This window comes from Sinomonas sp. G460-2 (assembly GCF_047759905.1).
Taxonomy (GTDB): Bacteria; Actinomycetota; Actinomycetes; order Actinomycetales; family Micrococcaceae; genus Sinomonas.
In genome coordinates, this window is sequence record NZ_JBKZWT010000004.1 from 1 (window position 1) to 57,671 (window position 57,671).

Sequence of the window (57,671 nt, forward strand, 5' to 3'; positions counted from 1 at the left end):
ACCCGAGCCCACCCGCCCAACCCGAGCCCACGGAAAGCGACCCATGGACCCCCTTCATCTCCGCTCCGCCGGCACGAGCGTTCTGCTCGCCTTCGATTCGGGCGAGGCCGAGATCGTGCACTGGGGCGCCGACCTCGGCGCCTCCCTCCCCAGCCTCGGCCTCCTCAGCCCGCCCATCCCGCACTCCGCGTACGACGTCCCGGTCGTCGCGGGCCTCCTCCCCCAGGCCTCCTCGGGCTGGCTGGGGCGCCCGGCCGTGCGTGGCCACCGGACGGTTGCCGACCAGGCACAAAACAGTGTCCCCGGCTTCGCGTTCTCCCCGGCGCTGCGCGTCGTGTCCGCCGAGGCGACGCTCGGCGGGCGCGGCGCACGGATCGTCCAGGCCGACGCCGCGGCGGGGCTCAGCGTGACGAGCGAGCTCGCGCTGCACGAGGGCGGGCTCCTCGAGATCTCGCACGAGCTGACCAACACGGGAGGCGAGCCCTACCAGCTCGAGGAACTGGCCGCCGTCGTCCCCGTCCCCGGCGACGCCGCGGAGCTGCTCGACCTCACGGGCCGCTGGTGCCGCGAGAACCACCCGCAGCGCCAGGCGATCCGGCAGGGCACGTGGGTGCGCTCCGGCCGCCACGGACGAACCGGCCACGACTCCTCCCTCCTCGTCGCGGCCGGGACCACGGGATTCTCGAACCGGTCCGGCCGGGTGTGGGCCGCGCACTTCGGCTGGTCGGGGAACCACGAGCAATACCTCGACTCGCTCGCGGACGGGCGCCGCGTGCTCGGCGCCGCGGAGCTACTCGGCCCGGGCGAGGTGGTCCTGGCCCCCGGCGAGTCCTACCGCACCCCCGTGCTTTACGCTGCGTACTCGGACCGCGGCCTCGACGGCATCACCGACGCCTTCTACCGCTGGTTCCGCGCCCGGCCGCACCACGTCGACACCGTCTCGGGCCGGCAGCGGCCCGTGGTGCTCAACACGTGGGAGGCCGTGTACTTCGACCACCGCCTCGAGCCGCTCGTGGAGCTCGCGACGCTCGGCGCCGATCTCGGCGTGGAGCGCTTCGTCCTCGACGACGGCTGGTTCCGCGGCCGCCGCGACGACCACGCAGGGCTCGGCGACTGGTACGTCGACGAGTCGGTCTGGCCGAGCGGCCTCACGCCGCTCATCGAGAGGGTCACCTCGCTCGGGATGGAGTTCGGGCTGTGGGTCGAGCCCGAGATGGTGAACCTCGACTCGGATGTGGCCCGCGAGCACCCGGACTGGATCGCGGGCCCCTCCGCCGTCTCCCACAAGGACGGCGGCCGCCTGCCGCTCGAGTGGCGGCACCAGCACGTCATTGACCTCGCGAACCCGGACGCGTGGCAGTACGTGTTCGGCCGGCTCGACGCGCTCCTCTCGGAGAACAGCATCTCCTACCTCAAATGGGACCAGAACAGGGATCTCGCCGAGTACGGCCACGCCGGGCGGCCCTCAGTCCACGAGCAGACGCTCGCGTACTACCGGCTCCTCGATGCGCTCAGGGCCGCGCATCCCGGGGTTGAGATCGAATCGTGCGCTTCGGGCGGCGCTCGCGTGGACCTCGGCGTCCTGGAGCACACCGACCGGGTGTGGGCGTCGGACTGCAACGACGCGCTCGAGCGGCACACCATCCAGCGCTGGACCGAGGCCGTGCTCCCGCCCGAGCTCGTGGGAGCCCACGTGGGCCCTACGCACTCGCACACAACAGGGCGCGTCCACGACATCTCGTTCCGCGCGATCACGGCCCTGTTCGGGCACTTCGGCATGGAATGGGACATCCGCCAGGCCACGCCCGGCGAGCGCGAGACCCTTCGGCGCGCGATCGCGCTGTACAAGCGGCACCGGGCACTCCTCCATTCGGGCGTCCGGGTCAACGCCGACGTCACGGAGCCACACCTCGCGCTCCACGGCGTCGTGTCGCAAGACGGCACCGAGGCGCTCTTCGCCGCCGTCGCCCTCGGCACGCTCGCGGCGGAGGCCCCGGGCCGCGTGGGCCTGCCGGGCCTCGACCCCGGGCGCGAGTACCGCGTCGAGGCGGTCCTTCCCACCCCCGCCGACGGCGATTGGAAGGACACATTTGCGCACGTCTCGCCTCCAGCCTGGCTCGCCGACGGAGCCACGGCGTCCGGCCGCTTCCTCGCGGAGGTGGGGCTCCCGCTGCCGATCCTGCGCCCGGAGCACGCGATCTTGCTCCATGTCACAGCCGTGGGCTGAGCGCGTAGGGGCCGCCGGGGAGGAGGGCGTCGCGTGACGGCGGCGCCGCTCCTCGGCGCCGGCGCCCGTCGGTTCCCGACCGTGATTGGCCGCCCGTTGGCGCCTCACGCGGCGTGTCGGGCCGCGGCGCGCCGAAGGCGCGGCTGAAGGCTGGTCGGAATCGGACGACGGCGGCGGGCCGGCACGGTTGGACCGGCACCACGCGGACGACGGCGGCGGGCCGGCACGGTTGCACCGGCACCAAACGGACGACGACGGCGGGGCCGGCGAGGCGCGTACTGGAACCTTCGCTCCTGCCGCGCCCGGGCGTACCGTAGCTTCAACCGGTCGGAAGGAGGGGCCATGACGCGCTTCCTCATCACGTACCACGGCATGCCGTATCCGGAGGTCGACACCATCAGAGCCTCGAGGGCAGCCCTGCGCGAGTGGGCGGACAAGTCCCTCGGTACGGCACTTGTCGACTTCGGGACGCCGCTCCTGCTCGGCGGCCAGATCGCAAGAGGCGAGCCCGTGGACGCGGTCGACATCGACGGCTACTCGATCATCGAGGCGCGATCCCTCGCCGACGCACGGGAACTGCTCTCGGACCACCCGTATATCGCGCGCGGCGGCACGATTCAGATCAACGAGTGCCTCGAGCTCTGAGGCCTGATCGCCCCAGACAACAGCGAACTTTCGTTTTTGATTCCTTCTGTACGTTCCTGTACGGGTGCCATAGGCTGGTGTGACGGCGGCCACTGCAGAGCCGTGAGCCACGGTGGCCGCCGGACCCACGCCCTCTCATCCCACCCCCTTCTCAACCCGCCCCCTTCTCATCCCACCCCACCCTCCCGTAAGGCAGGCAGCCCATGAACATGAACGACCTCACGCGTCGGCTCGGCGACGGAACTCCCCGGATCGCCTTCGGCGCCGACTACAACCCCGAGCAGTGGCCCCGCGAGGTCTGGAAGCACGACGTCGAGCTCATGCGGGAGGCGGGCGTCAACCTCGTGAGCCTCGGCATCTTCAGCTGGGCCCTGCTCGAGCCCGAGGAGGGCCGCTACGAGTTCGGCTGGCTCGACGAGATCATGGACCTCCTGCACGAGAACGGCGTGGCCGTGGACCTCGCCAACGCGAGCGCGTCCCCGCCGCCGTGGTTCACGGTCAAATACCCGGACTCCGCGCCGGTGAACGCGGACGGAGTGCGCCAGACGCATGGCTCGCGCCAGGCCTTCGCGGCCTGCTCGCCCGACTATCGCCGCGCGGCCGCCGCGCTCACCACCGCGATCGCTGGGCGCTACTCCTCGCATCCCGCCCTCGCGATGTGGCACGTCCACAACGAGTACGGCTGCCACAACCAGCCCGATTTCGGCCCGCACGCCGAGCGCGGCTTCCGCGCATGGCTGCAGGACCGCTACGGGACCCTCGACGCCCTCAACGACGCGTGGGGAACGGCGTTCTGGTCGCAGCACTACTACGACTGGGCCGAGATCATGCCGCCGCGCCACTCGGGCACGCACGTCAACCCGTCCCAGCAACTGGACTTCGCGCGCTTCTCCTCCGACTCGCTCCTCGAGTGCTTCGAGGCGGAGGCCGCGATCATCCGCGCACATTCGGACAAGCCGGTCACCACGAACTTCATGGGCTCGAACATGGGCCTCCACGCCCCGATCGACTACTGGCGCTGGGCCCCGCGCATGGACGTCGTCTCGAACGATCACTACCTCATCGCCGAGGACCCCCGGAACCAGCAGGACCTCGCGCTGACGGCGGACCTCACGCGCGGCTGGGCCGCCGGCAGCCCGTGGCTGCTCATGGAGCATTCGACCTCTGCCGTGAACTGGCAGCCGCGCAACATCGCGAAGGCTCCGGGCCAGATGCTGCGGAACTCATTCCAGCACGTGGCTCGAGGCGCGGACGGGATCCTGTTCTTCCAGTGGCGAGCCTCCCGCGCGGGGGCCGAGAAGTTCCACTCGGGCATGGTCCCCCATGCGGGCCGGGACACGAAGGTGTGGCGCGAGGTCGTGGAGCTCGGCAGGTCGCTCGAGGCGGTCTCCGAGGTCGCCGGCTCCCGCGTCGTCGCGGGCGCCGCGCTCGTCTTCGACACGGACGCGCGCTGGGGCGCGGAGCTCGATTCGCATCCGAGCGTCGAGGCCAAGCCCGTGCGCGAGCTCCGCGACTGGCACGACGCCCTCTACCGCGCGGGCATCACCGCGGATGTCCGGCAGAGCACCGACGATCTCTCCGCCTACCGGCTCGTCATCGCCCCCATGCTCTACCTCGTGACGGAGCGCGGCGCCGAGAACCTTCGCCGCTACGTCGAGGGCGGCGGGACGCTCGTGCTCACGTACTTCTCGGGCATCGTCGACGAGCACGACCGGATCATCATGGACCCCGTCGAGGGCGGCGGCTACCCGGGCGCGTTCCGGGAACTCCTGGGCGTCGAGATCGAGGAGTTCTTCCCGCTGCGCGCCGAGGAGCCCGTGGCGCTCACCTCCGGCGCAGGGGCTCGCTGGAGCGAGCTGGGGCGAACGACGACGGCGGAGGTCGTCTCGCGCTACGAGGCGGGGCCGACGGCGGGCTCGCCTGCCGTCACGCGGAACGCCGCGGGCGCGGGCCACGCGTACTACGTCGGAACGTCGCCCGACGCGCTCGCACTCGCGGACCTCCTGCCCCGCGTCTTCGAGGACGCGGGCTTCGACACGGCGGCCCGCGTGATCGATCAGCCCGACGTCGAGGTGGTCACGCGAGCGTCCACGGAGGGCTCGTGGGTGTTCGTGATCAACCACGGCGAGCTCAGCGCGCGGCTCGCCGTCGACGGCATGGAGCTCCTCTCGGGGACCCCGACGGACGGCAACCTGATCGTGCCCGCGGGGGGCGTCGCCGTCGTGCGCCTGGCCCCGTAGGCCGAGGAAAGGGGGGACCGCTGCGCGAAGATCACAGTTCGGAATTTTTTTCGTTCCTGATCTTTTCCGATCGTTTTTGAATGTCTATGCTTACGGATGTGGCGCAGGTCACAGGCGCGGTCATACCGATCACGCCCCTCATCTCAGGAGACACACATGGACACTCAGCGCAGCGGTTCCTCCTCCCTCTTCCCGGCTGCCGTCGACCGCCGCACCCTGTTGAAAACCCTAGGCATCGGCGCCGTGGGCCTCGCGGGGATCCCGATGCTCTCGGCCTGCACGGGTGGCTCGGCGCCCGCGGGCGGCTCGAGCGCCAGCAAGAGCCTGACGTTCGGCTCCTCGGCGTCGGACGACGTCCCGAAGCGGGCCTATCAGGCGGTCGTCGACGCGTTCCAGAAGAAGTCCGGGGACACCGTGACCACGAACGTCGTGCCCCACAACGACTTCCAGAACAAGATCAACTCCTACCTCCAGGGCAGCCCGGACGACGCGTTCACGTGGTTCGCCGGCTACCGCATGCAGTACTACGCGGGCAAGGGCCTCCTCGCGCCCATCGACGACGTGTGGCAGCAGATCGGGAGCAACTACTCCGACGCGCTCAAGAAGGCCTCGACCGGCCCCGACGGGAAGATGTACTTCGTCCCGAACTACAACTACCCGTGGGGCTTCTTCTACCGGAAGAGCTTCTGGGCCGAGAAGGGCTACACCGTCCCCACGACCTTCGACGATCTCAAGACGCTTGCCGCCAAGATGAAGAAGGACGGGATCATCCCGATCGGCTACGCCGACAAGGACGGCTGGCCCGCGATGGGCACGTTCGACTACATCAACATGCGGCTCAACGGCTACCAGTTCCACGTGGACCTCTGCGCCCACAAGGAATCGTGGAACCAGCCCAAGGTCCAGGCCATCTTCGACACCTGGAAGGCGCTCCTGCCGTATCAGGACCCGGCGGCCCTCGGGCAGACGTGGCAGGACGCAGCGCAGCTGCTCGGCCAGAAGAAGACCGGCATGTACCTGCTCGGCTCGTTCGTGACACAGCAGTTCACGGACGCCGCGGTCCTCGCGGACATCGACTTCTTCCCGTTCCCCTCCATCGCGGTCGAGGGCCAGGACGCGATCGAGGCGCCCATCGACGGGCTCCTGCTCTCGAAGAAGGGCGGCCAGAATCAGGCGGCCAAGGACTTCCTGCAGTTCATGGGCACCCCGGAGGCGCAGAACGCGTACTACTCCGTGGACACCTCCAACATCGCCACCGCCAAGGGCGCCGACACGTCGAAGTTCTCAGCGCTCAACAAGAAGTGTGCCGACGCGATCGCGAACGCGAAGTCGATCAGCCAGTTCTTTGACCGCGACGCGCTCCCGGCCATGGCCAACAACGTCATGATCCCCGCCCTCCAGAGCTTCATCAAGGACGGCACCGTGGACATCAAGAACCTCGAGTCCCAGGCCGCGACGCTCTACGCCGCGCAGTAGCTCGCAAGCAATCACCGAGACAGCCGGCGCGGGCGGACGCCCCAACCCGCCCGCGCCTGCCCGACTACTGCAGGAACTTCCATGCCAAGAATCCGCAAGGTCCGGCGGCTCACGAGGCGGGACAAGATTGTCCTGATCCTCATGGTCGCGATTCCCACCCTCATCGAGCTCATCTTCGTCTGGCTCCCCACCCTCATGTCGATCGGCCTCAGCTTCACGCGCTGGAACGGCCTCGCCCTCACCGATATCCGCGGTACAGGCCTCGACAACTACAAGTACGTCGCGCAGAACTATCCGCCGTTCTGGCCCGCGGTCCAGCACAACGTCCTGTGGCTCGCGTTCCTCGCGCTCATCGCGACCCCGCTCGGGCTCCTCCTCGCGGTGCTCCTCGACCAGAAGATCCGCGGCAGCAGGATCTACCAGAGCATCTTCTTCGTCCCCGTCATGCTCTCCCTCGCGCTGGTCGGCGTGATCTGGCAGCTGTTCTACCAGCGCGACCACGGCCTCCTGAACTACCTCCTCGGCACGGCCGGGACGCCGAGCGCGGTCGACTGGTTCGGCGACAGCAACGTCAACATCTGGGCCGCCCTCATCGCCGCGACGTGGCGGCACGCGGGGTACGTCATGCTGCTCTACTTGGCGGGCCTCAAGGGCGTGGACCCGGCGCTCAAGGAGGCGGCGTCGCTCGACGGCGCCAACGCCGCCCAGACGTTCTTCCGCGTCGTCTTCCCCGCGATGCGCCCCATCAACATCGTCATCGTGGTCATCACGATCATCGAATCGCTGCGCGCGTTCGACATCGTCTACGTCATCAACCGCGGCACCAACGGCCTCGAGCTCATCTCGGCCCTCGTGATCCAGAACCTCGTCGGCGAGGGACAGGTGATCGGCGTCGGCTCGGCGCTCGCGACGATCCTCCTCGTCATCTCGCTCGTGCCGATCGTCTTCTACCTCACCCGCACGTTCGGGAAGGAAGCGAAAGAATCATGACCACCATTACCGCCCCGACCCGCGTGGCACGCGGCACCGAGCGCGGCGGCTCGAAGCCGAGACGCCACTACGCGACGCACCTCGTGCTCCTGGTCCTCTCCGTCATGTGGCTCCTCCCGCTCGGGTGGTCCCTCTACACGGCGCTCCGTCCCATCGAGTCGACCAACAAGAACGGCTACTTCAGCGTCGCCGGGCCCTTCAACTTCGACAACTTCGTCACGGCCTGGAACCAGGGCGGCTTCTCCCATTACTTCTGGAACTCGGTCCTCATCACGGTCCCGACCGTCCTGCTGACCCTCTTCTTCGCCTCGCTCATGGCCTTCGCCGTGAGCCGCGTGAGCTGGAAGTTCAACATCACGCTGCTCATCGTGTTCACGGCCGGAAACCTCCTGCCCCCGCAGGTCCTCGCCGCGCCGCTGTTCGAGATGTTCAAGCTCATCCAGCTCCCGTACTGGTTCAGCGACTCCGGTTCCCTCCTCAACACGTACATCTCCGTCATCGTGGTGGACACGGCGTTCCAGATCGGCTTCTGCACGTTCGTCCTCTCGAACTACATGAAGGCACTCTCGCAGGACCTCACCGAGGCCGCACTCGTGGACGGCGCCGGGATCTGGACCCAGTACTGGTCGATCATCATGCCGCTCTGCCGGCCCGCCTTCGCCGCTTTGGGCACGCTCGAGGTCATCTTCATCTACAACGACTTCTTCTGGCCGCTCCTTTTCATCCAGAGCGGCAACCGGCTTCCGGTCACTACCGCGATCAACAACCTGCAGGGCGACTTCCTGAGCAACTACAATCTCCTCGCGGCTGGGGCCACGATCACGGTCATCCCGACGCTCATCATCTATCTCGTCCTCCAACGCCAATTCGTCGCCGGGCTCACCCTCGGCTCCAGCAAGGGGTAGGCATGCTCGCGGCAGCACGGCAGTCCGCAATCCTCGACGCCGTCCACGAGGAAGGCGTGGTCAAGGTCGCCGACCTGGCCCACCGTCTCGGGGTCTCCGCCGTGACGGTCCGCCGCGACGTCGACGCGCTGAGCGACGCGGGGCTTCTCACCCGCGTCCACGGCGGAGTCATGGTCCAGGGCGAAGTCGGCACCCACGAGCCGGGCTTCGCGCTCAAGTCGACGCAGCATCTCGAGGAGAAGGCCGCGATCGCCCGGGAGGCCGCGGCGCTCGTGCAGGAGGGCATGGCCGTCGGGATCACGGCGGGCTCGACCACGTGGATGCTCGCCAAGGCCCTCTCCGCCGGCCCCCGCATCACGGTCCTCACCAACTCGGTGCGGGTGATGGAGGCGTTCGACGCCTCCTCGTCCGGCTCGGTCGTGCTGCTCACGGGCGGCGAGCGCACGCCGTCGGACGCCCTCGTGGGGCCGCTTGCCACGGCGTCGATCCGCAGCCTCCACCTCGACCTGCTGTTCCTCGGAGTCCACGGCATGGACGAGCGCGCCGGCTTCACGACGCCGAACCTGCTCGAGGCGGAGACGAACCAGGCGTTCGCGTCCGCGTCGCGACGGCTCATCGTCGTCGCGGACCACAGCAAGTGGGGAGTCCAGGGCATTGGGAGCATCTGCGGTTTCGACGATGTGGACGGCATCGTGACGGACGCCGCCCTCCCGGGGCCGGCCCTCTCGTACCTCCGGGACCGCGTTCCCGCGGTGCGGGTCGCCGGCTGACGCGTTCCTGCTCGCGCCCCGGCGGTTTGCCCCGCCGGGTACGGAGCGGCGGGCGCGGTCCCCCCAAGGGTGCCGCGCCGCCGTCGTCCGGTGAATACCGGAAGGGGAGACTAGGGCAGGACCGTCACGCTCCCCACCATGCCCATGTCATCGTGGAGCTCGCAGATGTAGTTCCACGTGCCGGGCTGATCGAACGTCACGGAGAACGTTGACGGTCCGCCGACGAACGCCTCGAGGAGGATCCCCGAATCCACGGGGTGACCGTTCTGGGTGAGCGATGTGAACGTCACGGTGTGTGGCACCACGGCCTGATTGGCCCCCAGATCGAACGTCACGGTCGTGCCAAGGGGCACTACGTCATTCGGCCAGATGAACCGCATGACCATGGCGAGATCGTCGCTCGCTCCCACGTATACGTGGGTTGGGCTCGCCTTGAGCGCCGTGGCTGCCCACAGCTTCGCCCCGTCGGCGAGGATCGCCGCGGTCTGAAGGCCAGCCTGGGCGTCATACCACGCCTGCGAGTGCGGGTACGCCGTGTGCGGAGCCCGGACGTGCACGGTGAGCGACATCATCTCGCCGTGGATCAGGCAGAAGAACGTGAAGTCGCCGCGCGCCGCGAACTTCTGCTGATACGAGGTCACGGTCGGGAAGTCCGGGGTGGACTGCGTAGTCAGGATCCCGGAATTGGTCCACGGCGCGGTCGGATCGAACACGGGCCCGCCAACCCGCGGAACCGCGTCGGCCAGAAGGCTGTCGACGCCCGTGGGCGGAATCGGCGGCGTCCCGAAGCTCACGGTGTGGATCTCGGCGCTGTTGGCCACGAACTTGATCGAGTCGCCCTGGTCGATCCAGATCTCGCCGGGCAGGAAGCGCATGCCCTGGATCGCGAGATCCGGGGACTGCTCGCCGACGAGGACCTTCCACATAACGGTATTGGGGTTGGTGGTGACGGACGCCTGGGCGGGCGCCACGCCGAAGAGGCCCACAATGAGGCCGACGAGGGACGCGACGATCCAGAAGGATCGCTTGAACGGACGCATGGACATGGGAGGGTGCTCCTGAGGACAAAAGCGTGCCGTCTCCTCCAGCGCGGACGACGGCGGGTGCTCGCCTCCCGCGCTGATACGGGAGGCCGTGTGCGGCCCCACTCGCGGCGCGCCCCATCACGTGCCCCGGTGCCGCTTCGGCGCCGAGACCTCGCCGATTGAGGGTGCTGTTGTTCCGTCTCCCCGGAACTGGGACAAGAGTAGGACTTCTGGCCGAGGGGGACAACAGCCCAAGGACCCATCCCGCGACCCCCGTAAGATCGGACCATGACCCAGCCCACTGAGCCCTCGACCGCCACGTCCGCCCCCGCCGCATCCTCTCCGAGCCACCCCACGATCCTCGTGGTCAACGGCCCGAATCTGAACCTGCTCGGAAGGCGCGAGCCGGAGAAGTACGGGACGGCGACGCTCGGCGACATCGAGCGCCTGTGCGCTGGCGCGGCGGAGGCTCACGGGCTCGGCTGCGACTTCGTGCAGTCGAACCACGAGGGCGTTCTCGTCGAGGCGATCCACGCGGCGCGGGAGAAGTCGCTCGGCATCGTCATCAACGCGGGGGCCTACACGCACACGTCCGTCGCGATCCGGGACGCGATCAGCGCCGTCGCCCTGCCGGCGGTCGAGGTCCACATCACGAACGTCCACGCGCGCGAGCCGTTCCGGCACCATTCGTACCTGAGCGACGTGTGCAAGGCCGTCATCGCGGGCGCCGGAACGCTCGGCTACCGGTTCGCGATCGACTACCTCGCGGAGCTCACGCGGGACCGCGAGGCCTGACCCACCCAGGTCTGGGGGCTACTTGCGCGTGCAGGCGCCGGGCTGGACCGGCTGCGAGAGGCTCGGCGCCTGGTCGGCGACCGGCCGCACCTCGCTCATGGTGATCGCGTAGCCCACATCTTGGGTGTTGTCCGACTTGGCGAAGACCACTCCGGTCACGGCTCCGCTCGTCGTGAGGAGCGGGCCGCCGGAGTTGCCCTGCTGGACGTTGCCGGAGATCTGGTAGACGGACTTGGGGACCGCGTTGGCGCCGTAGATGTCCGGGGCGAGCACCGTCGTCGTCCCTTGGATCGCGGCGGGCCGCATCTGGAAGGGCCCGCCGAGCGGGTAGCCGCCGAACGCGGCGGACGTGCCAGCGGGGCTGTTGTCCGTGAGCTTGAGCGGGGCCAGCGAGGAGCCCTCGATCGCGAGGACCGCGAGGTCGTGGACCTGGTCGAAGTACACCACGCGAGCCGTGCGGGCGCCGTCGGTCTGGGTCTCGACGACCGGCTGCGGGACCCCGGCCACAACGTGCGCGTTGGTCAGGATGCGGTCCGGCGCGACGACGAAGCCGCTGCCCGTCTGGTTCTGGCCACACTGGAACGCCGTCCCGGTGATCCGTACGATCGACTTCGCCGCGGTGCGCAGCGCGGACGAATCCGTGTTCTCGGCCGGGATCGGGACCGGCTTGAGCGGCCCGATCCCCTCGATGATGCGCGGGAGCGTGTCGCCGAGCACGAACGCGCGAATCTGGGCGGCGCCGGCCTTGAGCGGGTCCGGCGTGACGCCGTCGATCGCGGTGATGACCTTCGACGAGGCGAGCTGCTGGGACAGGACGGGGACGCCCACGCTCGAGACCGTGAACGAGAGCATCGACATGACGATCGCCGCGACGCACAGGTTCGCTAGCCCGCCGAGCACGCGGTCAACCACGCCGAGCGGCTTCGACGTGATTCGACCCCGCAGGCGACGGCCCAGCATGGTGCCGACCGCGTTCCCCGCGACCATGAGCACGATCGCCGTGATGACGACGGCGGCGGCCCGCCACGAGCTGTCCGACATCCACTGGCTCACGAGGGGCACAGCAAAGAAGGCGGCCGCGCCGCCCACCAGAAAGCCGATGATCCCGCCGAGGCTCACGAGGAGACCCGCCCGCACCCCGTAGACGAGGTAGCCGATCAGGACCACCACGAGGACAAGGTCCAGGAAGGTCGTATCGAACATCCTCGCCAGTCTACCGACGCTGTCTGGGGCAAAGCTGGGCGGTTGCTGGTGGTGCGTTCGTCACAAAAGCTTGCAACATCTGGAAGAATGACCCCCAGCGCCAGCAAAGAATATGACTAGGAGACTGCATTGGACATCGAGGTACTGCGCCGCGCGCCGCTCTTCGCCACGCTCGACGACGAGGCGTTCCGCCTCCTGACCGACGAGCTCATGGAGGTCGACCTTTCCCGCGGCGCGTCGGTGTTCCGCGAAGGCGATCAGGGCGATCAGATGTACTTCATCGTCTCCGGCAAGATCAAGCTCGGCCGCACGTCGCCGGACGGGCGCGAATCGCTCCTCGCGATCCTCGGCCCCGGCGAGCTGTTCGGCGAGATGGCGCTCTTCGACCCGGCGCCCCGCACGGCGACCGCGACGGCCGTCTCCGAGACGCGCCTCGCCGGCCTCAAGAACGACGCGCTCGTGGCCCTGCTCCGCGCCCGCCCCGAGGTCTCGGCCCAGCTGCTCCAGGCGCTCGCCCGCCGCCTGCGCCGCACGAACGATTCCCTCTCCGACCTCGTCTTCAGCGACGTGCCCGGCCGCGTCGCCAAGGCCCTCCTGGACCTCGCGGACCGGTTCGGCCGCCCCGCGACGGACGGCGTGCTCGTGGCGCACGAGCTAACGCAGGAGGAGCTCGCGCAGCTCGTCGGCGCCTCGCGCGAGACGGTCAACAAGGCCCTCGCCGAGTTCGTCCAGCGCGGCTGGATCCGCCTCGAGGCGCGCGCCGTCGTCATCCTCGACATGCCGCGCCTGCGTCAGCGCAGCCGCTAACCCGTCTCGGGCACAGACGACGGCGCCGGTCACCTTGCGAGGTGACCGGCGCCGTCGTTCGCTCTTGAATTAGGGCACCCGAAACGCCGGAAGGCGGCGGTCGGCGTACCGGAGACGGTTAGACGGGGGCCGTGGGGGCCGCGGGCGGGACCGTCGCGAGTGCCTCGGTCGGCGGAGCCGCGCTGGGGGCCGCGACGCGGAGCCACAGCTGTCCGTCGACGTCCTCGAGCAGCGCGCGGTAAGTGTGCGTGGACCGCTTGATGTTGAGGTACGCGATGCAGCCCTTGGCCTTCGCGATCTTCTCGAGGATGATCTCGCTCGCGGGCACGAGCAGCTCCGGAAGCGACGACCCCTTGGTGTCTTCCTCGCCGATGCGGTCCCCGAACGCCGCGGTGTCGCGATCCGCGAGGATGCGCGCCGGGAGAACCCACTCGCCCCACACGCCCTTGCTCGGCAGCAGCGTCGGGGTCTGGCCCTCGGGGAGCGTCGCCGCGAAGTAACGCGTGTCGAAGCGCCGGTGCGCGAACTCGGGCGAGACCCAGTGCACGAGCGGCCGCAGGAGGTCCGTGCGCAACCCCAGGCCGCGCTTCGTGATCAGCTCGGCGAAGCCGATCTCCTGCGCCGCGACCGCCTCACGGGCCCGCGTCCAGTCGGGCGTGCCAGTGCCCTCGACCACGGTCGTCGCGTCCGAGCCGGCGAGGAGCACTCCGGTCTCCTCGAAGAGCTCGCGGATCGCGGCGACGACGTGGGCGCGCGCCACGGAGAAGTCGTCGACTCCGAGCATCTCGGCCCATTGGCCTACCGAGGGTCCGTACCAGTCGAACGTGTCGTGGTCCGTGTTCTGGACCGAGCCGCCGGGGAACGCGACGGCCCCGAGCGGCGAATTCCCGGGGCGATAGCCGAGCCACGTCTCCGTGCCTTCCGCCGAATCCCGTACGAGGACCACGGAGGACGCGAGCCGCGCGTTACGCGGCGGGCGGTCCCCTTCCTCAAGCCAACTGCGCGCCGCCCCCTGAAGCCGCTTGGGGACGATGAAGCGGCGGCTATGCGAACTCTGCAATCAGCTCCACCTCAACCGGGGCGTCAAGCGGCAGCACCGCGACGCCGACGGCGGAACGGGCATGCGCGCCCGCCTCGCCAAAGACCTTCCCGAGCAGCTCCGACGCACCATTAACAACCCCGGGCTGGCCCGTGAACGAGGGGTCCGAGGCCACGAAGCCCACGACCTTGACGATCCGCGTGACGCGGTCCAGGTCGCCGATCTGTGCCTTGACGGCCGCGAGCGCGTTGACGATGCACAGCTCCGCGTAGCGCTTGGCGTCCTCCGCCGTCACGTCCGCGCCGACCTTGCCGGTCGCGGGCAGCTGCCCCTTCGCGAACGGGAGCTGCCCGGACGTGTAGACGAAACCACCGGCGACGACGGCCGGAACGTAGGCGGCGACCGGCGCCGCGACCTCGGGGAGGCTCAGGCCGAGGTCCGCGAGGCGGCGTTCGACGGCGCCGAGGGCCACCGCCTCCGGCGCGGCGGACTGCGATTCGCTCATGCCTGCTTCTCCCTCTTCATGTAGGCCACAAGGCCGTTTCCGCCCGGTCCGGGGACGACTTGGACAAGCTCCCAGCCGTCCTCGCCCCACTGGTCGAGGATCTGCTTCGTCGCGTGAACGATCAGCGGTACGGTGGCGTACTCCCACGTGGTCATAAGGTCCAGCGTAGTCGGTCCCGTTAGACTGCCCTACATGGCGTCTGGCAAGAATCCTCTGTTCGACACGGCCACCACGCTCGGCAAGATCCTCGCTTTCCTTGGCGTCAGCGCGATCTGCGGGGTTCTCGTGGCGGGGCTCATGGTGCCCGCTGCGGCCGTGACGGGGAGCGCAGCAAACGGCTCGGTGCAGTTCTTCAACAGCCTCCCGAGCGAGCTCACGGTCTCCCCTCCGGGGCAGGTGACGAAGATCGTCGCGTCTGATGGGTCGCAGATCGCGACCCTTTTCAATGAGAACCGGACGCCACTCAAGCTCGATCAGATGTCGCCGAACATCAAGAACGCGATCGTCGCTGTGGAGGACTATCGCTTCTACGAGCACGGCGGCATCGACATGACGGGCATCCTCCGCGCCCTCGTCTCGAACGTCCGCGGCGACAAGCAGGGCGCCTCAACGCTCACGCAGCAGTATGTGACGAACGTCATCAACGAGAACCTCGTGGCGCAGGGCAAGGACGCCGATGTGGTGCTCAACGGCCAGAAGGGCGTGGGCGACAAGCTGCGCGAGATGAAGCTCGCGATCGCGCTCGAGAAGCAGTACTCGAAGGATCAGATCCTCGAGGGCTACCTCAACCTCGTGTTCTTCAACCGAAACGCCTACGGCATCGAGGCCGCGGCCCAGTACTTCTTCTCGGTTGACGCAAAGGACCTCTCGCTCCCCCAGGCGGCGCTCCTCGCGGGCCTCGTCAACAGCCCGTCGCTGTACGACCCGAGCACGCATCCGGACAACTCGATCAAGCGCCGCAACCTCGTACTCGATGCCATGCTGCAGCACGGGTACATCAACCAGAAGGACCACGACGCCGCCGTCGCGACGCCGATCCAGCTCAAGGTAAACCCGCCCAAGCAGGGCTGCCAGTACGCCGCTCAGGCGCAGTACTTCTGCGACTACGTGGTGCACCAGATCGAGAACGACCCAGCGTTCGGCAATACGGTCGACGAGCGCGATGCGAAGCTCCTCCGGGGCGGCCTAACCATCAAGACCACGCTCGACTCGCGGCTCCAGGGGGCGGCGCAGACGCAGGTGGACGCGACGGCGGGAGCGAACCCTGATCAGTGGTCGGCTTCGCTCGTGACGGTCCAACCGGGCACCGGCAAGGTCCTCTCGATGGCCCAAAACACCCGAATACTCAAGGGCCAAGGCAAAGACTTCATCACGTCCTATAACTTCAACGTCGACAGCGCGGATGCGAGCGGCAACGATCTGGGCGGCCTCGGCGGCATGCAGCCCGGCTCAACCATGAAACCTGTGACGCTCGCGGCGTGGCTCAACGAGGGCAAGCCGACGAACCAGATCGTCGACGCGTCCAAACGTGTCTATCCGCTGAACTATCCGTGGAAGACGACGTGCCAGAAGGTCACGGGCGCGTTTGACAGCTCGCAAACCTCGCTCGGCGCCGCCGACGACCTGCAGAACGATGAACCCCAGTGGTACCGGCCCATGTCCGTCCGCGAGGGCATCTACCAATCGATCAACACCGCGACGTTCGCCTCCGCGGCGGGCCTGAACGACTTCTGCGACATCCAGCGCGCCGCGGACGCGATCGGCATGCACGTCGGCACCGGGAAGGACGAGAAGCTGAACCTCTCGACGCTCGGCAACCTGCTCGGTGGTTCGAACGTCGCCCCGATGACGATGGCCAACGCGTTCGCGACGTTCGCGAGCAACGGCACGTACTGCACTCCGATGTCGATCACCGACGTGGTCGACTCGCAGGGCAAGCGGATCGGCGGCCAGGCCCCGAGCTGCCAGGCCAACGCGATCAAGCCGGACGTGGCCAAGGCCGTGACGAACGTGCTCCAGGACGTCCTCACGAAGGGCTCCGGCTACAACATCAAGGATGACGCGGGCCAGACCATCAAGGTGGGCGTCCCCGACGCCGCGAAGACCGGTACAAACCAGTACAACGCGCAGACGTGGGTTGTCGGCTACACGAAGGGGCTCGCCACGGCGTCCTTCTTCGGTGATGCGTTCAAGCCCGCCGGCCACAAGGGCACGGACGTCACGATCAACGGGAAGTACTACAAGAGCGTTGATGGTGCCTTCATCGCCGGCCCGCAGTGGGCCTACTTCATGCAGAAGGCCGCCCCGCTGTACGACCATGGCGACTTCGACGCCCCGCCGTCGGCCCTGATCAACTCGGCGCAGTCCCAGCCGCAGCCCAAGAACACCGATAACGGCAATGGCGGTGGCCAGACCCAGGCCCCGTCCGCGCCGGCCCCGACCCAGACGAAGCCCGGCAAGGGCAACAACCCCTAGTGGCAGAGCTGGGGAACGCGCAGGCGGGGGCGCTGGCCCGCGCCACGCGGCGGACGACGGCGGCCCTCGCCACGGGCGCAAAGCGCGCCGGCCTGCTCGCGGGCATGGCGGCGTCGGTCGGCGTCGCGGCCGCGGCGTACGGCTGGTGGGAGAAGGACCAGTTCGGCCTCCGCACGGAGACCGTCCCGGTGCTCCCCAAAGGCTCGGCGCCGCTGCGCGTCCTGCACCTGAGTGACATCCATTTCGTTCCCGGCCAGACCAAGAAGGCCGAATGGCTCGCGGGCCTCGCCGAGCTGGCCCCAGATCTCGTGGTCAACACGGGCGACAACCTGAGCCACGTGGACGCCGTCGCTCCCCTGCTCGAGGCCCTCGGGCCCCTCCTGCGGTTCCCGGGCGTCTACGTCCCGGGGTCGAACGACTACTACGCTCCAGTGCTCAAGAACCCCGCGGCGTACCTGCTCGGCCCCTCGAACCGTCACCCGCTCCCCGACCGCGTGGCGCTCGACTGGCCCCGCCTCTCCGCGGGCTTCGGCGACGCCGGCTGGGTCGACCTCACGAACCGATCCCAATCGCTCGCCTTCAACGGCGTGCGCTACGACTTCTCCGGCGTGGACGATCCGCACCTCAAACGCGAGCGGTACGCGGGCTGGCCGCAGGGCGCGTCGGGCCACGACCGGAAGCCGCACCTCAAGGTCGCGGTCATCCACGCCCCGTATCAGCGGGTCCTCGACCACTTCACGGGCAGCGGCGCGGACCTCATGCTCGCAGGGCACACGCACGGCGGGCAGATCTGCCTCCCTGGCTACGGCGCCCTCGTGTCCAATTGCGATCTTCCGACGTGGCGCGCCAAGGGCCTCACGACGTGGGAGCACGAGGGCCGCTGGACCCCGCTCAACGTCTCGGGCGGCATCGGGACGTCCCGCTTCGCGCCGATTCGCATCGCGTGCCGCCCCGAGGCGGTCCTGCTGACCCTCACCGCGCGCCGCTAGGCACCCTCGCACCTAATCCGGACCGGGCTCATCACGGCGAGAGCGATCGTGCTGCCGCTCCGGACGAACGTCCAGTTCTGCTGACGCGGTGCCTGGCGCCGCGGCGCCCGCGCGTTTGAGCAACGCTCACAGTGCCATGGCGTAAGGTAGTTTCCACAGCTAACTACTCCTGACCGGAGGTGTGAGCGCCGGCATGCCCAAGCAGGCCCCCGCCCTTGACCAAATCTCGTTTCGCGGCAGCCTCGCACGGCTCGCCCCGGAGGCCCGATCGATCGTCCCCCGGCTGATCGCCGGACTCGCGGTCGGGCTTCTTGCCTCCGTGCTCGCGGTCCTCGTGCCGCAGGTGTTCCGCGCCATCATCGATACGCTGCTCCGCCCGGGAGCCGGGCCGTCGGCAGTCGTGTGGGCCGCCGCCGTCGTCCTCGTCATGGGAGTCGTCGAAGCGGCCCTGACGTTCCTGCGCCGCATCTTCGTGCTCGACCCCGCGACCAACGTCGAGACCTCGCTACGCGTCAAGCTCTACCGCCACCTGCAGCTGCTGCCCGTCTCGTTCCACGACGGCTGGGGCTCCGGGCAGCTTCTCTCGCGCGCCATGACGGACCTCAACCTCCTGCGCCGGTGGCTCGCGTTCGGCGCGATGTACCTCATCATCTCGTTCGCGACCGTGTTCGTGGGCATCGCGATGCTCTTCACGATCTCGTGGCAGCTAGCGCTCATCTTCCTCGCGGCCGCGATCCCGATCAGCGTGTACAGCTTCCGCTTCCGCCGCCAGTTCGTCGCGGTGTCCCGCCGCAGCCAGGACCAGGCCGGGGACCTCGCGACGGCGGTCGAGGAGTCCGTCCACGGCATCCGCGTGCTCAAGGCGTTCGGGCGCAGCCGCGAGGCGCTCGAAAGCTTCGCCCTCCAGGCCGAGGAACTGCGCGATACGGAGGTCACGAAGGCCCGTCACCTCGCGATCTTCAGCATGGTCGTGACTCTCCTCCCGGAGCTCGCGCTGGGGTCGGGCCTCATGGTCGGGCTCTGGCTCGCGGGGACCGGGCAGATCACGGTCGGCGCCCTGGCCGCGTTCTTCGCGACCGCGGCCGCCGTCGCGAACCCGGTCGAAATGTCCGGCGCGCTCGTGGGCATGGCGCTCACCGCGAAGACCGCGATCGACCGCCACTACGAGGTCATGGACGAGCCGATCACGATCGCCGACCCGGACGAGCCAGCGAGCATCGCGGCGCCCCACGGCGCGCTCGCCTTCCGCAACGTGCGCTTCGCGTTCGGCACGCGCGCACCGCGCAAGGCCGCGGCAGCGAACGACGGCGCGGGGGCGATCCTGCGCAACGTCAACCTTGAGCTCGTCCCCGGCGAGACGATGGCGCTCGTGGGCGTCACGGGTTCCGGGAAGACCACGCTCCTGGCGCTCGTTCCCCGCCTCTACGACGTGAGCGGGGGCTCGGTGGAGATCGACGGCGTCGACGTCCGCGAACTCACCCTGCCCGAGCTGCGCCGAGCCGTCTCGGTCGCGTTCGAGGACACGACGCTCTTCTCGAGCTCGGTGCGCGACAACGTGCTGCTGGGAGCGGACGTGCGGGAGGGGCCCGAGGCGGAGGCGCTCCTCGACGAGGCGCTCGACGTCGCGCAGGCCCACTTCGCGTACTCCCTGCCGGAGGGCGTCGACACCCGCATCGGCGAGGAGGGCCTGAGCCTCTCGGGCGGCCAGCGGCAGCGCATCGCGCTGGCCCGCGCGATCGCGGCGAAGCCCTCCGTGCTGGTCCTCGACGATCCGCTGTCCGCGCTCGACGTCGCCACGGAGGAGCGCGTGGAGGGTCGCCTTCGCGACGTGCTCACCGACACCACGACGCTCATCGTCGCCCACCGTCCCTCGACCGTGGCCCTCGCGGACCGCGTGGCGCTCCTGCGCGACGGCGTGATCGACGACGTTGGGACCCACGCCGAGCTGCTGGCCCGGAATGGGCACTATCGATACGTTATCGCGAGCCTCGACTCGGAGCCTCGGGACCTCGACACCGCGCTCGACACCGACGACAACCTGGACGATCTCGAGGAGGCCCGATGAGCTCCGCGCCGCGCACCGCCGCGGAACGGGACCACGCGGAAGACGACTACGACCTGAACCGCGAGGATTCCCGCGCGGTCCGGCGCCGGTCGCTGCGACTCCTCGCCTCGCTCATCCGCCCCGTGCGGGTGCGGTTCTGGCTCACGCTCGGGATGGTCGTCATCTCGCAGGCCACGAAAGCCGCGGGCCCGGCAATCATCGCCGCGGGCGTCGACTTCGCGCTCCCCCGGCTCATACACGGGGATTCGACGCTCGTGTGGCTCACGGGCGCCGGTTACCTCGCAGCGGCCCTCACCACGGCGCTCCTCACCGCCGGCTACGTGACGTCGACGGCGAAGCTCAGCCAGGCCATGCTCCTGGACCTGCGCGTCCGCGTGTTCCGGCACACGCAGCGACTGAGCCTCGACTTCCACGAGCACTACACGTCAGGGCGAATCATCAGCCGGCAGACCTCCGATCTCGAGGCCCTGCGCGAGCTGCTCGACTCCGGTGTCAGCTCTCTCGTCTCCGGCGTGCTGTTCATGATCTTCACGGCGGCCACGGTGTTCCTGCTCGACTGGCCGTCCGGCGTCATCATGCTGCTCGCCGCCGTGCCCATGTTCTGGCTCGCCCGGTGGTACCAGGTCCGCTCGCAAGTCACGTACCGCGCGTCCCGCGTCGCGTCGGCGCGGCTCATCGTGCACTTCGTCGAGACCATGACCGGCATCCGCGCGGTCAAGGCCTTCCGCAAGGAGCCCGAGAACAACCAGGAGTTCGGTGTGCTCGCGGAGGACTACCGCAAGATCACGGCGCGCTCGATCCAGCTCAACGGCGTCCTCCAGCCCGGCCTCGTGATGATCGGCAACATCACGGTCTCGGTCGTGCTCCTCGTCGCGGGGCTGCGGGTGCTGAGCGGCGGCCTCGCCGTCGGTGTGCTCCTCGCGCTCGTGCTCTCGGTCAAGCGCTTCTACCAGCCGATCGCGGACATGGCGATGTTCTACAACTCGTTCCAGAGCGCCCAGGCCGCCCTCGAGAAGGTCTCGGGCCTGCTCGAGGAGGTCCCCACCGTCCTGCCGCCGCGCGAGCCCGTGCCGCTCCCTGACCCCCGCGGCAACGTCCGCTTCAACCAGACCGAATTCCGCTACGGCGACGGCCCCGTGGTTCTGCCCGAGTTCAGCCTCGACATTCCGGCCGGACAGACGATCGCGCTCGTGGGCGCGACGGGTGCGGGCAAGTCGACGCTCGCCAAGCTCGTGGCGCGCTTCTACGACGTCTCCTCGGGTGCGCTCACGCTCGACGGCGTCGACCTCCGCCGGCTCTCGACGCCCGACCTGCGCCGCGCCGTCGTCATGGTCACCCAGGAGGCGTTCCTGTTCAGCGGCACGGTCGCGGACAACATCGCCCTGGGGCGGCCCGCGGCGACGCGCGCCGAGATCGAGGCGGCCGCGAAGGCCGTGGGCGCCCACGAGTTCATCACGGCGCTGCCCGACGGGTACGACACGGACGTCAACAAGCGAGGTGGGCGCGTTTCCGCGGGGCAGCGTCAGCTCATCTCGTTCGCGAGGGCCTTCCTCGCGGCTCCCGCCGTGCTCATCCTCGACGAGGCCACCTCGTCGCTCGACATCCCGTCGGAGCGGCTCGTCCAGGCGGGCCTACAGCGCCTGCTCGCGCGGCGGGGTCGGACGGCGATCATCATCGCCCACCGGCTCTCGACCGTGGAGATCGCCGACCGGGTCCTCGTCATGGACGGCGGGCGGATCATCGAGGACGGGACTCCTGAGGAGCTCATCCGCGGCGGCGGCCGCTTCGCGGCGCTTCACGGGGCCTGGCAGGACTCGCTCGTGTAGGTACATGTCGCTGACCCAAGTCACCTTCTCGTGGGTCCGAGTCACCTTCTCGTGGTCCCAAGTCACCTTCGAGCACGGCAGTCACCTTGAGGGCGACTTGTCGGCGAGAAGGGCACTGCGCTCGGCGACAAAGTGACTGCGAGGAGAGTCGCAGCCGGACCCCCGCGATTTCGCGTCGGGCCGCCGGATCGGGTACTCTAGATGAGTTGCTTGGGGAACCTGTTGGGGGATCTGGGCGACGGATCGGGATGTAGCGCAGCTTGGTAGCGCGCTTCGTTCGGGACGAAGAGGTCGCAGGTTCAAATCCTGTCATCCCGACCAGGAAGCCACGGAAACTCAAGGGTTTCCGTGGCTTTTCAGTTGGTGAGACTTGACCCGGTCATCGAAAACCCATCTTTTTGACCTCCCCGCGACGGCTCGGCGCTGCTGCATTCCGGCAGACCGCCGACTGCTCCGGCTGCCTCCGGTCCTTGTGGGTGAGCGCGGCGCACCTGCGCGCCATGGACACCGACCACACCGCCGAGAACCCTTGGGGGCTGGAGCCCCTGCTCGACGTCGGCGAGCTCGCCTCGTACCTGCGCATTCCGCTCTCCACGGTCTACGACTGGCGCAGGCGCGGCCTGGGCCCGCGCGCCTACCGCTTCGGCAAGCACCTGAAATTCGCCGTCTCGGACGTGCGGGCCTGGATCGAGCAGCAGCGCGATCCCGGGCCGCCCTCGCCTGCGGACGGGAGGTGAAACGGTGAGCCGCCAGCGCCTGCCCATCGGCACCTTCGGCGAGATCGGCTACCTGCCCGCCGCCGGCGGCCGGAGCGTCGCCCGGGCCCGCTACCGCGGCTGGGACGGACGGACCCGGCTCGTCCAGGCCGCCGGGGCGACCCGAAAGGCCGCCGAGCGCGCCCTGAAGGCCAAGCTCGCCGAGCGCAGCCTCTTCCAGCCCTCCTCCTCGAAGCTCACCGCAGACAGCCCGTTCCCCGAACTGGTCACGTACTGGCTCGAGGACCTCGACCTCGACGACGGGCTCTCCAAGCGGACCCGGCAGCTCTACGAGCGGAACATGCGCACCCTCGTCATGCCCGCCTTCGGGAGCCTGACCCTGCGGGAGATCGGGGTCGCCCGGTGCGACAACTTCCTCAAGCAGCTGGCCAAGCAGAGCTACAACCGCGCCAGGCAGGCCCGCGTCGCCCTCCGCCTGGCCCTCGGCCTGGCCGTCCGGCACGAGGTCCTGCCGCGCAACCCGATGGACCACGTCTCCCGACTGCACCGCCCGGCGTCCACGCCGAACGCGCTGACGCCGGCGGAGGTCAACGCGGTCCGCGCCGCGATAGCGCTCTGGGAGGCCGGCCGTTCGCCGTCGGGGCCGAGGCCGGACGGGCAGCTGGGCGCGATCGTGGAGGTCATGCTCGGCACCTCGGCCCGCATCGGGGAGGTCCTGGCCATCCGTCGCCGAGACATCGACATCGCAGCGGCACCGCCCTCGATCCGGATCGCCGGCACGATTGTCAGCCACCTTGGCGAGCCGACCCTGCGGCAGGACCACCCCAAGACCGCGAAGTCCCGCCGGACCGTGGCCATCCCCTCGTTCACCGCCGAGGCCGTGCGCCGCCGGCTGGCGAAGCTGGAGGACCCGTCCCTGGATGCCCTGCTGTTCTGCACCCGGGAGGGAACGCCGCTGACGACGAACAACGTCCGCCGCCAGCTCCGCCATGTGATGGACCTCGCCGGGATCACCGGGGTCACCCCGCACATGTTCCGCCGCACCGTCGCGACCGCGATCAGCGAGGAGGCCGGCGTCGACCTCGCCGCCGAGCTGCTCGGCCACACGGATCCGAAGATCACCATCCAGCACTACATCCGCCGCAACGAGATGGTGAACCCTGCCACCGCCGAGATGCTCGAGCGCGCCTTCGCGAAAGACGAGGTTTGATCTTCCCCGGCTGCCAGCCTGCGTGCGAGGCTGGGTGGTGCGGGACGGCAGCGCCGTGAATAGCAGTGCCTTGGTCTCCCGCGGTGGTAAGGCAGGTGGTGGTCTGTTCGCAGACGAGGGTGGTCAGGTCGGGCAGTTCTTTGGGGTTGGAGGTCCGGGCGAGGATGACGTTGGCGATGGAGGCTCCGACCATTTTCGGCGTGCCTGCGCGAGCGACGGGGGATACGGGCATCGTCGTGCTGCGATTGCGCTCGCACGGTGCCGCCACCGTGGCGGCACCGTGCGACCTGGGCTTTTGCCCGCCGACCGTCGTCGCTCCCGCTGCAGGTATCGGTGCAGGGCGGGGGTGCTTGATGCACTTCTGTTCGGCGCGGACGCGCGCGAGCGCCTCGGCGGCGAGATGTTCCAGATCGGCGGCGCGGGTCTGCGCCTCGGATGCTCCGGGCCGGGCGGCGTCCTGTCTAGCACCCTGCCGCACCGCTGCATCGATCCCCCACCAGTTCCACCGAGGCGCGGTCACGGAGCGCACCGGGTTGGTTGGAATCCTCGGCGAGGCACCGCAGTTCGCTGGTCCCTTCAAGGCTCGTGCACGAGTGTCGGCCGGTGACCATAAGCGCGGCCCATTCCCAGGTCCTCCGGTTCGCATTTGACGGTGGGGCCACGGTGGCCCCACCGTGTGACCTGGGGTTATCCGCGGTGCCGGTGAACCGTGAGGCCTCCGGACGACGAGTCTGGTGCAGACGTACTCGACCCTCGTACGAGCTGTGGCCGCGGACCATTCCAGCAGGGTGAACCCATACCGGTGCTTCCGTTTGAGGCTCGTTGTGCTCATCGATGACTCACCTCCCAGCAAGTAGGTGCGCACGCGCTCCCCGGCAATCGAGGTCGGTGCGGTGCCGGGGCGGACACGGTCAGCTCACCACCCGATCCTGGACGGGCCGCCCCATCCCTCTGCCTCGACGCAATCCCGACATCCAATCCTCGGCCCGTCGTCCAGGACGATCTGGAGCAGCTGGTCCGCCTGGCCTGGGCCGGCGAGCCCGTCTCGGAGGGACAGCTGTGACCGGAGAGCAGGAGCGCCGCGAGCAGGAGCTCACCGATCGGGTGGTCGCCTCCTTCGAGAACACACCGGGCAACCCGCGCCTCAAGTACCTCATGGAGACGCTCGTGAAGCATGTACATGCCTTCGTGCGAGAGGTGCGGCTGACCAAGCACGAGTGGAACGCCTGGATCGACTTCCTAACCCGCGCCGGACACATCACCGACGATCGCCGTCAGGAGGTCGTCCTGATGTCCGACATCCTCGGCATCTCGATGCAGACCATCGCGGTCAACAACGAGGCGTACAAAGACGCCACCGAAGCGACGGCGTTCGGCCCGTTCTTCGTGAATGACGCCCCGCTCATCGAGAACGGCGGCGACATCTCCGGCGGCGCTCCGGGCGAGCCGAGCTGGATAGAAGGCTCCGTCCGGGACACCGAGGGCAGACCCATTCCGATCGCCCGCATCGAGGTGTGGGAAGCCGACGACGAGGGCCTCTACGACGTGCAGCACGACGACGGCAGGGTCTACGGCCGCGCACACCTGTTCAGCGACAACGACGGGAACTACAGTTTCTGGGGCCTCACCCCCACCCCGTACCCAATCCCCAGCGACGGCCCAGTGGAACAGCTGCTGGAAGCCGTCGGCCGTTCGACCTACCGCGCGGCCCACCTGCACTTCATGGTTTCCGCCGAGGGCTATCGGACTCTGGTGACGCACATCTTCGTGGATGGTGACCCCCAACTGGACAGGGGTGACTCGGTGTTTGGCGTCAAGGATTCACTGATCAAGAAGTTCACCCACCACGAAGCGGACGAAGCCACCCCGAACGGCCGCGCACTCCCGGAAGGTCAGACCTGGAGCCATGTTCGCTTCGACATTGTGCTCGCGCCCGGGGACGACTGAACCGCAATTGATGGTCTGCACCAAAGCGAGGTGATCCTGTTGCCCGCCGGACTGCGGTCACAGAGGTCTTGTGTCGGAACTTCGCGCGCGTCGCATCTGCTCTAGTCACCGAAGACGGCGGGCGCCGAGAAACGCGTCTGCCGAGACCTCACGTAATCGTCTACCGAACCGGGAGCCGGAAAGTCGACAGTCGCCTCAGCCTCTGCACGACCCGGCCGAGACCGTGCAGGCTCACGGACAGGAGGATGAGTGCACCGAGGGTGATCTGCTGGTAGAGAGGGTCGAGTCCGAGGAGGTTGTAGCCGTTCCCGATCAGTGCCAGGAACATGACGCCGACGACCGATTTCCAGACGGTGCCCTCGCCGCCCATGATGCTTGTCCCGCCGACGACGATGCTGGCGATGACGGTGAAGGTGAGCGCGTCTCCGCCGTTCGAGGCCTGGGCGCTGAGCACGCGCGAGGAGTCGATGAGGCCGCCCAGGCCGGCCGCGGTGCCGCTGATGACGAACGCGGCGATCCGGACCCCGGAGACGCGGACGCCGGCCAAGCGCGCGGCATTCTCGTTGCCGCCGACGGCGTAGAGGTACCGGCCGAAGGTGGTCGCCCAGAGCGCGACGCCCAATACGCAGACGACGATCAGGGTGATCCATGTGGAGGAGAGGACGCCGAGTATCCGGGTCTGGGCGAGGACCCCGTAACCGGGCTGGGAGTACAGGGTGATGCTGTTGCCGCTGGTGGCCAGCGAGGCGACCCCGAGCACGACGAAGGAGACGGCGAGCGTTGCGATCAGGGCGTTGACCCGCAAGTACACGACGACGAGGCCGTTGACGAGCCCGACCAGTGCGCCGAGCGCGAGTCCGGCCAGCCCGGCGATCGGCCCGCTGCCCTGCTGGGCGAGTCCGGCGGAGACGACGCCGCTGAGCGCGTAGACCGCGCCGACGGAGAGGTCGAATCCTCCCGATACGAACAGGAGTGTCCCGGCGGCGGCGATGATGAGGATCGATGACTGCTGGTCGATCAGGTTCAGCAGGTTGGCGCTCGTTGCGAACGGGGCGCTGGCAAAGGCCAGCACGGTGAAGAGGATCACCAGCGGTATCAGCACCCCCGATCTGCGGAGCTGCGCAAGGATCGGGATCAGGCGGGGTGCTGCCGGCCGGGGTCCTCGGGTTTGGGTGGCAGGCTGCGTCGCAGTCATGGGGTGTTTCCTTTGCTCGCGGGCCGCGCAGCCAGGGCGGCGGCCAGGATGCGGTCTTCACGGATGTCGTCACCGTCGAGTTCGTCGGAGATCTCGCCCTGGCGCATGACGACGACGCGGTGGCACAGGCCGATGAGCTCTTCGGGTTCGGAGGAGATGATGAGGACCCCCAGGCCCTCGGAGGCGAGCGAGTGGATGAGGTCGTAGATGGCCGCCTTCGCGCCGATGTCGACCCCCCTGGTCGGCTCGTTGGCGATCAGGGCGATGGTCTCGCGCATCATCGCGCGGGCGAACAGGACCCTCTGCTGGTTCCCGCCGGAGAGGGTCGAGACGGCGAGCCGCGCGCGGGCGGTCGGCGCTCCGAGCCGCGTGAGCAGGTTCGTGACCCTCTCGGCCTCCAGTGCCCTCCGGATGATCCCGGCCCGGCTCAGGCCCGAGAGTGCGCCGATCGAGGTGTTCTCGAGGATCGGGCGGACGGGGAAGAGCCCGTCATCGGCCCGGGACGCCGGAATCATGCTCAGGCCGCGGGCGAGTGAGGCCCGCGGCGACGCGGTCCTCAAGGGCGAGCCGGCGACCTCGACCGTGCCTCGGGTGATCGGGAGGTCGCCGAAGAGCGCGCGGCCGAGCTCGGTGCGTCCCGAGCCGTCCAGGCCCGCGAGGCCGACGATCTCACCGGCCCTGACGTGGAGCGAGACGTTCCGGACTCCTGGGGCGACGATGCCGCGGCCGGCGAGGACACTTGGCTGGGTGGGGGCGACTGGAGTCTTATGCGGGAACACGCTGGAGAGCTCGCGGCCCAGCATGGCGCGCATCAGCGATGCCTCGGTCTGGGTGTGTGCGGGCCCGGTGTGGACGAGCCGTCCCTCGCGCAGGACGGTGATCGTGTCGGCGAGGGCGAGCACCTCCTTGAGGAAGTGGGTCACGATCAGGACCGAGGCGCCGCGCCGTGTGATGGACCGGATCGTGGTGTGGAGGGCGCGTGCCTCTTCCTCGTTCAGGGCAGCCGTGGGCTCGTCCATCACGATGAGGCTCGCCCTGCGGGAAACAGCTCGCAGGATCTCCACCTGCTGCCGCTCCCCCAGCGAGAGCGAGCGGGCCTTGGCCGAGCCTTCGAGCCGGAACCCGGAGCCGGCGACGAGGCCTTCCCAGTCGGCGTGCAGCTTTCTCTTGCGGACGAACCCCAGGGATTGAGGCTCCACTCCGAGGAAGACGTTCTGCTGCACGGTAAGGTCCGGGACGAGCGAGATCTCCTGCTCCATCCCGGCGATGCCGGCGAGAAGGGCGTCGCGCGGGGACCTCAGATGAACGGCATGGCCGTCAATGTACACCTGGCCGGTGTCGGGCTGCAGGGCACCGGCGATGATCTTCCCGAGCGTGGACTTGCCTGCGCCGTTCTCCCCCACGAGGGCGTGGACCGTGCCGGGCCTGATCGACAGGCACACGTCCTGCACCGCGCGGATTGCGCCGAAGGCCTTGGACACGCCGCGGACCTCCACACCGGTGAAGGTGCCTTCGCCGCTCATCCCGGGCGCCGTTCAGGGCGGTACCGGAGGCCCGGACACGCTGCTGCGGCCGGTGCCGGGCAGGGGTGATCGTCGTGCGTCATTGCACTCCTTCAGAATGGTCGACGGCGACTGCACTGGAATCGGCGGCAGCTGCCGTGGGATACGTGCCCTACTGTTGGTCTTTCGCCGCTTCGTACCCGGAGGGCGTCTCCTCGGCGTAGCGTTCGGCGAAGGTGCGCCCGCCCTTCATCTTGTCGTGCCATCCCGCCTCGATGATCTGGACGGTCACGACCTCCGCGGGGGCACCGATCGTGGCACCGAGTGCTTCGGTGATGGCGGCCATCATGGCTCGCTTCTGCTCGCGCGTTCGGCCTTCCGCCATGTACACGTGGACCTCGGGCATGTCTGTACCTTCTTCGGTGTGGGGATGGGGCTAGCGTTCGACGGCGATGAGCTGGAAGTCTGCTTTTTGTGGGTCCGGGGTGGTGAACCGGGCGTTGGAGAAGTAGAAGCGGTTCCCGAATCGGGCCATCGCGGTCGGGGTGTCGAAGCGCTCGTCGGTCCAGCGTTCACGCACGGTGCCGTTCTGCCCGTCGTCCGAGAGGTCGATCACCGACACCAGGTTGGGGAGGTTCTGGACCACGTAGAGGGTGTTGCCTTCCAGGACCAGGCCGTCGCCTCCTGGGACGGTCTCCCGTGCCAGGTCTACGAGCGTGGTGGCTCCGGTCTCGGTGTCGACGCGGAAGAGCTTTCCGGTGTTGGTCTGAACCACCAGTACGGCGCTCTTGTCCGGGGTGAACGAGATCCCGTTGGAGTTGAAGTTGTCCGAGAAGGCCTCGCCGTACCGGTACTGGAAATCCCCGGTCATGGGCAGGCGGATGATCTCCTCGTCCGAGGGGAGCTCGCCGTAGGGGCCGAGGGGGAACTTGTACAGCACCGGGGAGAAGGAGTCGGTGATGTACGCGAAGCGCGGTGTGTGTACGAGGTCGTTGATGAAGGTGTTCTCGCCGCCGAGCTGGTAGCGCCGGATGACGTTCCGGGTCTTGGTGTCGATGACGGAGAAGGACCCGTCGATCCCGCCGCAGACGAACAGCCTCCCGTAGGCGTCGAGCGAGACGCCGACGGTGGTCGGGCCGAGGGACTCGTGGAAGACCTCGTAGGTGCCGTTCTCGAAGTCGACGCGGAAGATCTCGCCGGTCTTCAGGGAGGACATGTAGGCGAAGGGGCCATCGCCCACGGCGATGCACTCGGGGCCGGTTCCGGTCCCCATGGCGATCTCGGTGGGGTACTTGAGGCTGGTGGTGCGCGTGTCGTTGGTCATTGCGGTTGTTGCCTTTCTCGCCGTTGAGAACGATGAATCGGATGCTTACTTTCCGGCGGCCTGGAGCAGGCCGACGGCTGCAAGATCAGCGCGGAGTTCGGCGCGCTGCTCCTCGGTCAGGGAAGGCAGGGGCGCCCGCACGTCTCCACCGGCCATCCCGAGCTCCTTGGCCCATGCCTTGATGAACGGCACCTGCAGGGTGCGGTCACGCAGCCATTGGCCGTGCAGCCACTTCGAGTTCAGGGCCCGGAGCGGCTCGAGCGTCGCCGCGACCTCGGCGGCCTTCTCGAACTCGCCCCGCAGGGCGAGGTCGGTGTACTCGCGCATCGGCTGGTAGTCCTTGGTCTGGTAGAGGAAGGGGATCGAGGAGGACATGTAGACCGATTGGCCGTGGTCGCGGATGTTCTCGAGCCACATGCCCTCGTTCGCCTCGCAGACGAGAATGCGGTCGCCGACGAGGCCGAGCGTTTCGAGGTACCGTGTGTGGTCGTGGCCGACCTTGATGCCGCAGACGTTCTCCAGGTCTGCGAGCTCGTCGATCAGGCCGAGGGGCAGTGTGACTCCGGAGAAGCTGGTGTCGAAGAGCCAGACCCCGATGTCGACTGAGGAGATCACCTCGTGGAACCACCGCCGCAGGCCCTCCTGGGATGCCGGCGGGTAGTACGGGCTGATGATGACGGCGAAGTCGGCGCCCGCCTTCTCGGCGTGACGGGTCAGTTCGATGGTGTCGCGGGCCGAGTGGTGCCCCGTATGTGCGAGCACCGGGATCCTGCAGGAGGCCGCTTCGACGACTGCCTCGACGGACTTCATGCGCTCGGCGTTGGTCAGCGACCAGAACTCGCCCATGACGCCGGTGGTGAAGACCCCGTCGATGCGCAGGTCCTCGACGAGGTAGTCGATGTCTGTTCCGATCGCTCCCAGGTCCAGTTCGCCGTCTGTGGTGAAGGGTGTGGTCAATGCCGCCCAGATCCCCGTGAACTCCTTGCGGGCGGCAGCCTTCGCCTCGCTGCGTGCATAGCGCGCCATTGCACTCCTCCTGCGTCTCGTAAATGGGCCTTTCAATCTGGCCTAGCCACTTTGATTGAAGCACCGCCCGGGTTTCGTGTCAACGGCGAATCGGCCGGGCTGGCAAAAGTGGCTTAGCCGCTTATGATAGGAGCGTGCCGCCCAGTGAAGCGCGGCGACCCTGTGCTAGGAGTATGACGACGATGAATCATTCGGATGTGTCCCGGCCTCAGGCCGGTCCGCAGGCGGGCGAGCCTGCCCTCCGCGCCGACAGCTACGTGCTGCGCAACGCCCTGGTCATGACGATGGACGATGACCTCGGCGATTTCGAACGCGCTGACGTGCTCGTGGAAGGGCAGACCATCGCCGCGGTGGGCCCTGACCTCGCGGTCGACGCGGTCTCGTACGACTGCCAGAACAGGATCGTGCTGCCGGGCTTTGTGAACTCGCATCACCACATGTTCCAGACGGCGCTGCGCGGCTATTGGAGCGACGCCCTCTCCGAGGACTACTTCCGCCAGTCCAGGCGCGGGGAGCGGGCCCTCTTCCACATCTACACCCCAGAGGACGTCTACTGGGGTGAGCACGCCGGAGCCCTCGAACAGCTCAACGCCGGGACCACCACCGTGGTGGACACCTCCCAGTGCACCGAGACCCCCGAGCACACCGACGCCGCGATCCGGGGCATCCACGACTCCGGGGTCCGCGCGGTGTACGCGTACTGCGCGAAGGCGAACGGAAGCACCCCGCACCCGTCCTACGCCTACCCCGGAGACGCCGTGCGCCTGCGCGAGGAGTTCTTCACATCGGAGGACCAGCTCGTCACCCTCGCCTTGGGGTCCCCCGTCGAGGAGGCGACCTGGCGGCTGGCCAAGGATCTGGACCTTCCCCTGTACTCCCATATCAACGACCGCGCGGCAGGACTCGAGCTGGAGCGGCTCACGGCCAAGGGCCTCGGCGGGCAGCGGAGCACATACATCCACTGCACCGGGCTGGCGGAGAGCACGTGGGAGGCGATCGCGCGGAACGGGGCCCGTGTGAGCCTGTCGACGTATGTCGAGCAGACCCTCAGCACCGGCGCGTCCGGCCTTCAGCACTCCCTGCGGCACGGTCTTGAGCCGTCCCTGAGCACCGACGCGGTCTCCCTCGGTCCGACCGACTTCTTCTCGACGATGCGGGCGACGTTCGCGCTCCAGCGCAGCCGCATACAGGAACGCGCGCTGGCCGGAGAGGCGGTGGAGGATCCCGCGATCGACACCAGGGAGATCCTGCGGATGGCGACCATCTACGGGGCTCGCGCAGCCCATCTCGACCACCGGATCGGCTCCCTGACCCCCGGGAAGCAGGCCGACATCATCGTCCTGGACGCGAACACGCTCAACGCGAGCCCGGTCCACCACGCGACCGGGGCCGTGGTCATGCTCATGGACACCAGCAATGTCGAGATGGTGATCGTCGGCGGCCGCATCCGGAAAGCCGGGGGCCGCCTCCTCGATTCCGACGTCGAGGCCGTCACCGCGGCGCTGAGGCAATCGGGGCAGCGGCTGCTGGAGCGTTCTGGCACCCCGCGGATCCTCTTCAGCTCCTGCCGTCAGGGCTGAGGGCCGGCTACCGCCGCCGCTGCAGCGCGACGGCTGCGACGGCGGCGGACCCCAGGACAATCAGGGTCGCCAGGGCGATCGCTGCCACCACGCTCCAGCGCCCGATGAGCGCCCCCACGGCGGCGCCGCCGGAGAGGGTCGCCAGGGCAAGAAGGCGCCGGGTCAGATGCAGCGGGGTCCCCCGGCCCGCCGTGGCCTCGTGGGCCAGGCTGTGCACGAGCCCTGTCGCCGCTGCGAAGCGCAGGTTCTCGACGTTGAGGTGGCGCGTCGCCGAGAACTGCACCGCCATGCCGAACGCGAGCAGGGCCAGCGACCCCGAATGCCCGGCTTCCTCGGGGATGCCGGGCACGAGGAGGATCCCGGCGGCGGCCGCGAGCGAGCCCCCCTCCACCGCGAGGGCCCGGACGTAGGAGGCCTTCGGGCGTCGCCCGTCCCGGACGAGGGCGCCGCCGACGAAGCCGCCGATGAGGAAGCCGGCGAATGCGACCGCGTAGGGCAGCAGCGCGGCCATCTGACCGGTCGCTGCGTGGACACCGGCGAGGATGACGGTCCCTGTCACGTACGCGGCGAACAGGCCTCCGAGGTGGGCGAGGCAGACCGACTCCACGATTCCCGTCGCCACGTTGAGCGCCAGGACATCGAGCACCTCCCACTTCCGGCCCCCCTGAGGCCCGCCGGCGCGTCCTGTCGGATTAGGATCATCTTGGGCCAGCCCGGTCGGGTGTCCTGCCGGGAATTCGGCACTCATGGAATTCGCTCCCTGATATCGGTCGTTGATGTCTGGGTCGTTGGCCTCTGGTGCGTGGGCCGATGGCCGCGGGCTCAGTAGGCCTGGACTCGCGGCTGGACCAGAAGGTGGATCAGGGCGAAGACGCCCTGGGTGTCGATGGCGTCAAGCGCTGCCTCGAGGGCCTCCGGGATCTCATCGTCCCGCTCCACGCGCGCCCCGAATCCGCCGAAGGCGCGGGCCATGAGCGCGAAGTCGGGGTTCTCCAGCTGGGTTCCCGAGATCCGGCCGGGGTGATGCCTCTCCTGGTGCGTCCGGATGGTCCCGTACTCCTGATTGTCCATGACGATCACGAGCGGCGTGGCGCCGTACTGCTTCGCGGTGGCGAGCTCCTGGCCGTTCATGAGGAACTCGCCGTCGCCAGCGATCGTGACCACCCGTCGCCCGGGCGAGGAGAGCGAGGCGACCACGGCTGCGGGGACCGAGTAGCCCATCGAGCCGTTCCCGGCGCTGAGCATGGAACCGAACGACCGGGTAGGGAAGTAGCGGTGCGCCCAGTTCGTGTGCTCCCCGGCGCCGAAGGTCACGGTCGCATCGTCAGGCAGCGAGGCGACGAGGCGGGCCATCATCGTGTCCATGGTGGCCGCCCCCGGCCGCGGCGACGCGGACGGGGGTGCGGAGAACGCCTGCTGCTCTGCGCGCATCCGCCCGGCCCAGGCCAGCCACGACTGCGGGGGCGGGCCGAGCTCGATCCTCTGGAGGTCCCGGACGAACGCCTCCGGCTTCGCCACGATCTGGCGGGAGACCGCACCGGACCGGCCGCGGAGGGCCGGGTCCATCGAGACGAGGAAGTTCTCCTTCTCCCAGTCCTGCCGGGCCAGGAACCCGTCGGTGATGACATCGCCCGGGACTGTCCCGACGAAGACGAGCAGGTCCGTCTCCTCCAGGAGGTCGTAGGTCGGCCGTGGGCGGCCGTACCCGATCGGCCCGACATAGATCGGGGAGTCGAATGGGATGATCCCCTCCCGGCGCCATTCGGCGGCAGCCGGGATGGAGTGGCGTTCGAGCCACCGCGTGAGCGACGCGGCGGCCTCGGCCGTCCAGTCGTTGCCGCCCGTGACGAACAGGGGCTTCTGCGCCCAAGAGAGCGCCTCATTCAGAGCCGCCGCATCCGGCTCGGTCATCCCTCCGCCCGCGACCGGGATCGCGGGATGGAGCGCGGCGTCGAACGGGTGGCAGAGGACGTCCTCGGGCAGGCCGACCACCACCGGCCCCGGGCGGCCGGAACGCGCTGCGAACATTGCCTCGGCGACGATCTCGGAGGCGCGCTCGGCCGAGTCCAGGACCATCACGCGCTTTGCCCCGCTGTCGAACCACGCACGGATGTCGAATTCCTGGAAGGCCTCGCGGTCCCGGTGGCCGAACGGGATGAGGCCGACGAACATCACCAGCGGCGTGGCGTCCTGCCACGCCGTGTGCAGGCCGACGTGGGCGTTCGCCGCCCCGGGACCGCGGGTGACCATCACGATGCCGGGTCTCTGGTGGAGCTTGCCGTCGGCCTCGGCCATGTAGGCTGCCCCGCCTTCGTGCCTGCACACGATGCTCTGGATGGAGGAGTCGCGGAGCCCGTCGAGCACCTCGAGGTAGCTCTCCCCCGGCACCAGGTAGATGCGCTCCACATCGTGGAGCTCCAGGGACCGGACGATCGCGTGGCCGGCGGTCAGGGCCGGTCCCTCCGCGGCCGCTGTTTCGGGAACCGTCTGGTCGGCAACCAGCTGCGGACCTCTCATCGCCTCTCCTCCCGCATCGATGGCTTCGGGTCGTCCATGACAGTTCTTTAGTCGTTCTGGGGGAAGCCGAGGTCGATGCCGCCGTGGCGCGCGGGGTCGAGCCAGCGGGAGGTGATGGTCTTCTCCTTCGTGAAGAAGTCGAACCCCTGGGCCCCGTACGCCTTGGCGTCGCCGAAGAGGGAGCCCTTGGCCCCGCCGAAGGAGTAGTAGGCCACGGGCACCGGGATCGGAAGGTTGATCCCGATCATGCCGACCTCGACCTCCTGCTGGAAGCGCCGGGCTGCGCCGCCGTCGTTGGTGAAGATCGCGGTGCCGTTGCCGAACCTGCCCGAGTTGATCAGCTCGACGCCTTCTTCGAACGATCCCACCCGCACGACCGAGAGCACCGGGCCGAAGATCTCCTCCGTGTACGCCCGCGAGGTGACCGGGACGTCGTCCAGCAGAGTGGGGCCGAGCCAGAAGCCGCCGGGCTCGCCGTCGACGGAGGGGTTGCGACCGTCGACGACGACGGTTGCCCCGTCGGCGGCGGCGAGGTCGATGTACGAGGCCACCTTCTCGCGGTGCTCCGCGGTCACCAGCGGTCCCATGTCGGTCCCGCGGCGCCCGTCGCCTACCCGCAGCCTGCCGATCCTCTCGCGGAGCTTTGCGACGAGCCGGTCGGCGACCGGCTCGAGGGCGAGCACGACAGAGATGGCCATGCACCGTTCCCCTGCCGATCCGTAGCCGGCGTTGATGGCCTGGTCGGCGACCAGGTCCAGGTCGGCGTCGGCCAGGACGAGCATGTGGTTCTTCGCCCCGCCGAAGGCCTGGACCCGCTTGCCGACCTTGGCGGAGTTCTCGTAGATGTACTGGGCGATGGGGGTGGAGCCGACGAAGGACACCGCCTCGACCTTGGGGTGGCGGATCAGGCCGTCGACGGCGGACTTGTCGCCGTTGAGGACGTTGAACACCCCGTCGGGCAGGCCTGCCTCCTTCCAGAGCTCGGCGAGCCACAGCGCGGCGGAGGGGTCCTTCTCGCTGGGTTTGAGCACCACCGAGTTCCCTGCGGCGATGGCTACCGGGACGAACCACAGCGGGACCATGGCCGGGAAGTTGAACGGGCTGATGATCGCGACGACGCCGAGCGGCTCCCGCACCGAGTAGACGTCGACCCCGGTGGAGACGTTCTCGGAGAATGCCCCCTTGGTCAGGTGCGGGAACCCGGTGGCGAGCTCGACCACTTCGAGCCCGCGCTGGATCTCGCCTGTCGCGTCGCCGATCACCTTCCCATGCTCGCCCGTGATGATCTCGGCGAGCTCGTGCTTGCGGGCGTTGAGCAGTTCCCGGAACGCGAACAGGACCCCCTGCCTGCGGGCGATCGAGGTCTTCGCCCAGCCGGGGAACGCGCCCGCCGCTGCGGAGACGGCGACTTCGACGTCGTCGACGTCGGCCAGGACGACCGACTTGGTCTGGACGCCGATGGCCGGGTCGAACACAGGCGCAGTGCGGGCGGACGCGGAGCTGTGGCGTCCTCCGCCGATCCAGTGCGGAACGGTCGTGGTGGCGAGGTCGATCATCGGGTGCTTCCCACCGGGCTGGCGAAGTTGTTCCTGCGCCCTTCGCGCACGTAGTCCACGGTTCCGGCGATGTGCTCCTTGCCGTGGATGCTCTTCTGCTTGGCAACGTGCCCGAACATCTGGATCCCGAAGCCCCCGTCCAGGTCGTTCACGATCCGCTGCTTCCAGGGGCGCCTGACGATCTGGGTTGTCAGGCGCCGGGTCACGCGTGGCTGGGACATGATGTGGTCGGCGATCACGTGGGCCCGCTCGATCAGCTCCTGGCGCGGGAGCACTTCGTTGACCAGGCCGTACTCGAGGGCCTTGTCCGCCGTGATGGCCTCGCCGGTGAGCAGCGCGTACGCCGCCCGCTTGGTTCCCAGGAGCTCCTGGAAGGCGTTGTGGATCCCGTCGGCCGGCACCGAGCCGATGTCGTAGTGCAGGTCGAAGATGGTCGCGTCCTCCGCCGCGAGCGTGATGTCGCACATGAGCACGATCTCCGAGTGGAAGCCGGGGCCGTTCATGATCCCGATCGTGGGGATCTCGAGGTCGTTCACGAGGGAGCTGACGTTGATGCGTCCGTCCTTGTAGGCGTACTCGTACGCCCAGTACGGCATGTCCTCGGTCTCGAGCTCGAAGCCCTCGGGGTCGGAGTCCATCATGAACTCCTCGCCGGAGCCGGTGAGGATCAGGACCTCGTTCTTCGGGTCCGCGCCGATGACCTTCAGCATCTGCCCGAGCGCGCGGTGGTTCTGCACCGAGAGCTGGATCGGGCCCCCGAGCGTGTGGGCCTGCACCAGCAGGACCCCGTCCTCGCGGCGGGTCATCTTGAAGAAGTCCTTGAAGAACTCGCTGTATTCTTCGAACTCCGGTGTCGGCAGGAATTCTTGCAACGACATTGTCTTGTTCCTTTCGAATCCTATCTGCGACTTCGGTGGTCTCACCAGTCGACAGCTATGTACTTGGCCTCGGTGTATTCGAGCATTCCCTCGTGGCCGCCCTCGCGGCCGAGGCCGCTGAGCTTCACTCCGCCGAACGGTGCGCTCGGGTCCGAGACGAGTCCGCGGTTCAGCCCGACCATGCCGGACTGGAGCGCCTCCGCGGCGCGCATGCCCCGCTTCAGGTCGCGGGTGTAGAGGTAGGAGACCAGTCCGAACTCGGTCGAGTTGGCCAGCGCGATCGCCTCGTCATCCTGCGAGAACCGGACGATCGGCGCAACGGGCCCGAAGATCTCCTCACCGAGGATGCTGGAGTCGGCGGGCACCTGGTCCAGGACCGTGGGCGGGTAGAAGTACCCCGTCCTGTCTGGGATCGCTCCCCCGGTGCGGGTCCGGGCGCCGCGCTCGAGGGCGTCCTCCACGAGGGAGGCGACCTTCTCGCGCGCGGCGGCGTTGACCAGCGGCCCGAGCTCGGTGCCCTCGGCGTAGCCGGGGCCCACCCTGACGCCCTCCATCGCGGCGGCGAAGCGCTGGCCGAACTCGTCGGCGACCCTCTCGTGCACATAGAAGCGGTTGGCCGCAGTGCAGGCCTCTCCGCCGTTGCGCATCTTGGCCAGCATGGCTCCCCCGACGGCCGCGTCGACGTCGGCGTCGGCGAACACGAGGAACGGGGCGTTGCCGCCGAGCTCCATCGAGCTGCTGAGGACGCGGTCGGCCGCGTGGTGCAGGAGCGTGGTCCCGACCTCGGTGGAACCGGTGAAGGAGACCTTCCGGACCGCGTTCTGCGCCAGGAGCGTGCCCACGACGGCCCCGGAACGGCGCGCCGGCACGACGTTCACTACCCCGGGCGGTACTCCCGCCTCAGTGAGCAGGTCGGCGAGGACGAGCGCCGTGAGCGGGGTGTCGCTGGCGGGCTTGAGGACGACCGTGCACCCGGCCGCCAGTGCCGGACCGATCTTGCGGGTCGCCATCGCCGCCGGGTAGTTCCAGGGGGTGACGAGGACGGCCACCCCGATCGGCTCGTGCTGGACCACGATCCTGTAGCCGCCGGCCGGCGCCGTCTGCAGGCTCCCGGCGAGCCGGACGGCCTCCTCCGAATACCAGCGGAAGAACTCGGCCGCATACCGCACCTCTGCCCGCGCGTCAGGCAGGGCCTTCCCGTTCTCCAGCGAGATCAGGAACGCGAGCTCCTCGACGCGCTCCGTAATGAGCTCGAAGGCGCGGCGGAGGATCTCCGAGCGCACCCGCGGCGCGGTCTTGCCCCATGACGGCAGAGCCGCCGCGGCGGCGTCGACCGCGGCCACGGCGTCCGAGGTCGAGGCCGATGAGACGGTGCGGACGACCGATTCCGTGGCCGGATCGATCACATCGAATGTGGCGCCGTCAGATGACTCGCCCCACGTGCCGCCGATGAAGAGACCGGTCGGGACCGTGCGTGTGAGCAGCTCGATGTCCGCCGAGATCATTGGGGTCCCAGCTTCATCCCGGAGGAGGCGCCCTGCACCTCAAAGAGGGAAAGGAAGTCCTGATCGCGGTAGCCGCGGCCGATCGCCGCCTGGATCAGCTGCATGACGCTTGCCGCCAGCGGCATCGTCACCTCCCCGGAGCGCGCCGCGGCGAGACCGAGGTCGAAGTCCTTGCGCAGCAGCTCGGTGGTGAAGGTCGGCGTCCAGTCGAGCGAGAGCAGGTCCGGGGTGCGCTTGCGCACCCAGTCCGTAGCGAGCACGGTGTTGTTCAGGAACTCCAGGAAGGCGGCCCGGGGCACCCCCGACTTCTCGGCGAGGGTCGTCACCTCCGAGAGGGCCTGGACGATGATGCCCAGGTAGAGGTTGTGGCAGATCTTCACGAGGCGTGCCTGCTCGGCCTCGCCCGCGTACACCGAGGTCTTCCCGATGCTGTCCAGGTAGGGCTGGACCAGGTCGTATGTCTCGCGGGGCCCGGAGGCGACCAGGATCGCCTCGCCCCCGGCGACCATATGGGGGTTGCCGCTGATCGGGGCGGCGAGGAAGCCCACTCCGCGCCCCTGCACGGCGGCCCGGACCCGCTCGGATGTCTCCGGGCTGACGGTCGAGCAGTCCACGATGACCTGCGGGAGCTGCGCCGCGGCGAGCAGCCCCTGTGGGCCCGTCACGACCTCCTCGAGGTCCTTCGGGGTGGAGACCATGATGAAGACGATCTCGTTGGCCGCCAGGTCGGCGATGGTGTCGGCGACCTTCGCTCCGTGCTGGGCGAGGTCTTCGGCCTTGGACGGTGTCCGGTTCCAGGCGGTCACGGTGTGCCCGGAGTCGACGAGGCGCCGGGCCATCGCTGATCCCATCCGTCCCGTGCCGAGCCAGCCGAGCGTTCGTGCGGTGTTCATGACGACTTTGTCCTAACTGTTCAGGTTCGAAGCTGGGTTTTCGGTGTTCCGCTCACACGGGCGCGTATTCGCCCTCGGCGACGACGGTGATCGGCGCCTGGGGGGCCGGACCGGGTTCGCCGAGGACCTCCCAGGCCTGGTCGACGATCTCCTGGGTGGTCAGTCCGTACTTCCTGAAGAGGAACGGGGCGCTGCGAGAGCCTTCCGCGAACGTGTCCCGGAGCCCGACCCGGCGCAGGGGCGTGCCCGATCCGTGCTCGGCCAGGACCTCGGCCACGGCAGAGCCCAGGCCGCCGATGATCGAGTGGTTCTCCGCTGTCACGACGGCGCGCACGCCCGCGGCGGCCGCGGCGATGGTCTCGCCGTCGAGCGGCTTGACCACCGGGACGTTGACGACCTTCACGCTCACGCCCGCCTCCTCCAGCTGCGACGCCGCGGAGATCGCGGCCGAGAGCATCATGCCGTTGGCGATGAGGGCGACGTCGCCGCCCTCGAGCACGACCTGTGCGCGGGTCAGCGAGAATTCGTGGTCGTCGTCGAAGATGACCGGGATCTCCCCTCGCTTGAGGCGGAGGTAGACCGGGCCCTCGACGTCGGCGATCGCGGGCAGGGCCTCCCGGATCTCGACGGCGTCCGCCACATCGACGACGGTCATGTTCGGGATGGCGCGCATGAGCGCTACGTCCTCGATCGCCTGATGGCTGGGGCCTCCGGGGCTGGAGATGCCCGGCATGAAGCCCACGATCCGCACGGGGAGGTTGGGGTAGGCCACCGCGTTGATGATCTGGTCCAGAGGCCTGCGGGTTGCGAACACCCCGAAGGTGTGGACGAAGGGGATGTGCCCCTCTCTGGCCAGTGCTCCCGCCATCCCGATCATGTTCGCCTCGGCCATGCCGGCGTGGATGAACCTCTCCGGGAAGCGCTGTTGGAACAGGTCTATCTCGGTCTGCCGGGTGAGGTCGCCGGTGATGCACACGATCTCCGGCCTGCGCAGGGCCAGATCGACCAGAGCCTGGCCGTACGGCTTGAGGACTGTGGGGTAGGGCTGACTACGCAAGGCGCGCCTCCAGTTCCGCGATCGCCGCGCCGGCTAGTTCGGCGGGCAGCTTGATGAAGTGGCCGTCGGCGCCCTCCGGGAGAACTGACAGTCCGTGGACCGTCGACGTGCGCCCGATGACGATCGAGGGGCGCGGATCGTCGACGGCGGCGGCGATCGCCTCGTCCACGGCCTCGGCGTCGTGCCCGTCCACATCGAAGGCGGCCCAGCCGAAGCTCTCCCACTTCGCCGCGATCGGCTCGAGGGTGGTGATCGAGGAGACCGGCCCGTCCACCTGGGAGTCGTTCGCGTCCAAGAGGACATTCAGCGATCCCAGCCGGTGGTGCCCGGCGAACAGCGCCGCCTCCCATATCTGGCCCTCCTCCAGTTCGCCGTCGCTGATGACGGCGAAGACTCGCGCGTCGTCCTTGCGCCGCATCCGATTGGACAGGGCGAGCCCGACGGCGCCCGAGAGGCCCTGCCCGAGGGAGCCGCAGGTGAGGTCCACCGCCGGGGACCGCTCGGTCCCGATAGCCTCGAGCGAGGAGCCGTCCATCCCGTAGGTGGCCAGGTGTGCCTCGTCCAGCACGCCGACCTCCGGTGCCGCGGCGAACGCCGCGATGATGTAGTGACCGGGCGAGACGACCAGCTGGTCGCGGCTCGGGTCGTAATGCCCGCCGTAGAGAGCGGCGAAAAGTTCTGCCGACGAAAGCGCCTGTCCGAGATAGCCGAATCCATGCGGGGCGACCATGCGCACCGCCCTGAGCCGGATCCGATCCGCGAAACGCGCAATCCTCGTCGTTTGCGTCGTGACCACCGAGATACCTTCTTCACTGTAAGTGGCTAAGCCAATATTGATGCTAAGCCGGTGTCGTCCCTCCGTCAAGCACTAGGGGGGTGTCGACCGAACCACTGGGATCCGTCGAGAAGGAATCGAGGCGGCATGGCGGCGCAGGTGGCGCGGATACCGGTGTTCTGGGTGGTCGCCGACACAGTCGGTCCGTGGTCGCGAGGGGCGGCGCACATGAGAACTGGCCCCGGCAAAGATCGCCGGGGCCAGTATTTACGACTTCTTGGACCTCATCGCGTGCGGAGGGCCTCTTCCGCTGCGGCCGTGCCGATGGTGATCAGCATCAGCGGGTTGGTGCCGAAGCCGTGCTGGAGCGTGAGGGCATCCCGCATGATCTTCTCCGCGGGCCATTCACCCATCATGCCCCGCCCACCGAACATCTCCATCCCCAGGCGGGCCACGTGCAGCACCATCTCTCTGGCGAAGACGTTGGCTCCGTAGGCCATGGCGTGGTCCATGTCCTGTCCCACCGCATCGTAGAGCCTGGCGACGCGCAGGACATACGACTGGGCCGCCTCGATGTCCGACCTCATGCGCCCCAGATCGCGGCTGACCACTTGGTGCGTGTAGATCAGCGACCCGCCCTGTACGCGCTCGGTGGACCACTGCAGCGCTTCCTGGAACGCGGATCTAGCCACTCCGACGGACATCGCGGCCTTGACGAGGTTCGAGGCGATGTTGGCGCCGCTCGGACCGTCCCCATGGCCTCCCCGGACACCCGAGACGGCCAGATCACCCGGGATGCGGCAGTCGGTGAAATGGACGTCGCACTGGATCGAGGTGCGCTGGCCCAGTTTGTCGTCGGGCTCGCCGAACGCGATGCCTTCGGTCTCGGCCGGGACCGCGAACATCGTCGCTCCCGCGCTGGCAGGAACCGTGGGATCTGTCCGTGCAGAGACGAAATACATCCCGGCCATGCGCGCATTGGTGATCATCATCTTGGTGCCGTTCAGGATCCAGCCGTCGCCATCGGGCTCAGCTCGGAACTGGAGTCCGAGCGCGGGGTCGTCGCTGGGGACGTGGTTGTCGCTGCCGCTCCCGACCTCTGTCACCGCAGTGGCCAGGAGGTACTCCGGCTCAGAACAGACCCGCCAGACCGTCTCGCCCCGCAGCCGCTCGGGCAGCCTACGCACGAGCTGGGAGAAACACCAGTTGTGCTTGAACAAGTAGGCAACGCTCAGATCGCCCGCGGCAAGTTCCTCCGCGACCATGGCCAGCGTCGCGACGTCGGCATCGCCGCCGCCGAATCAGCCCCAGTTCACATCCCCGCCTCACAACGTCCCAGGGAAAGTCCTCCGGTTGCCGGACGGCATCGAGACGACTGCGGGCAGGGACGACCGTCGTCGAGACATAGTCCCTGACCTGATGACGCAGATCCAGCTGCTGCGTCACACCATCATCACTGAGTACTTTCCACGTCCTCTCGCTTTCTGCTGCCAGGGCTCGCGGCCGCCGCGGGCGAGCCGCCGAAGTACATTCGCGCCATGTCGGGGTTGTTCAGCACTGCCTCCGCGGTCGCGGCCATCACGACCCTTCCTCGGTCCATCACGATCCCGTGCGTTGCGATCCTCAGACCAAACTTCACCTGCTGCTCGACCAGGAGCACCGTCGCCCCCGAGTCACGCACGGCGTGGATGCTCTCGCTGAGCATCGTCAGGTTCTTCGGGTCCAGCCCCAGGGTCGGCTCATCGAGGAGGACTAGTCGGGGGCGGAGCATCAGCGCCCGGGCGAACTCGACCTGTCGACGCTGACCGCCGGAGAGATTCCCGGCGCGTTCGCTGCACCTCTCTCCCACCATCGGGAACAGTCCCTCGACTTCAGCCAGCCGTTGTCGCACGAGGCGGGAGTTGCGTCGAATGACCCAGGCACCCATGAGGACGTTCTCACGGACGGTCAGGTTTGCGAACAGGCCGTTCGCCTGGGGGACCTGACTGACCCCGGCCGCCACGATTGCCGCAGGGTCCTGACCGTGGATCGGCTCGCCCTCCAGGAGGATTTGACCCGCCCGGGGGCGGAGCAAACCGCTGATCGCACTGAGGACAGTCGACTTGCCTGCTCCGTTCGGGCCGACGATGCAGCCGATCGCTCCGGCGTCCAAGGAAAAGTCGACGCCCTGGAGCACGTCTCCGGCTCCGTATCCGGCGGTGATCCCAGCTACCTTCAGCATCAGTTCACAACCCCTCGGGCAAGCGGCCGCTCGTAGTCGTGGCCGAGGTAGGCATCCAAAACGGCCGGGTCGTCCTGGACCTGGGCCGGTGTGCCGTCCGCGATGACCGATCCGTTCGCCAGCACGACCACGTGGTCGCATCTCGCAAGGATGAACGGCATGTTGTGCTCGACCACGAGGAACGACATTCCGCGCCTGTTCAGTTCTCCGATCATGTCGCCGAGATGATTTATCAGGCTCGGGTTGATGCCGGCGCACGGCTCGTCCAGCAGGACCAGTTCGGGGTCCAGCATCAGAATCTGGGCGAACTCGACCAATTTGCGCTGGCCGTACGAGAGGGCGCCGGCGTTTGTCCCCGCGTACCGTTCCAGGCCCACGAACTCGAGCAGCTCTCGAGCACGCTCCACCTCTCCCCCACGGCCGGCGCTCGAATACATCGACGTCAACGTCGTCTCCCGGAGCGGCGCGAGCAGATTGTCCTGGACGGTCAGGCTGGGGAACACCCGGGTGATCTGGAAGGTCCGGGCCAATCCGGCGTGCGAGCGTTGCCAGGGCTGCTTGTGGGTCACGTTCGTCGACTTGAAATGGACGGCACCCGCATCCAAGGACATCGACCCGTCGACAATGTTGAACAGAGTCGTCTTGCCCGACCCGTTCGGGCCGATCAGACCCGTCACGCTGCCGCTTGGGACGCTGAACGAACAGCCGCCCAGGACCTCGAGTCCCCCGAAGCGCTTGGACACCTCACGCACTTCGAGAATCGGGGGCGGGGTTGCGCCGTGCTCTCGCCCGTGATCTCGGGACATGAAGGATGGGACTCTTCCCGGCGGCGAGACAACGGTTCCCACCTCGGCGGATCGTCCCCGCCTGCGCCACCACGTTGAGATCGACGGGATCACACCGCGCGGAAGGACCAGCACAACGACAACGAGCAGTCCGCCGAAGATGAACAGACGGACGTTCCCCCCGCCGAGCTGGTTGTTGGCGACTTCGTTGACGGTCTCGACCACGAAGGCGCCCAGCACCGGACCCCACAGCGTTCCGGGCCCCCCGAGCAGCATGGCGACCACGAACTGGACACTGACCAGAAGGCCGAATGCGGCGACGGGCTCGACCGATGCGACGTAATAGCCGTACGCCGCTCCTGCCATGCCGACGAAGAATGCGCTGATCGCGAATCCGAGAACCTTGTAGATCCGCGTGTTCACGCCGATGGTCTCGGCCTTCGTCTCGTCGTCGCGGATCGCCATGAGACCCATGCCGAATCGCGTGCGCCCCACGAACCACGACGTGAGGATCGTCAGCGCGAGGATCGCAACCAAGAGGAAATGGAACGGCCAGTTCTGAATTCCCTCGTCCCATGCCGGCAGCGGAAAGTACATCCCTCCGTCACCGTTGGTCAGCCCCGTCCAGTTCTGCGCGATGAGCAGCAGAAGGAAATTGATCGACACCGTGATGATGGCGAACGACGCGCCTCTGGCCCGCATGGCGACCACCCCGAGCACGACGGCGACCGCCGCGGCGGCCAGGCCGGCCACCGGCACCCACAGGAACGGGGTCGCCTGAGTCTGTTTGACCAGGATCGCAGCTGTGTAGGCGCCGATGCCAAGGAATGCCCCGTGGCCGAGCGACATGTATCCGGAGTACCCGGCAATCATATTCAGGCCCGACGCGCCGATCGCAGTGACGAGCGCGAGGATGACCAGGTTCTGGTAGTAGAGGTCAGCGGAGAATATCGGGAACAGAGCCAGAACGGCGATCAGGAGTCCCAGCGAGACGCGGACGGCCCGACGGGACAAGGAAGATGCCGCCAATCTCCGCAGAGCGGTGAACGATTCGGTGTTCATACCATCACCGCATCGGAGCGCAGGGTCTTTCCGAACAGGCCCTGTGGCCTCAGAAGCAGGACGACGAAGATGACCAGGAAGGGCATCGCGGTCGCCCAGGCCGGGGACAGATACGCGCTTGTCAGCGTTTCGGCGGCGCCGACCAGCAGGGACGCGACCAAGGCGCCGGGAATGCTGCCTAGCCCGCCCAGCACGACGACGGCGAGCAGGCGGGCAATCCACTGGTAGTGCGAGGCCGGCAGGAACGGATAGAGAACGCTGACGATCGAACCTCCGACGCCCGCACTCGCGGCCCCGATGCCGAAGGCCAAGGCGGAGACGCTCACGACATTCACTCCGACAAGGCGTGCGCCCGAGGCGTTCAGCGCACAGGCGCGGATCGCCCGGCCTTGCCACGATCGGCTGAGGTAGATGTAGAGCGCTGCCAGGACCGCAACTGCCAGGACACTCGCGTAGACGTAGACGCGCGGCAGCAACAGGCCCTCGAACTCGAACGACTGGGTCGCATAGTCCGGCAGCACCGAATGGGTGGTGTTGCTCCAGATCATGCCCATCGCGCTCTCCAGGACCAGGGCCAGGCCAAGGGTCAGAAGGATCGAGGTTGCCAGCGGCGCCTCGGCTACCCGGCGTACCAGCGCGAAGTACAGGGCGTACCCGACGGCGAACATGACGGGGCCGACGATCACGGTGGCCAGCAGCGGGTCCAGGTGCAGGCTGTTCCACAGCGTCCAGGTCAGGAACGCAGAAACCATGATGAGGGCACCCTGGGCAAGGTTGATCACGCGCATGATGCCGAAGACCAGGGTCATGCCGGACGCAAGCAGGGCGTAGACGCCGCCCAGCAGGACGCCCAGGAGCAGGTTCTCAAGGAGGGCAGTCACCGCTTCACCGCCAGTTCTGCAGGATCGTTGTGGTCGTCGCTGCGATCTCGGGCCGGACGATTTGGATCGCGTTGTTCTGCCACTGCCCCAGCAGCTCCTCGCCCTTCGGCGAGCCGTCGCCGTTCCATGCCAGGTCCCCGATGATGGTGGTGACTTGGTTTGTCCGCAGCCAGTCTGCCAGCTTGGACTGGTCCGACAGGCCCGGCGCCCCGACCGCGGTGACTGCGGCTTGCAGCACCTGCCCTGCGACGTATGCATCGGCGGCGTCCTCGTGGGGGAGGTCGGCTCCATAGAGCCCGCGGTAGGCATCCATGAAGTCCGTGTTCCCCGGCGTCTTCGAGTATGCCGACCAAGTGGTCGAGAAGAAGATCCCGTTCGTGTTGGCAGACCCTACGGCCTGCGAATACGCTGACCCGCTGTCCGCACCGGCAGTCTGGTAGAAATACTTCGGGGAGGCTCCTGCCTTGACCAAAGACCGGTTGAGACCGACGCCGTCGTCGAAGCTGGCACCCTGCGCGACCAGTTCGGCGCCCGAGTCCTTGATCTGGGTCGCAATCTGATCGAAGTTCTGCGTGTCCTCCGAGTAAGTTCCCTGATACACAGTCTTGATTCCGGCAGCCTCCAACCGGCTGCGCATCTGATCCATCGTCGGAATCTGGAACGAGTCATCGAGCGTGGGGTATGCGGCGGTCTTCGGACGCTGCGATGGCGGAAGGCTCAGGATGTAGTTCACGAACACGTCGGCAATGCCGATGGCCGTGGCCTGCTGGGTCATGAAGAGATTCTTGAAGCCCCTCTGGAACAGCTTGGGGTCCCCACCGGTAGGAGTGACGAACAATTTGTGCGACGTCTCGGCGATGGCGGACGTCGGCCCCACGAGCGGAGAAGAAAAGGTCCCCAGGAGCAGATCGACCTTGTCGCTCGATAGCAGCGAGTGGTAGTCGGCAACCGCGGTGTTCTGGTCGCTCGCGTCATCACGAATGATCAACTGCACGTGTCGGTTGAGCAGTCCGCCGTGGGCGTTCACCACCGACGCCCACGTTTCATAGCCCTTCTTTGCCGCTTGTCCGAACTCGGCGAACGTCCCGGTCAGCGGCAGCGAAGCGCCGATCTTGAGATCACCGCTGTCCGCGGCGGCCGGCGAGCCGTTGCCCCCGGCCGCCGTGATCGCGCCGCAGGCGGTCGAAAGCATCAGCAATGCTGCGCTGGCTCCGGCGGAGACGGCACGGCGAATCGAAAAACTTTGCACAGGTGTACCCACTCTCTAAAGTCGGACGACGATGTCCGGCGAGGCCGGCGGTGAGTGAAGCAGACTTCCCGGCAAGCCACAGTGGCTAAGCCAATATGGATGGTAGGGCGGCGACGTTGTTGCGTCAAGCACGGGCTCTGCCGGGATCAGGGCCGGTCCTGACCGGGCCGAGCCTGGAGAGCAGTGACAACGCGAGCGGGATGGGGGAAGGGCTCGGAGGGTCGGCGAAAGCGCACGGGGGTGCGGGCGGGGAGAGAGGGTGCGCGTCAGCGCCCGGCCCAGTGCAGGGCAGGGCGCGGGTCAGTGCGAACCGGCTCCTGCACGTGACGGGAGGGTCTCGGCCGTGCCGTGGCTGGCAGCGAGGTGGCGCGCCATGGCCTCATGGTGGCTGAGGATCGCCGCGCGCGCGGCATCGGGATCACGGTCCCGGACCGACTGCAGGATGGGCTCATGCAGGGCGAGCATCGCGTCGCTTTCCGACGGCTGGAGCCAGCTGGGAACGGTCCCGGTGTCGATCCAGGCCCGGTATTCGTAGTCGATGAGCGCCACATGCACACTCTCGTAGATCGACGCCAGGTAGGGGTTGCGGGAGCCGCGGACCAGAGTGGCGTGGAACAGCGTGTCGGCGCTCATCCACGCCGCCACGTCCCCGGAATCCAGGCGCAGCCTGTCGAGAGCGCGCTGGCTGGACTCCAGGAGCTCGTCGGTGCGGTGCTCGATCGCCTGCAACACTCCGATCGTCTCGAGCCACAGGCGCAGGTCACTCAGCTGCCCGATCGACTCCTGGTTGAGGTTGAGCATAAGGTTCACGGAAGACGCAAGGCTCCCCTCCGGCTGCCGGGTGACGTACATCCCCGACCCCCTGCGCGACTCGACCAGCCCCCTCACGACCAGGATCCTGACTGCTTGGCTGACGATCGGGCGGCTGATCGAGAGGATCACGGCCAGGTCGCGCTCCGAGGGCAGGCGAGCCCCCGCTTCGAGGCCTTCGGCGATGATGAACTCCTGGATCCGGTCGGCGATGTCCTCGGCGGCGCCCGGGCTCGTCGTCGTGCGCCCGCTGACTGAACCCGCCAACGAGCGCCAGCGATCTCCAACTGGCGGCTTGGACCTCGGCACCGGCGCCTCCCCTGATCAGATCAACGACAATCTACCCGCCGAACCCGGCACAAACCGAAACTGGCAATGCCAATTTTAGCATCTCCCTTGACGCCCCCGTCGGCATGGTGGTCTAGTTTTTGATAGTGGCTTTGCCACTCTAGCGGAGTAGCCGCCTGTCAGTTAGGACCTCTAAGGAGTGCGCAATGAGGCGCCTTTCATTCAAACCCGCCGCGAACAACCCGTCCGTGACCAGTCGCCCTGCGGACCAGAGCCAGCGCAGGAAGACGCGGAAGACCGCCGCCATGGGGATCGTCGCGGCGATCGCTCTGACACTATCGGCATGTTCGACTGGCTCGAGTGCCGCCGATCCCAGCGCCACCTCGGCCAAGGCCGCGAACATCGCCTACTTCGCCTTCGCGGTCAGCGGCAACTCCTTCGCCACAGCACAGGCGGACTCCGTCAAGGCAGAGGCGAAGGCCGACGGCGCGACCCTGGCAGTCTTCGACGCCGCCGGGAACGCCCAGAAGCAGTACTCCCAGATCCAAGACGCCCTGGCCAGCGGCAAGTACAACGGATTCCTCATCGACGCAGTGGACGGCGCCGGACTGGTCTCCGTGGTGAAGCAGGCACTGACCCAAGGAATCAAAGTCGTCGGAGTCAACTCCGCCCTGGGGCCCGACCTCGCTTCCGCCGACCCCCAGGTGCCGGGGATGTCCGGCAGCATCGTCCAGCCCGCGGTGGCACGAGGCATCACCGGAGGAAAGCTCGTCGTGGAGGCGTGCGCCGCCGCCAAGAAGAACCCATGCCAGGTAGCGTACGTCTTCAACTACAAGGGGACCGGGGTGGACACTGGAACCCGCCAAGGCTTCGACCAGGTCATCGACAAGGAGCCGACCATCAAGGTGGTCGCCGAAGGCCAGGCAATGTACAGCGCAGCAGGCGGCCTCTCCGCCACCCAGACCATCCTGCAGCAGGCTCCCGGCGTCAACGTGGTCTTCGGCGCCGACCAAGGAATGCAGGGGGCCACGCAGGCCCTTCAGTCGGCCAAGAACAACAACGTGCTCGTCGTCGGAATGGGCGGCAGCCAGGCTGGCCTCGCCCGGGTCAAGTCCGGAGAATGGTTCGGCGACGTGCCGGTCCTGCCCAGCACCCAAGGCAAACTCGGCACAGAGGCAATCGTCAATGCCGTGCGGAGCGGAAAATCCGTCGGAGGAGTCAACCCGGCAGCCGACCTGCCAGACGCCGGCCTCGCAACGACTGGCAACATCGACCAGTTCACGGGCCAATGGGCCGGCTGAGGAAAGCTCAGAAGGGGGCCGAGTCTCTACCAGCAGAAGGAGAACTCCGCGCGCCAGGCACCGAAACGTCGCCGAGCCCATGGCAGCCCCGGACTGGAGACACCGTGGAACTGCGCCAGCGCGGAGCGATCTTCCGCATCGGGAAGGTGGAAGTGGTCATGCCGGACGGTTCCGGCTTCTGGCTCGCGGCCGACGGAGCAGATCCGAGACTCTATGTGCCGGCCGGGGGCGAACCCGAGATCTGGATCCGCGGCTCATAGGACGTCGGCGGGACCCGCTCGAGGTATCTCGGGTCGACCGACCGAGTTCGGCCTGAACCCGGCCTGCTGGACGACATGCAGCTCATGTTGCACTGGGTGCACCCCATTGCGACGAGGCAGTTCAACCAACGCATGCGGTGCACTAGGGTCCAAATTCCGGCGTCTGCTACACGTGTGGCGTAAAGTTCAGGCACAATGCAACGCAGGCCGGACGGTGGCCTACGTCAGGGTCTGCCGCCTCTCGGTGTCCCGGTCAGGGTTCGATCCTCTTTTCCGCAACGCTGTAGGGGTGCGGGACTGTGCTCGTTCCGTTCTCGTACCTACTTGGCTTCGACCCCGGAGAGCAGCGACTCGAGCACTGGGACGAGTGCCGGCAAGTCCTGGGTGATGATCTCCCATACCTTCTGCTGGTCCACCTGCGCATAGGCGTGCACCAGGATGTTGCGGGTTGCGATGATCGCGTGGACGTTCGGGATCCGCTCGGCGGTCTCCGAGTCCGCGACGCGCAGTTTCTTCAGCGCCTCGCCAATGATCTCGAGTTGGCGCTCGACGGCGGACTGCAGAACCAGCGCCAGTAGGGGACCCCCGCTGAGCAGGCAGTCCGGGGGCGCACGCTCCCCCGATGCTCATTGGGACTGGTCTCTCTACTTGGTCGAGGAGACGATCTGGCCCGAGGGCGACCGCGTCAGCCGCACCAGATGTCTCCGGCGGAGAGGCGCGCGATCCGCTCCAGAGCAGTCTCTTCGCTCATCCCTGCCTTCACCAATGCGCGAAGCATCCGATCCTGGTGCCTCCCGGGTTGCGGGTCCTCTTGGTACCTGACCAGCCCGAGCCCACCGCGTGCGGTGGGCTCGGGATTCGACGATGATCTCCATTGATTCATCCTCGCTCCCCGTGTGAACGGCACGATATCCCTGCTGGCGCGGACGGATACCAGCTCCGATTGGAGGAGACCCGGTCCCGGCCGAGACTCTTGGTGGGGTCGGCCAGGACGCGAGCGGAGAGCATCAGGTGCCGCCGCATTGCGTGATGGCCGTCACATGAACCTAGCATCCGGTCTGCCGCCTGCCCAGCGCGGGGCGTTCGCCCAGCGCGAAGCCTTTCTGGCAGAAGGGATCAGTCCCCCGCCGGCTGGGCCGAAGCCCGTCTCAGCTCACGCCAATTCCGGTGCGGAGCACCGCCTTGCGGAGGTCGCGGTCCCATGCGGGGAAGCCCTCGCCCCCGGACCGTGCAGGCCGGCCCCTTTCGGTATCGAGGACGGCGGCCCAGCAACAGTCGCCGTCGGCCCGCCCGCTTACGATCAGCCAAAGTGGGTGGTTTCCGAGGCCGCCCTGACCGCGAACAAAGGGAGCCCAATGGCCCAGCTCGACCCGAAAGATCCCGCCTTCGACTGCCGGCTGACCCTGCACGGCGTCCCCGAGGCCCAGACCGACCCCGCCTTCTACCCGCACGAACGGCCTGTCGACGATACCACCTCGGTTTTCGGAGACGACGCGTACGACGAAGGTCAGACCGTGACCGTCGGCAGCGCCGATGTCTTCGTCCTTCCCGACGTCCACGGCATCGACCTGCTCTACACGCTGGACGCCCACAGCCAGCAGCTCATGAGCGTCGCCGAGGGGCTCGTCTGGAGCCGGCCGGATCTCCCCGAGGAGCTCTTCGCCCGGCCCCCGCAGCGACATCCTGTGGGTCGAATGGGTCGAAGTCGTGCCCACGTACCGCGGACGCCGGATCGGGCACAAGATCGTCAGCGGCATCCGGCTTCCAGCACGCCCACGGCGACTTCTACTTCCGCCTCCTCCGCCACCAATCCACGGCCGGTCTGACGGGAATCGAACTCTTCTAGCACCCGGTCCAAACCGACCGAGTGCCGACAGAACCTCCCGATCGTCCGGCAGATGCTCCGCGGGTCGCGCTTCAGTTCTGGATGTACATGTCCAATGGGGTGTAGCGTTTCGTGGTGCGCACCCGTTTGCCTCCCGGCCGGGAGAGCCTCTCCATGGTCGGGAGCGGGCGTCACGGAGGGGCCCGTTCGGCGCTGGGGGCCGGGCGGGCGCCCTCCGGATCATGGAAGGGCCGCCTTCTCGGCGGTGTTGCGCTGCGTCGCGTCTGGCGTGTTCAACCATCGGCTCCCAGGTCGACAAGCAGATCGATCTCCGCGTCGGCGAAGTCCGGGCACAGCTCCCCTGGCGGGGAAACGTTCGGCATGCCGCGAGCCCGGGCCGCCTCCAAGGCGTGCCCCTTGGGGGATGCGGGCTCGCCGCTGGGGGTTGGGCCTCGCTACTGGCCCAGACGAGCCCGCCCCATCCGGTGATGATTCCTGAGTTCGCTAGCAGACGCATGGGCCCTAAGACCCGTGCGTCCATCCCGGCTTTCTGGTAAGTCCCACCCCGAGTCCAGCGCCAGAGGACGATGCACGGTGGCCGTGAACCCACAGCTCTGCCCTATCGCGCCGGCCATGACGTCATCCTCCCTCGCCGCTGCGAGCACCGACCGTGAAGATGCCGTCCCCACAGTGCTGCGCAGACCGGGGCAGCGATCGGTGCGGCCGATCACGTCGGAGGAGCTCCAGCCGCGCTCGATGACCGGCTGAGCACGCCAGAGTCACCGCACAGAATGATCCCGATGAGGCCGGTTACTGCTGGAGCTGCTGCGGCTCCGGGGCGTCCTTCCAGTGGATGACCGGCTTGTCGGTGTCGGCCCCTCGCAGCTGAGCCCACTCGAACTCCGCTTTCGGATTGTCCATCAGGTACTCCGCGATCTTCCGGGTGCCCAGGCGCGACCCTTCCAGGGCATCCTTGGCCTTCCAGCGACCCAGGAACACAGGCTGATCCTCGTGGAGGACCTTCAGGAACAGGTTGTACGCCTTCAGAGGCTCTTCGGTCATGCCTTTCCCCTTCGCCGATTCCGAACTGGCAGGAGCGACGCTACAGGCGGGATCACGGAGGTCGTCGGAGGGCGAGCCCGCGTGTTTCCACGCCTCTTGCACCTCGAGGTCGACGATGACGAATCGCATCTGATGCGTTCCCGTCATTGTTGTTGGCTGTCCGTCTGGAAGGGGTTCTCCCGCGGAATCTCGGGCATCTGCGGCCGGTGCGCCGCTCGTTGTGTGTGAGGCCGTCGGGCCGGGTTCTCGATGCGTTGGCCCGTGACCTGGGCTTTGTCCACGTGATCGCATCTGATGCGTTCCCGTCATTGTTGTTGGCTGTCCGTCTGGAAGGGGTTCTCCCGCGGAATCTCGGGCATCTGCGGCCGGTGCGCCGCTCGTTGTGTGTGAGGCCGTCGGGCCGGGTTCTCGATGCGTTGGCCCGTGACCTGGGCTTTGTCCACGTGATCGCATCTGTTGCGATATTCTCGCATCAGGTTCGGCGGGAGACGCGAAGCTGCTGGCCGTGGCCAGGCGCTGGCCCGAGGGGCCGATCTGCTCGGGCTGCTTCGCGAACGCGATGGAGGTCTTCGGCGTCTGCGACGGCTGCGGGACCTACCGGCTCCTGCCCGGCATCGGCCCCGAGGGGCAGCGCTGGTGCACCGACTGCGGCGCCGGGCTGGGCGATTTCGCCTGCACCCGCTGCGGCCGCGAGGGATGGCGCGAACGCGCAGGGATCTGCGGGTGGTGCGTCCTGAAGGACCACGTCGAGGAACTCCTCGACGACGGCAGCGGCCGCGTCCGCGCCGAGCTCGCGCCCCTGGCCGCGCTCATCGTCGGGATGCGCCGCCCGCGCTCCGGTATCCGCTGGCTGAGCCGCCCGGAACCGCGGGGCATCCTCCGCGCGATCGCCCGCGGCCAGGTCCCGCTCACCCACGACGGCATCCACACTCTGCCGCCGCTGAAATCGAGCCTCTACATCCGCGACCTCATGGTCACCGCCGGCATCCTCCCGCCCGTGGACAAGTTCCTGTTCCTGTTCGAACGATGGTGGCCCCTCTGGCTCGCCGCGATCCCGGACCCCGAGCACCGCAAGACGCTGCGCATGTTCATCATCTGGCACTGCCTGCGCGCCTTCCGCGCGAAGGCCCAGGCCCGCGGCGAGCTCGGCTACGCGGCCCCACAGCTCGCCAGGAGGCAGCTGCGCATCGCCGCAGGGTTCCTGGACGGCCTCGCCGTCCGCGGCCGGACCCTGGCCGAAGCCACCCAGGCCGACCTCGACCGCGCCTTCGCCGAAGCCGGCGGCACGCTGCGCGACGCCCTGCGGCCTTTCCTGCGCTGGGCGATGAGCACCCGCCGCATGCCCCGGCTCGACATCCCGCCTGGCGTCAACCGCCCGGCCACGCTCATCACCCAGCAGCGGCGCATCGAGCTGATCCGCCGCATCCACCACGGCCACGGCACGGCATGGAGACCACCGACCGGGTCCTGGCCCTGTTCGTCCTGCTCTACGCCCAGCCCCTGACCCGCATCCAGCAGCTCACCGTCGACGACATCACCACCGGCGAAGACGCGCAGCTCCTCGTCCGCCTCGGCGACCCGCTCACCCCGATCCCGGCGCCGTTCGACCGGATCATCCGCGCGCACGTCACCGCCCGCAGGAACCAGATGACCGCCGCGAACCAGACCAGCCGATGGCTGTTCCCCGGACGCGCTTCCGGACAGCCCATGCACACCACGTCCCTGCGGCTCCGGCTCCGCAACCTCGGCATCCCGAACCTGACCAACCGCAGCCGAGCGATCCGGGAACTGCTCCGCCAAGCGCCTCCGAGCATCGTCGCAGGGATGCTCGGCTACAGCGCCAGCGGCACCGAGAAGATCGCGACCGAATACGGCACCACCTGGCAGCACTACGCCGCCCCAGCACGGGAATCCCGGCGCCCACCGCGGCTCGCCGACTGAGGAACTCGTCACTCCAGTTCACGTCAGGGCGCCAGTAGACCCCGCCTGCGGCGGGGGGCTGTCCCCCACCTCCTTGCTGAGAGAAGGAGGCGGGCGGGGTGACGGTCTCGATGCGTGTGATGTCAGCAGGCGATGGGTACAGGTACCTGCTGCGGACGGTCGCGGCCGCGGACGGTGACCGCTCGCTGTCGACGCCGCTGACACGGTACTACAGCGCCGAGGGGACCTCGCCCGGCCGGTGGATGGGCTCCAGCCTGAGCGGGCTCGGCGGCGGTGGGATCAGCGCGGGCGACGCGGTCTCGGAGGCCCAGCTCCAGCTCTTGGTCGGGATGGGCCGCGACCCCGTCACCGGCGACCCGCTCGGCCTGGCGTACCCGGCCTACAAGACGCTCGCCGAGCGGATCGCCGAGCGGACGGCAGCTCTCGACCCGGCCCTCGGGCCCGCGGCGCGGGCCGAAGCGGTCGCCGCGATCGAGGCCGAGGAGGCCGCGCGGGGGACGCGGCGGGCGGTTGCGGGGTTCGACTTCACGTTCTCGATCCCGAAGTCCGCGTCGGTGCTGTGGGCGGTCGCCGATCCGGGCACGCAGGAGTTGATCGCGGACGCGCACCATGCGGCGGTGGCGGAGGTGGTGGCGTTCATGGAGCGGGAGGTTGCGGCCACCCGCACGGGCGCAACCGGCCGCGGCGGCGCGGTTGCGCAGGTCGACGTGACCGGCCTGATCGCGACCGCGTTCGACCACTACGACTCCCGGGCCGGCGATCCACACCTTCACACGCACGTCGTGATTTCGAACAAGGTCAAGACGGTGCTCGACGGCAAGTGGCGGTCGCTCGACGGGCGGCCGATGCACGCCGCCGTGGTCGCCCTGTCCGAGCTGCACGAGGCGGTGTTCGCCGACCAACTCACCCGCACCCTCGGCGTGCAGTGGGAGGCGCGCGACAGGGGCCGAGACCGCAACCCCGCCTGGGCGATCGCCACAGTACCGGAGGAACTGGTGGCCGAGTTCTCCACCCGCGCCCGGCACATCGACGCCGAAACCGACCACCTCATCTCCGCCTACGTCACCGAGCACGGCCACCGGCCGTCACCGGCGACGATCATGAAGCTCCGCGCCCAGGCCACCCTCTCCACCCGCCCCGAGAAGCAGGTGCGGTCGCTTTCGGACCTGACCGCCGAATGGCGGGAGCGCGCCGGCCGGGTCATCGGGGAAGATGCGACTGCGTGGGCGCGCGCGGTCACCGCGAACGCGGCGCCCCTGCTGCTGCGTGCCGACGAGGTTCCGCTGGAGGAGATCGCCTCGCTCGGGCAGAGCGTGGTCGCGGCGGTCGGTGAGAAGCGCTCGACCTGGCGGCACTGGAACCTGTGCGCGGAGGCCGCCCGGCAGACGACGGGCTACCGGTTCGCCACGACCGAAGACCGGGAAGCCGTCGTCGGACTCGTCGTGGACGCCGCCGAAGCCGCGTCGCTCAGGCTGACCCCGCCGGAGCTCGCCGCAAGCCCCGCCGCGTTCCGCCGCCCGGACGGGACGAGCGTGTTCCGTCCGAAGCACTCCACAGTGTTCTCCTCCGAGACCCTGCTGGCGGCCGAAGACCGCCTCCTCGAGCGCGCCCGGACAACCGCCAGCCCCACCGTATCTGTGGCGACGATCGAGAGGATCGCGAGCCGGCCCGACCGGGAGGGCCGGATCCTCGGAGAGAACCAGGTGGCGGCCCTGGCAAAGGTTGCCGGCTCCCGTCGCCAGGTCGACCTGCTCGTCGGCCCGGCCGGGGCAGGGAAGACCACGGCCATGAACGCACTGCGCCGAGCCTGGGAGACCGAGCACGGCAAAGGCTCAGTCGTCGGCCTCGCCCCCTCCGCCGCGGCGGCGCAAGTCCTCGCCGAGGACCTCGGCATCCCGGCGGAGAACACCGCCAAATGGTGGGACACCCACGAGCGCACCGGCCGGTCCTTCAGCCGGGGCCAGCTCGTCATCCTCGACGAAGCCAGCCTCGCCGGCACCCTCTCCCTCGACCGCATCACCGGCCTCGCCGCCGCGGCCGGGGCGAAGGTGCTCCTGGTGGGCGACCACGCCCAGCTCCAGTCCGTCGACGCAGGAGGGGCGTTCGCGATGCTCGTGAAGGACCGGGACGATGCGGCCGAGCTCGTCGACATCCACCGCTTCACCCACGCCTGGGAGAAGGCCGCCACCCTCGAGCTGCGGCGCGGGCGCACCGAGGTGATCGACACCTACATCGAGCACGGCCGTGTCCGCGACGGGGACACGGAGGCGATGACCGACGCCGCCTACCGAGCATGGCGAGCCGACGGGCTCGCCGGGAGGGC

General features: G+C 68.3%; 50 protein-coding genes and 1 tRNA gene (1 of these 51 running past the window's edge). 25 read left to right on the top strand and 26 right to left on the bottom strand.

Annotated features, from left to right (window positions below):
* Positions 1-43: 43 nt before the first annotated feature.
* From ACLN58_RS00970 to ACLN58_RS01000, 7 genes are all read left to right on the top strand, one after another.
* Entirely contained in the window at positions 44-2,227 is a 2,184-nt protein-coding gene (locus tag ACLN58_RS00970; protein WP_415853406.1) for an alpha-galactosidase, read from the top strand.
* 342 nt (positions 2,228-2,569) lie between these two features.
* Positions 2,570-2,872 (top strand): hypothetical protein, encoded by a 303-nt coding sequence (locus tag ACLN58_RS00975; RefSeq protein WP_415853407.1) that lies wholly within the window; start codon positions 2,570-2,572, stop codon positions 2,870-2,872.
* A 203-nt stretch (positions 2,873-3,075) separates the two neighbouring features.
* Positions 3,076-5,112 carry a beta-galactosidase gene (locus tag ACLN58_RS00980; protein WP_415853408.1) on the top strand — a complete coding sequence of 679 codons (2,037 nt, stop codon included), beginning with the start codon at positions 3,076-3,078 and terminating at the stop codon, positions 5,110-5,112.
* Between the two features lie 156 nt (positions 5,113-5,268).
* Positions 5,269-6,588 (top strand): ABC transporter substrate-binding protein, encoded by a 1,320-nt coding sequence (locus ACLN58_RS00985; RefSeq protein WP_415853409.1) that lies wholly within the window; start codon positions 5,269-5,271, stop codon positions 6,586-6,588.
* 81 nt (positions 6,589-6,669) lie between these two features.
* Positions 6,670-7,578: a carbohydrate ABC transporter permease gene (locus tag ACLN58_RS00990; RefSeq protein ID WP_415853410.1), complete on the top strand. Its 909-nt coding sequence runs from the start codon at positions 6,670-6,672 to the stop codon at positions 7,576-7,578.
* Entirely contained in the window at positions 7,575-8,483 is a 909-nt protein-coding gene (locus ACLN58_RS00995) for a carbohydrate ABC transporter permease (protein WP_415853411.1), read from the top strand. Before ACLN58_RS00990 ends, ACLN58_RS00995 begins: the two co-directional genes overlap by 4 nt.
* 2 nt (positions 8,484-8,485) lie before the next feature.
* Complete coding sequence (locus tag ACLN58_RS01000; protein WP_415853412.1) at positions 8,486-9,253, top strand: DeoR/GlpR family DNA-binding transcription regulator; 768 nt, start codon at positions 8,486-8,488, stop codon at positions 9,251-9,253.
* A gap of 110 nt (positions 9,254-9,363) precedes the next feature.
* On the opposite strand, the gene ACLN58_RS01005 is transcribed toward ACLN58_RS01000, so the two are convergent.
* Positions 9,364-10,299, bottom strand: coding sequence for a plastocyanin/azurin family copper-binding protein (locus ACLN58_RS01005; RefSeq protein ID WP_415853413.1), 936 nt, complete (start codon positions 10,297-10,299; stop codon positions 9,364-9,366).
* 267 nt (positions 10,300-10,566) lie between these two features.
* Here ACLN58_RS01005 and aroQ point away from each other — a divergent pair, with 267 nt between their 5' ends.
* Positions 10,567-11,073, top strand: a complete 507-nt coding sequence (gene aroQ, locus ACLN58_RS01010; protein WP_415853414.1) for a type II 3-dehydroquinate dehydratase — start codon at positions 10,567-10,569, stop codon at positions 11,071-11,073.
* Positions 11,074-11,091: 18 nt separating this feature from the next.
* Here aroQ and ACLN58_RS01015 read toward each other — a convergent pair whose 3' ends face one another.
* Complete coding sequence (locus ACLN58_RS01015; RefSeq protein ID WP_415853415.1) at positions 11,092-12,276, bottom strand: MarP family serine protease; 1,185 nt, start codon at positions 12,274-12,276, stop codon at positions 11,092-11,094.
* 129 nt (positions 12,277-12,405) lie between these two features.
* Here ACLN58_RS01015 and ACLN58_RS01020 point away from each other — a divergent pair, with 129 nt between their 5' ends.
* A complete protein-coding gene (locus ACLN58_RS01020) occupies positions 12,406-13,083 on the top strand; it encodes a Crp/Fnr family transcriptional regulator (protein ID WP_136611216.1) in 678 nt (225 codons plus the stop codon).
* 118 nt (positions 13,084-13,201) lie between these two features.
* Here the strand turns inward: ACLN58_RS01020 and ACLN58_RS01025 are convergent, their stop codons facing one another.
* From ACLN58_RS01025 to ACLN58_RS01035, 3 genes are read right to left on the bottom strand one after another with little or no spacing between them, the layout of a single operon-like run.
* Entirely contained in the window at positions 13,202-14,143 is a 942-nt protein-coding gene (locus ACLN58_RS01025) for an NUDIX hydrolase (protein ID WP_415853416.1), read from the bottom strand.
* Positions 14,127-14,627 (bottom strand): RidA family protein, encoded by a 501-nt coding sequence (locus ACLN58_RS01030; protein ID WP_415853417.1) that lies wholly within the window; start codon positions 14,625-14,627, stop codon positions 14,127-14,129. Before ACLN58_RS01030 ends, ACLN58_RS01025 begins: the two co-directional genes overlap by 17 nt.
* Positions 14,624-14,782: a DUF4177 domain-containing protein gene (locus tag ACLN58_RS01035; RefSeq protein WP_138414528.1), complete on the bottom strand. Its 159-nt coding sequence runs from the start codon at positions 14,780-14,782 to the stop codon at positions 14,624-14,626. The genes ACLN58_RS01030 and ACLN58_RS01035 overlap by 4 nt, the downstream gene beginning before the upstream one ends.
* A 37-nt stretch (positions 14,783-14,819) precedes the next feature.
* On the opposite strand from ACLN58_RS01035, the gene ACLN58_RS01040 reads away from it, so the two are divergent.
* The 8 genes from ACLN58_RS01040 (at position 14,820) to ACLN58_RS01075 (ending at position 25,855) form a co-directional block, all read left to right on the top strand.
* Positions 14,820-17,102 carry a transglycosylase domain-containing protein gene (locus ACLN58_RS01040; protein WP_415853418.1) on the top strand — a complete coding sequence of 761 codons (2,283 nt, stop codon included), beginning with the start codon at positions 14,820-14,822 and terminating at the stop codon, positions 17,100-17,102.
* A gap of 104 nt (positions 17,103-17,206) precedes the next feature.
* Positions 17,207-18,091, top strand: a complete 885-nt coding sequence (locus tag ACLN58_RS01045; protein WP_415853451.1) for a metallophosphoesterase — start codon at positions 17,207-17,209, stop codon at positions 18,089-18,091.
* 193 nt (positions 18,092-18,284) lie between these two features.
* Positions 18,285-20,156 carry an ABC transporter ATP-binding protein gene (locus tag ACLN58_RS01050; protein ID WP_415853419.1) on the top strand — a complete coding sequence of 624 codons (1,872 nt, stop codon included), beginning with the start codon at positions 18,285-18,287 and terminating at the stop codon, positions 20,154-20,156.
* Positions 20,153-21,982 carry an ABC transporter ATP-binding protein gene (locus tag ACLN58_RS01055; protein WP_415853420.1) on the top strand — a complete coding sequence of 610 codons (1,830 nt, stop codon included), beginning with the start codon at positions 20,153-20,155 and terminating at the stop codon, positions 21,980-21,982. Before ACLN58_RS01050 ends, ACLN58_RS01055 begins: the two co-directional genes overlap by 4 nt.
* Before the next feature lie 244 nt (positions 21,983-22,226).
* A tRNA-Pro gene (locus ACLN58_RS01060) sits at positions 22,227-22,303 on the top strand.
* 155 nt (positions 22,304-22,458) lie between these two features.
* The gene (locus tag ACLN58_RS01065) at positions 22,459-22,719 is read left to right on the top strand and encodes a helix-turn-helix domain-containing protein (protein WP_415853421.1); all 261 of its coding nucleotides are present in this window, start codon (positions 22,459-22,461) and stop codon (positions 22,717-22,719) included.
* A gap of 4 nt (positions 22,720-22,723) precedes the next feature.
* A complete protein-coding gene (locus tag ACLN58_RS01070) occupies positions 22,724-23,908 on the top strand; it encodes a tyrosine-type recombinase/integrase (RefSeq protein WP_415853422.1) in 1,185 nt (394 codons plus the stop codon).
* 1,059 nt (positions 23,909-24,967) lie between these two features.
* The gene (locus ACLN58_RS01075) at positions 24,968-25,855 is read left to right on the top strand and encodes a dioxygenase (RefSeq protein WP_415853423.1); all 888 of its coding nucleotides are present in this window, start codon (positions 24,968-24,970) and stop codon (positions 25,853-25,855) included.
* A 160-nt stretch (positions 25,856-26,015) separates the two neighbouring features.
* Here the strand turns inward: ACLN58_RS01075 and ACLN58_RS01080 are convergent, their stop codons facing one another.
* The 5 genes from ACLN58_RS01080 to ACLN58_RS01100 all read right to left on the bottom strand — a co-directional run bounded on the left by ACLN58_RS01080 (position 26,016) and on the right by ACLN58_RS01100 (position 30,902).
* Positions 26,016-27,050, bottom strand: coding sequence for an ABC transporter permease (locus ACLN58_RS01080; RefSeq protein WP_415853424.1), 1,035 nt, complete (start codon positions 27,048-27,050; stop codon positions 26,016-26,018).
* A complete protein-coding gene (locus tag ACLN58_RS01085; protein ID WP_415853425.1) occupies positions 27,047-28,573 on the bottom strand; it encodes a sugar ABC transporter ATP-binding protein in 1,527 nt (508 codons plus the stop codon). The genes ACLN58_RS01080 and ACLN58_RS01085 overlap by 4 nt, the downstream gene beginning before the upstream one ends.
* A 151-nt stretch (positions 28,574-28,724) precedes the next feature.
* Positions 28,725-28,958: a tautomerase family protein gene (locus ACLN58_RS01090; protein ID WP_415853426.1), complete on the bottom strand. Its 234-nt coding sequence runs from the start codon at positions 28,956-28,958 to the stop codon at positions 28,725-28,727.
* Positions 28,959-28,988: 30 nt separating this feature from the next.
* On the bottom strand, positions 28,989-29,876 hold the full coding sequence (locus ACLN58_RS01095) for an SMP-30/gluconolactonase/LRE family protein (protein ID WP_415853427.1): 888 nt from the start codon (positions 29,874-29,876) through the stop codon (positions 28,989-28,991).
* 45 nt (positions 29,877-29,921) lie between these two features.
* On the bottom strand, positions 29,922-30,902 hold the full coding sequence (locus tag ACLN58_RS01100) for a dihydrodipicolinate synthase family protein (protein WP_415853428.1): 981 nt from the start codon (positions 30,900-30,902) through the stop codon (positions 29,922-29,924).
* A 182-nt stretch (positions 30,903-31,084) separates the two neighbouring features.
* Here ACLN58_RS01100 and ACLN58_RS01105 point away from each other — a divergent pair, with 182 nt between their 5' ends.
* Positions 31,085-32,482, top strand: a complete 1,398-nt coding sequence (locus tag ACLN58_RS01105; protein ID WP_415853429.1) for an amidohydrolase family protein — start codon at positions 31,085-31,087, stop codon at positions 32,480-32,482.
* Positions 32,483-32,489: 7 nt separating this feature from the next.
* On the opposite strand, the gene ACLN58_RS01110 is transcribed toward ACLN58_RS01105, so the two are convergent.
* The 14 genes from ACLN58_RS01110 to ACLN58_RS01175 form a co-directional block, all read right to left on the bottom strand.
* On the bottom strand, positions 32,490-33,230 hold the full coding sequence (locus tag ACLN58_RS01110) for a YoaK family protein (protein ID WP_415853430.1): 741 nt from the start codon (positions 33,228-33,230) through the stop codon (positions 32,490-32,492).
* Positions 33,231-33,304: 74 nt separating this feature from the next.
* Entirely contained in the window at positions 33,305-34,999 is a 1,695-nt protein-coding gene (locus ACLN58_RS01115) for a thiamine pyrophosphate-dependent enzyme (protein WP_415853431.1), read from the bottom strand.
* Between the two features lie 47 nt (positions 35,000-35,046).
* Entirely contained in the window at positions 35,047-36,555 is a 1,509-nt protein-coding gene (locus ACLN58_RS01120; protein WP_415853432.1) for a CoA-acylating methylmalonate-semialdehyde dehydrogenase, read from the bottom strand.
* Complete coding sequence (locus ACLN58_RS01125; RefSeq protein ID WP_415853433.1) at positions 36,552-37,433, bottom strand: enoyl-CoA hydratase/isomerase family protein; 882 nt, start codon at positions 37,431-37,433, stop codon at positions 36,552-36,554. The genes ACLN58_RS01120 and ACLN58_RS01125 overlap by 4 nt, the downstream gene beginning before the upstream one ends.
* A gap of 41 nt (positions 37,434-37,474) precedes the next feature.
* The gene (locus tag ACLN58_RS01130) at positions 37,475-38,938 is read right to left on the bottom strand and encodes an NAD-dependent succinate-semialdehyde dehydrogenase (protein WP_415853434.1); all 1,464 of its coding nucleotides are present in this window, start codon (positions 38,936-38,938) and stop codon (positions 37,475-37,477) included.
* A complete protein-coding gene (locus tag ACLN58_RS01135; RefSeq protein WP_415853435.1) occupies positions 38,935-39,831 on the bottom strand; it encodes an NAD(P)-dependent oxidoreductase in 897 nt (298 codons plus the stop codon). Before ACLN58_RS01135 ends, ACLN58_RS01130 begins: the two co-directional genes overlap by 4 nt.
* A gap of 52 nt (positions 39,832-39,883) precedes the next feature.
* A complete protein-coding gene (locus ACLN58_RS01140; RefSeq protein ID WP_415853436.1) occupies positions 39,884-40,888 on the bottom strand; it encodes a transketolase family protein in 1,005 nt (334 codons plus the stop codon).
* Positions 40,881-41,684 carry a 1-deoxy-D-xylulose-5-phosphate synthase N-terminal domain-containing protein gene (locus ACLN58_RS01145; protein WP_415853437.1) on the bottom strand — a complete coding sequence of 268 codons (804 nt, stop codon included), beginning with the start codon at positions 41,682-41,684 and terminating at the stop codon, positions 40,881-40,883. Before ACLN58_RS01145 ends, ACLN58_RS01140 begins: the two co-directional genes overlap by 8 nt.
* A 263-nt stretch (positions 41,685-41,947) precedes the next feature.
* Entirely contained in the window at positions 41,948-42,928 is a 981-nt protein-coding gene (locus tag ACLN58_RS01150) for an acyl-CoA dehydrogenase family protein (protein WP_415853438.1), read from the bottom strand.
* 188 nt (positions 42,929-43,116) lie between these two features.
* Positions 43,117-43,884, bottom strand: a complete 768-nt coding sequence (locus tag ACLN58_RS01155) for an ABC transporter ATP-binding protein (RefSeq protein WP_415853439.1) — start codon at positions 43,882-43,884, stop codon at positions 43,117-43,119.
* Positions 43,884-45,683 (bottom strand): ABC transporter permease subunit, encoded by a 1,800-nt coding sequence (locus ACLN58_RS01160; protein ID WP_415853440.1) that lies wholly within the window; start codon positions 45,681-45,683, stop codon positions 43,884-43,886. The genes ACLN58_RS01155 and ACLN58_RS01160 overlap by 1 nt, the downstream gene beginning before the upstream one ends.
* Before the next feature lie 44 nt (positions 45,684-45,727).
* Positions 45,728-46,612 (bottom strand): branched-chain amino acid ABC transporter permease, encoded by an 885-nt coding sequence (locus ACLN58_RS01165; protein WP_415853441.1) that lies wholly within the window; start codon positions 46,610-46,612, stop codon positions 45,728-45,730.
* Between the two features lie 4 nt (positions 46,613-46,616).
* Positions 46,617-47,873: an amino acid ABC transporter substrate-binding protein gene (locus ACLN58_RS01170; protein WP_415853442.1), complete on the bottom strand. Its 1,257-nt coding sequence runs from the start codon at positions 47,871-47,873 to the stop codon at positions 46,617-46,619.
* Between the two features lie 288 nt (positions 47,874-48,161).
* Entirely contained in the window at positions 48,162-48,938 is a 777-nt protein-coding gene (locus tag ACLN58_RS01175) for a FadR/GntR family transcriptional regulator (RefSeq protein WP_415853443.1), read from the bottom strand.
* 227 nt (positions 48,939-49,165) lie between these two features.
* Between ACLN58_RS01175 and ACLN58_RS01180 the strand changes: the two genes are divergently transcribed.
* Both ACLN58_RS01180 and ACLN58_RS01185 read left to right on the top strand, forming a co-directional pair.
* Positions 49,166-50,260: a sugar ABC transporter substrate-binding protein gene (locus ACLN58_RS01180; protein ID WP_415853444.1), complete on the top strand. Its 1,095-nt coding sequence runs from the start codon at positions 49,166-49,168 to the stop codon at positions 50,258-50,260.
* 104 nt (positions 50,261-50,364) lie between these two features.
* Positions 50,365-50,520: a hypothetical protein gene (locus ACLN58_RS01185; RefSeq protein ID WP_415853445.1), complete on the top strand. Its 156-nt coding sequence runs from the start codon at positions 50,365-50,367 to the stop codon at positions 50,518-50,520.
* 320 nt (positions 50,521-50,840) lie between these two features.
* Here ACLN58_RS01185 and ACLN58_RS01190 read toward each other — a convergent pair whose 3' ends face one another.
* Positions 50,841-51,029, bottom strand: a complete 189-nt coding sequence (locus ACLN58_RS01190) for a DUF86 domain-containing protein (protein ID WP_415853452.1) — start codon at positions 51,027-51,029, stop codon at positions 50,841-50,843.
* 846 nt (positions 51,030-51,875) lie between these two features.
* On the opposite strand from ACLN58_RS01190, the gene ACLN58_RS01195 reads away from it, so the two are divergent.
* Positions 51,876-52,346, top strand: coding sequence for a hypothetical protein (locus ACLN58_RS01195; protein ID WP_415853446.1), 471 nt, complete (start codon positions 51,876-51,878; stop codon positions 52,344-52,346).
* A 632-nt stretch (positions 52,347-52,978) separates the two neighbouring features.
* On the top strand, positions 52,979-53,113 hold the full coding sequence (locus ACLN58_RS01200; protein WP_415853447.1) for a hypothetical protein: 135 nt from the start codon (positions 52,979-52,981) through the stop codon (positions 53,111-53,113).
* Positions 53,114-53,155: 42 nt separating this feature from the next.
* On the opposite strand, the gene ACLN58_RS01205 is transcribed toward ACLN58_RS01200, so the two are convergent.
* Complete coding sequence (locus tag ACLN58_RS01205; RefSeq protein ID WP_415853448.1) at positions 53,156-53,407, bottom strand: hypothetical protein; 252 nt, start codon at positions 53,405-53,407, stop codon at positions 53,156-53,158.
* A gap of 505 nt (positions 53,408-53,912) precedes the next feature.
* Between ACLN58_RS01205 and ACLN58_RS01210 the strand changes: the two genes are divergently transcribed.
* The 3 genes from ACLN58_RS01210 to mobF all read left to right on the top strand — a co-directional run.
* Positions 53,913-54,911, top strand: a complete 999-nt coding sequence (locus ACLN58_RS01210; protein ID WP_415853449.1) for a hypothetical protein — start codon at positions 53,913-53,915, stop codon at positions 54,909-54,911.
* Complete coding sequence (locus ACLN58_RS01215; RefSeq protein ID WP_415853450.1) at positions 54,854-55,348, top strand: hypothetical protein; 495 nt, start codon at positions 54,854-54,856, stop codon at positions 55,346-55,348. Before ACLN58_RS01210 ends, ACLN58_RS01215 begins: the two co-directional genes overlap by 58 nt.
* 110 nt (positions 55,349-55,458) lie before the next feature.
* The coding region annotated (gene mobF / locus ACLN58_RS01220; RefSeq protein ID WP_415853453.1) for a MobF family relaxase crosses the window boundary (this coding region is incomplete at its 3' end): on the top strand, positions 55,459-57,671 show 2,213 of its 3,211 nt. The annotated region continues 998 nt past the right edge of the window.

Excerpts from the sequence above, each read along its gene's own strand:
- ACLN58_RS00975 (WP_415853407.1), top strand. The coding sequence starts at position 2,570 with ATGACGCGCTTCCTCATCACGTACCACGGCATGCCGTATCCGGAGGTC.
- ACLN58_RS01125 (WP_415853433.1), bottom strand. The coding sequence starts at position 37,433 with ATGTCGTTGCAAGAATTCCTGCCGACACCGGAGTTCGAAGAATACAGC.
- ACLN58_RS01110 (WP_415853430.1), bottom strand. The coding sequence starts at position 33,230 with ATGAGTGCCGAATTCCCGGCAGGACACCCGACCGGGCTGGCCCAAGAT.
- ACLN58_RS01105 (WP_415853429.1), top strand. The coding sequence starts at position 31,085 with ATGAATCATTCGGATGTGTCCCGGCCTCAGGCCGGTCCGCAGGCGGGC.
- ACLN58_RS01050 (WP_415853419.1), top strand. The coding sequence starts at position 18,285 with ATGCCCAAGCAGGCCCCCGCCCTTGACCAAATCTCGTTTCGCGGCAGC.
- ACLN58_RS01150 (WP_415853438.1), bottom strand. The coding sequence starts at position 42,928 with ATGGTCGCGGAGGAACTTGCCGCGGGCGATCTGAGCGTTGCCTACTTG.
- ACLN58_RS00980 (WP_415853408.1), top strand. The coding sequence starts at position 3,076 with ATGAACATGAACGACCTCACGCGTCGGCTCGGCGACGGAACTCCCCGG.
- ACLN58_RS01135 (WP_415853435.1), bottom strand. The coding sequence starts at position 39,831 with ATGAACACCGCACGAACGCTCGGCTGGCTCGGCACGGGACGGATGGGA.
- ACLN58_RS01180 (WP_415853444.1), top strand. The coding sequence starts at position 49,166 with ATGAGGCGCCTTTCATTCAAACCCGCCGCGAACAACCCGTCCGTGACC.
- ACLN58_RS01085 (WP_415853425.1), bottom strand. The coding sequence starts at position 28,573 with ATGAGCGGCGAAGGCACCTTCACCGGTGTGGAGGTCCGCGGCGTGTCC.
- ACLN58_RS01130 (WP_415853434.1), bottom strand. The coding sequence starts at position 38,938 with ATGATCTCGGCGGACATCGAGCTGCTCACACGCACGGTCCCGACCGGT.
- ACLN58_RS01030 (WP_415853417.1), bottom strand. The coding sequence starts at position 14,627 with ATGAGCGAATCGCAGTCCGCCGCGCCGGAGGCGGTGGCCCTCGGCGCC.
- ACLN58_RS01195 (WP_415853446.1), top strand. The coding sequence starts at position 51,876 with ATGGCCCAGCTCGACCCGAAAGATCCCGCCTTCGACTGCCGGCTGACC.
- ACLN58_RS01035 (WP_138414528.1), bottom strand. The coding sequence starts at position 14,782 with ATGACCACGTGGGAGTACGCCACCGTACCGCTGATCGTTCACGCGACG.
- ACLN58_RS01080 (WP_415853424.1), bottom strand. The coding sequence starts at position 27,050 with ATGACTGCGACGCAGCCTGCCACCCAAACCCGAGGACCCCGGCCGGCA.
- ACLN58_RS01205 (WP_415853448.1), bottom strand. The coding sequence starts at position 53,407 with ATGACCGAAGAGCCTCTGAAGGCGTACAACCTGTTCCTGAAGGTCCTC.
- ACLN58_RS00970 (WP_415853406.1), top strand. The coding sequence starts at position 44 with ATGGACCCCCTTCATCTCCGCTCCGCCGGCACGAGCGTTCTGCTCGCC.
- ACLN58_RS01090 (WP_415853426.1), bottom strand. The coding sequence starts at position 28,958 with ATGCCCGAGGTCCACGTGTACATGGCGGAAGGCCGAACGCGCGAGCAG.
- aroQ (WP_415853414.1), top strand. The coding sequence starts at position 10,567 with ATGACCCAGCCCACTGAGCCCTCGACCGCCACGTCCGCCCCCGCCGCA.
- ACLN58_RS01215 (WP_415853450.1), top strand. The coding sequence starts at position 54,854 with ATGGAGACCACCGACCGGGTCCTGGCCCTGTTCGTCCTGCTCTACGCC.
- ACLN58_RS00990 (WP_415853410.1), top strand. The coding sequence starts at position 6,670 with ATGCCAAGAATCCGCAAGGTCCGGCGGCTCACGAGGCGGGACAAGATT.
- ACLN58_RS01000 (WP_415853412.1), top strand. The coding sequence starts at position 8,486 with ATGCTCGCGGCAGCACGGCAGTCCGCAATCCTCGACGCCGTCCACGAG.
- ACLN58_RS01005 (WP_415853413.1), bottom strand. The coding sequence starts at position 10,299 with ATGTCCATGCGTCCGTTCAAGCGATCCTTCTGGATCGTCGCGTCCCTC.
- ACLN58_RS01040 (WP_415853418.1), top strand. The coding sequence starts at position 14,820 with ATGGCGTCTGGCAAGAATCCTCTGTTCGACACGGCCACCACGCTCGGC.
- ACLN58_RS00985 (WP_415853409.1), top strand. The coding sequence starts at position 5,269 with ATGGACACTCAGCGCAGCGGTTCCTCCTCCCTCTTCCCGGCTGCCGTC.
- ACLN58_RS01115 (WP_415853431.1), bottom strand. The coding sequence starts at position 34,999 with ATGAGAGGTCCGCAGCTGGTTGCCGACCAGACGGTTCCCGAAACAGCG.
- ACLN58_RS01155 (WP_415853439.1), bottom strand. The coding sequence starts at position 43,884 with ATGCTGAAGGTAGCTGGGATCACCGCCGGATACGGAGCCGGAGACGTG.
- ACLN58_RS01200 (WP_415853447.1), top strand. The coding sequence starts at position 52,979 with ATGACGTCATCCTCCCTCGCCGCTGCGAGCACCGACCGTGAAGATGCC.
- ACLN58_RS01095 (WP_415853427.1), bottom strand. The coding sequence starts at position 29,876 with ATGACCAACGACACGCGCACCACCAGCCTCAAGTACCCCACCGAGATC.
- ACLN58_RS01120 (WP_415853432.1), bottom strand. The coding sequence starts at position 36,555 with ATGATCGACCTCGCCACCACGACCGTTCCGCACTGGATCGGCGGAGGA.
- ACLN58_RS01015 (WP_415853415.1), bottom strand. The coding sequence starts at position 12,276 with ATGTTCGATACGACCTTCCTGGACCTTGTCCTCGTGGTGGTCCTGATC.
- ACLN58_RS01055 (WP_415853420.1), top strand. The coding sequence starts at position 20,153 with ATGAGCTCCGCGCCGCGCACCGCCGCGGAACGGGACCACGCGGAAGAC.
- ACLN58_RS01100 (WP_415853428.1), bottom strand. The coding sequence starts at position 30,902 with ATGGCGCGCTATGCACGCAGCGAGGCGAAGGCTGCCGCCCGCAAGGAG.
- ACLN58_RS01045 (WP_415853451.1), top strand. The coding sequence starts at position 17,207 with ATGGCGGCGTCGGTCGGCGTCGCGGCCGCGGCGTACGGCTGGTGGGAG.
- ACLN58_RS00995 (WP_415853411.1), top strand. The coding sequence starts at position 7,575 with ATGACCACCATTACCGCCCCGACCCGCGTGGCACGCGGCACCGAGCGC.